The organism is Paenibacillus sp. Marseille-Q4541 (assembly GCF_018310695.1).
Classification (GTDB): Bacteria; Bacillota; Bacilli; order Paenibacillales; family Paenibacillaceae; genus Paenibacillus.
Map to the genome: position 1 here is coordinate 346,030 of NZ_JAGXCY010000002.1, position 57,671 is coordinate 403,700.

A 57,671-nucleotide genomic window follows, 5' to 3' on the forward strand; every position below is an offset into this window, starting at 1 on the left:
CTTACGGAAATAAGCCTCAAATACGGCTTTACGCTTATGGGTACCATTTACCCAATGAGCATACATCATATTAATCTGATATTTATCCGTATGTAATGCCAGGCTTGTGGTCTGCATCTGTCTCATCCTCTCAGGCCTCAAGTGAAGCCGCAAACAATTTCTTTAGGTGTTGTATTATTTCGTCCGCTTTGTCACGGTTGCACCGAGACTATTCTTGAAATGTCCTAATGCCCACACATGACCTTCTGCATTAAAACTAGCAGTAGCGTCCTCATATACCGTTATGGAAAAACCTTTATTGTAAGCATCAACTGCTGTATGAAGTACACATATATCAGTACATACACCGATCAGATGAAGCTCGGATATTCCGCGCTCACGTAGTTTGATCTCAAGATCCGTGCCGGCAAAAGCACTGTATCTCGTCTTATCCATAAAATAGACAGATTCCTTCGCCTCTTCATAAAGAGCTCTAAGTCTGCCGTATAATTCTCTACCCGCCGTCCCCCGAATATTATGAGGTGGAAATAACTGAGTTTCCGGATGAAAGTGGTCATTCTCATCATGCAAATCAATAGCCATTACAACATAATCGTTATTCTGTATAAACGCTTTTGTAATGTCCACGACGGCTTCCTCAATAGCTATTGCGGGCTCTCCTACTGGCAAATTGCCATCCACAAAATCTTTTGTGTAGTCAATGACGATCAAAGCTTTCATCCTGCTCACTCCTTATTCAACTTCGCTCACGTATAGATGGAAAGTCTCGGCTTAAGATCTGTAAAAAGATACAGCTGCGCAGGACGCTGAGAATATTGGTTTGAGCTGAGTGGGTTCCCCTCTTCATCTCTCACCTCTTCGATAATACCTTGACGGCTTCTCGTCGATGTAATTTTACGAATAAAATTAGGTTCTTCAAAATCCGGAACGACACTTTGAATGACCTGATACAATTCACTTAACGTAAAATGTTGTGGCAAAAACTGTCTAGCAATGGTCGTACGAAGCATCTGTTCTTGTATCCGCCTATAGGCATCTTCAATGATTGTTCGATGATCAAAGCCTAGTTCCAGCTTATGCAGTGCTTCTTCTATTGTAAACAATCCTACCTCTTCTGCGTCGTCTGCTGCTTGCCTGTGCTCCAGCATCCATTCCTCTACAAGAGCAAAAAACGCATGGGAGATAATCCAGCCACGCGGATCTCTTCCTGGTTGACTATAAACGCCAAGATATTCGAGGTGTCCGCCATCTACGCCGGTTTCTTCCATGAGCTCACGCTTAGCTGCATCATAAATGGATTCATTCTCCTGACAGAACCCGCCAGGCAATGCCCATTTCCCGGCAAAAGGCCAGGACTTACGCTTAATTAACATCACTTTCAGTTCCCTGATGGGAAGCGTTTTGGTGACTGTTTTTCGCTCACGTTTCGTTAACGTAAACATGACAATATCGGCTGGAACACCGTCTGGTGTGCGATATTTCTTTTTCTGAACCGGACGATCCGGGTTTTCTTCTCCTGAAAAATGGTTCTGTTCTTCGCTCATCTATTATCACCGCTATGATTTCATTTTGATATTTTCATTATGACATCATTATCTCGTTTGTCAACCGCACCCAAATCAGGAAAGCTATTTACCCATGAGCACTTTATTTTTTAGGAATAACCAGACGAAAAGAAGCTGTTGCCATACAGCCCAGGACATCATCGGCATTTTTCACTTCTGCTTTTGTCGTTAAACTTCTTCCAGCTTCATGAATCACTTCGGCAGTAACAATAAGCTCCCCTTGATGCATTGGTGCTAGATAATGAATGTTCAGATTTGTAGTAACACAGTTATCTATTTGTTTTGCCGCTACGGCAACCATCCCCATAGCTTGATCCATTAAAGAGGAGAGGACACCTCCGTGTACAATCCCCATAGAATTCGTATGCTGCTTCCCTGCTGTAATGGAGATCACTACCTTATTTTCTGTTGCGCTTAGCATTTTGCAACCTAATAGGCCCCAAAAACGGTCTCCTGCATCTTGAATCATTTCCTCTACTATTTTCATCTGTGAAACTCCCCTTCTGGCTGTACGTTCCTTAGATTACCCTGTATCTTATGCTCTACTCGTACCATGACTTATTTTATACAGAAAAAGAGTACGGAATTTCATTCCGCACCCTTCACTGTATTAATCACATCTCGATGGAGGTGCATCCGTACCTGTCTCCACATTCACTTTCTCGGAGACCGTATCGTGGATGACTGACATCACAAGTTGCAATAAATAGTTTATGTCGCTTTGGCTCTGCTGAAATTCATTAACCAGCGGAATGTTATCAATCTCATCCTGAAGTTGCTCAATCTCTGCTTCAATCTTCGCAACCATTTCTTTATTTTGAAAAGATTCAAAAGCGACGATTTCTTTTTGCTTCTTTTTCATTTTTTGGATGAGACCTTGAATCCGCTCATGTTCTTGAATTTTGGACTCCGCTTGTTTGAAATGCTGGACTTCTTCACTCGTCCCGATCAAATCAGCGAGTTCCTTCGCCTTGTTCATAATATCATCGCGTATAATGAGATCCCGCGTACTAAATGAAGGCATACCATATTGATTGACTTTAACTTGATCATTTCCCATAATGATCGCTCCATTCTGATAGGTTGGCTCATATTGCAATGTTTCTCTAGTTGCATTAGTTATTTGCTGCTTGTGGTAAAGGGAGCCACTCACCCTTGATGTACCACGATTTAGCATCCGTAATTTCAACTTGTACGAAAGTACCAATTAACTCTTTAGGTCCTTCGAAATGAACAAGTTTGTTACCACGCGTGCGTCCGGACAATACTTCTTCGTTGTTCTTGCTTTCTCCTTCTACAAGAACCTCTACAACTTGTCCTTTCATTCGCTCATGTGCACCATAGCTGTATTCTTGAACCGCTTTGTTCAAGCGTTGTAGACGCTCTTTTTTCACTTCCATAGGAACGTTGTCTTCCATTATGGCAGCAGGCGTTCCTTCACGTGGTGAATAAATATAGGTATAAGCAAAATCAAATCCAACTTCACGAACTAACGATAAGGTATCATCGAACTGTTCGTCAGTTTCCCCAGGAAAACCAACGATAATGTCAGTCGTCAGTACTGCATTCGGGATTGCTTGTTTGATTTTGTGTGCGAGCTCAAGATAACGTTCACGAGAGTACTTACGACTCATTTTTTTGAGTACTTCAGTGCTTCCAGATTGTACCGGAAGATGAATATGCTCAACCAAATTTCCGCCTTTGGCAAGTACTTCAATGAGATGATCATCAAAATCACGTGGATGTGATGTCGTAAAGCGTACTCTTGGAATATCTATTTTGCGAATTTCATCCATAAGATCACCGAAACCATACTTGAGATCAGTAAAGTCTTTACCGTAAGCATTTACGTTCTGACCAAGCAAAGTGATCTCTTTAAAACCTTGCCGCGCCAAGTCGCGGACTTCAGCTATTACATCTTCAGGCCGACGGCTACGCTCTTTACCGCGTGTAAATGGAACAATACAGTAGGTGCAGAACTTGTCACAACCGTACATGATATTTACCCATCCTCGTAAACCCTGACGTTTCTTAGGCATATTTTCAATAATATCGCCTTCTTTCGACCATACTTCAACGACCATTTCCTTACTAAAATAAGCTTCGTTAATGAGATATGGCAGTCGGTGAATGTTATGTGTACCAAAAATCATATCGACAAACCCATGTTTTTGTAAAATACGGTTAACGACCGTTTCTTCTTGTGACATACATCCACATACACCAAGTAATAGATCCGGTTTCTCAATCTTCAGATGTTTCAGGTGGCCCAGCTCACCGAATACTTTATCTTCCGCATTTTCACGGATTGCACAAGTGTTCAAGAGGATAATATCTGCTTCCTTACGATCTTCGGTCGGCTGGTAACCCATCTCTTCCAGCATCCCTTTAATCGTCTCTGAATCATGCTCATTCATCTGGCACCCATATGTATAGACCAGATAGTGTTTCCCCCTACCAATTGTCTTTAACTCTTCAGGTATTGCATTATCATACAGAACCTGAATATTTTCTTTTCCCCGTTGTTTCTCACGTTTGTGATCAGGCTCCGACATAATGTTGATATCACGTCCACGAATCCGGATTTTCTTGCCAAACTCATCTTCCGAAAGAACTTTCGCGTCAGAAAAATCAAAATACTTGGAGTAATCCTTTGTATCTTTCGCCATCGTAAAACGGTCACTCCTTACACAAAATCTATTTCGTATTCCCTATCCATTATCAATCATCTATACCTCTATTTAAAAAGGCATTACAGCAAATTATAACATGATTCATGACCCATATCCACCGACTCTCACGAGATAAAACACAAAAAAAGGGTTGTCCCTAACTGGATTAGCAAATCCATAGGAACAACCTTTTTATTCATCGTATTATAAGATTATAGAGCTTAGCCAATGATTTCAGCTACATCTCCGGTTTTAGCGCCTGCAGCATTTGCTTCATCTGTATCGATATGCATATCAAGTGCAAAGGAATCAGAAACGCGTGCAATTACATTTTCCAGTACAAGACCTCGTTCTCCGCCAAGGCGAACTTTTAACATGTCTTTGTCTTTAACTCCCCATTTTTCTGCATCAGAAGTATGGAAGTGAATGTGTCTTGCCGCTACAATTACGCCTTCTTCCAAAGTAACTTCACCTGCTGGTCCTTTTAAAGTAATACCAGGTGTTCCATCAATGGATCCGGACTCGCGAACTGGTGCTTTTACTCCGATAGCAAAAGAATCCGTACGAGAAATTTCCAGCTGGCTAGCCGGACGTGCAGGTCCGAGAATTCTTACTTTATCAAATTGGCCTTTTGTGCCAATAACAGCAACGGTTTCGTTAGCTGCGAATTGTCCTGGCTGAGACAATGGTTTAAATTCCGTTAATTGGTATCCAGCTCCGAACAAAGCTTCAACATGCTCTTGGGTTAGATGGATGTGGCGTGCTGACACACCTACAGGTACAGTTTTACTCATCTGTTAACACTCCTTAATTCTCTATCTATATATTTGGTCCGTCCATTATTATACCCATATTAACAACAAAATGAAAAGGCATCCTTCACTTTCAGACGTCTTTTTTGCTAATAATTACGGTTTATCCCCTAAATTTTCACATAGAAACGTCAACATATTGTCATACATAAACTGTCTAACCAGCGTCTCAGGATAGTGTTTTTGCAGCAATTCTACGAGATCAGTGTACTTACCAGGGTGTTCAAGTCCTTGAATCCACTGATGGATTCCATCGAAGTCTGAACCGAACATGATGTGATTTGCTCCTCCCAAGGAACAGACATGCTCTATATGTTTTAACAGATCCGTCTGGGATACCTCCCCTTGTTCTTTGACAAACCACGGAACAAACGTCATCCCCATTCTTCCATTCAGAGCAATAATGGTACGTATCTGCTCATCGGTAAGATTACGAGGATGCGGACAAACTGCTCTTGCATTAGAGTGAGAAGCAATAAATGATCGTTCTGTCGTGTCTGCCAGCTCCCAAAAACCTGCCTCTGACAAATGGGATACATCCAAAATCAGTCCAATCTCCTTACATCTTCTAATCAGCTCTCTGCCTTTATTCGTGAATCCCCCGTTGCGTTCCTCCAGAATACCATCCGCTGCCCAGTTGGCGTAGTTCCATGTAACTCCTATAAATCGAACACCCTGCTTATACATCAGATCGAGGTAAGAAAGATTCCCTTCCAGACCATCCACACCTTCAAGCGACAATAAACTCCAAATAGAGCCACCTGCCTGCCCAATGTTCGTTCGAAGCTCCTGTGCATCTTCTTTCCATCGTAAAGGCCGGAGACGTAACGGATGGCTCTCTTGGGCAGTTAACAAGTTATATATCTCTATTTGTCGAAAAACATGCTCAAATCGCGGGGTACCCAGTTTTTCGGACAAAAATATAGCAAACGTCTGAAGCGCTACGTTTCCCTCCTGTAACCTATTCATTGTGACATCCAGTCCAGGACCTTGTATAAAATCAAGACTAGAATCTCGTTGCATTTTGTACAGTACATCACAGTGCATATCAACAATGGGCACACTTTTTTTCATGTAATTAGCCCTCCTTCGTCGTTCCCTTGTTAAGCAGAGATGAAGGCAACAGTCCTTCTTATTTCTTTATATGCAGGCTGTACGCAAAAAAGCCCATTTGCAACATGTGCAAACAGGCTAAGATTAAAAAGATAGTTATCTTGGTTCCACAATCAATTTAATAGCTGTTCGGTCTTCCCCGTCTATTACGATATCCGTAAAGGCAGGAATGCAAATCAGATCAACTCCGCTCGGTGCCACGAATCCCCGGGCAATGGCTACTGCTTTTATCGCTTGATTAAGAGCTCCTGCACCAATCGCTTGCAGTTCAGCATTTCCGCGTTCTCTTAGAACACCTGCTAATGCACCAGCGACTGAATTCGGATTGGACTTGGCTGAAACTTTTAATACTTCCATGGTAAGTACCTCCCCTGGGAATAGGATGATGGATTGTTTCCACGACATGGTCCAACATGTGACAAATGCAGTAACTGAACTGAACTGAACTTTCTCGCTCTCTGTAATGCACGCATTAGTCCGCCCGAATGTTTCAGCTTGATCTTTTTCTTGAACAGACTCTAATAGATGTTATTCGCGAGAATGTAAAAGATTCCTTCTTTTTACGAGTCCGATGTTCTTAGTTAAAAGATGTACCTTCGTCGTTATTCCATTCGCCACTCATCTTCGATCAACCGAATTTTTTCAATCTTGGTTGCTTTTCCTGTGTCTTCATCGATATCAATGATTACCGCATGAAAATGCCATTTACCTTCATCCACATTAAAGCGCACTGGCAGACTGGTTAGAAATTTATGAAGTACAGCTTCCCGTTCCATACCCAAAATTCCGTCTTTCGGTCCTACCATCCCTACATCCGTAATGGCAGCCGTACCCTCTGATAATATCCGCTCATCATTCGTTTGCACATGTGTGTGTGTACCCACTACAACCGATGCTCTTCCATCCAAATAATATCCCATTGCAATTTTTTCGGATGTCGCTTCCGCATGAAAATCAACCAGAATACATTTATGTTTTTTCTTAAGCTCGTCCACCAGGTCATCTGCCTTACGGAAAGGACAGTCAAGTGCTGGTAAAAAAGTACGTCCTTGCAAGTTAACGATGGCTAATTCCTTACCGTTTGCCTTAATTACTGCATGGCCATTTCCTGGAGTCGTCTCTTCTGGAAAATTAGCCGGACGAATCAACCGAGGTTCATCATCGATAAATTCAAAAATATCACGATTATCCCATGTGTGATTCCCCATTGTAATACCATGAATACCCCAATCGAAAAACTGCCTAGCAATGGACTGCGTGATGCCGCGACCAGACGCTGCATTCTCCCCATTGGCAATAATGATATGAGGTTTATATTTCGTTTTGAGTAATGGAAGGTTTTCCTTCACTGCCTTCCGACCAACGCTGCCAACAATGTCACCTATAAATAAAACTTTAATGTGTGTTGCCTCCTTTTAACCCATATGCTCCATTATTAATCATCTATGAATGAGAAAAGTGGCCGGAGTTCGGCCACTTTCCTTCGTTTCATTCTTATTTAGCGTATTCTACTGCACGTGTTTCTCTGAGGACGGTTACTTTAATATGTCCTGGATAATCGAGTTCGTTCTCAATCATTTTAGAAATATCGCGAGCCAAGCGGAATGCTTCAGCATCATCGATCTTATCTGGTTGTACCATAACGCGAATTTCACGACCAGCTTGAATTGCGTATGATTTTTCAACCCCATCAAATGATTCAGAGATCGCTTCAAGTTTCTCCAGACGTTTAATGTAAGTCTCCAGCGTTTCACGACGTGCACCTGGTCTTGCAGCGGACAAAGCATCTGCTGCTCCAACCAACATCGCAATAACGGAAGTCGCTTCTGCATCACCGTGATGAGATGCAATACTATTAATAACAACCGGATGTTCTTTATATTTTTTCGCTAATTCCACGCCGATTTCAACGTGTGAACCTTCCACTTCGTGATCCAGTGCTTTACCAATGTCATGCAATAGACCAGCACGTTTGGCAAGTACGATGTCTTCGCCAAGTTCTCCAGCCATAAGCCCTGTTAGGTAAGCAACTTCCATCGAATGCTTCAGCACGTTTTGTCCATAGCTTGTACGGAATTTGAGTCGTCCAAGAATTTTGATCAAATCTGGATGCAGTCCATGAACACCCACCTCAAAGGTAGCTTGTTCACCATATTCACGAATACGCTCATCCACTTCTTTACGTGATTTTTCAACCATCTCTTCGATTCGTGCTGGATGAATTCGACCATCAGCCACCAATTTTTCCAAGGCGGTTCTTGCAATCTCGCGGCGAATTGGATCAAAGCCGGAGAGAATAACTGCTTCCGGAGTATCATCAATAATGAGATCAATCCCTGTAAGGGTTTCAAGTGCACGGATGTTACGGCCTTCACGACCGATAATACGGCCTTTCATCTCTTCGTTAGGCAATGTCACAACCGATACTGTAGTCTCGGCAACATGATCAGCTGCACAACGCTGGATAGCCAATGTAATAATCTCGCGGGATTTCTTGTCCGCCTCTTCCTTCGCTTGCTGTTCAATATCCTTAATCATTTGAGCTGTCTCTAGACGTACTTCTTGCTCTACATTTGACAGAATGATACTCCGAGCATCTTCCATCGTCAGATTGGAAATTCTTTCAAGCTCCGTCACCTGACTCTTATAGATCGTTTCAATTTGTTGCTGCGTCTCGTCAATTCGTTTCTCTTTGTTAGCCACTTGTTCTTCTTTGCGTTCCAAGGAATCCATTTTTTTATCCAGCGATTCTTCCTTTTGCAACAATCGTCTTTCTTGTCGTTGGATTTCATTTCGACGTTCACGAATGTCTTTTTCAGCTTCGGTACGTACACGATGGACTTCGTCTTTCGCTTCAAGTACCGTTTCTTTTTTCAGTGCTTCTGCATCCTTCTTCGCATTTTCTACGATTTGGACTGCAGCTTCTTCTGCACTGGAAATTTTAGCTTCAGCTAAAGATTTGCGAATAAAATATCCGGCAAGGAACCCAATAATCCCAAAAATCAAAGCGGCAACAACGAGCATTAACCAGGCGATAGGACTCATTCTGTTCACCTCCTCGTTGATTCCTCCAAGGGATTTATCCTTGGGATATTCACATTTGTTTGCATTTAAGTCTTACACATTTACAAAAAAATCCATACAGTGAAATTCACTGTTTCTTTTTCTGGTACACGCTAGAGGCATGTACACTTCACCGCCGTAAGGTATGGCGGTCTTACATCATTACCATTTTACAAGACTGTGCACGAAAGGTACTTTTTTGGAAGGAAAAAATACCTTTTTTGTTGCAACGGCTCATGTACATTTTAGTATTCGTGTTAAGATATTGTCAAGAGAATGAACATTTTCGGGACTAGGGGCACATCTTTATCACATGAAATCGTCTTCTGACTCCTGTTCTTCCTCGGAACTTTCCAAAACAAGCTCTGCCATAACTTTTCTGGTCACTTCTCCTGAGTACCCTCTTCTCATAAGGTAAGGATAAGTTTTACGTTTCTTTTCAGAGGTGTCTCCTTTAACCTGATTCCATTTTTTGCGTCCAATAACAAGCGCGCTTTCCCATTCTTCTTCTTGGCTTACTGCTCCAAGAGCCTCGTTAATATCTTCTTTGGCAATTCCTTTTTGACGAAGTTCCTGCCCTACCCACAGTTTTCCCTTACGATGATTTGAAATACGTTGTCTGGTCCATTCTTTGGCATACAGAGAATCGTCAATAAACCGCTCTTTCTCCAGTCTAGTTAATACTTCTTCAATGATCGGTATTGTAAACTCTTTTTCTTTCAATTTTTTGGCCATTTCAAGCCGTGTTCTTGCTTTTCTTTCAAGAAAACGCAAGCCTTGTACGTAAGCACGCTGCCGTTCATCAGCAATTACGATTTCTTCAAGCTCATTTTTATGAAAAGAGTTACCTTTGATCATTCGATATTTGATCATCACATCTTCAAGAACAGACAATTGATATTCTCCAAAATAAATTAAATATCTTGTATCTCGCCCTCTCATTTTCTCTACCCGAGTAATTTCAAGCATTTGATCAGGAAAATGGCTGACGCCTACTTGTACTTCCTGATTGGCATCTATTTCTTCATAATCCTCCACTTCAGCGCGCCTCCTCGTACTTCGTCTATCATCACTATTTGCTAAAGCAATACATTTATAAAACAAAAAAACCGCAGGCAAAATAAGCCGCGGTTTCATATGCTTACGCTATAAAGCGTTCCTGACAGTTCATACAATTATGTTGATTACGCTCCATTTGTATTAAGACGATGTTACTGTAACATCACTTCTGCCAGGAATGACAAGTCCCTTAAAAAGGGACTTGTTCTCGCATTCGGCAAATACAATTATATTATAACAGCTCTATATTACTCTAAGGGATGTTGATAAGTCTTATTCGACTTCGAACAATTCCTGTTCCTCTTGTTCTTCTTTTGCTTTGTCAGCTTCTGAAGGAGCATCAACTACCGTAGTCAAGTTACTGGCTTCACGAATTTTTTGTTCAATCGTTTGGGAAATCGCAGTATTTTCTTTCAAGAATTGTTTTGCATTCTCACGACCTTGACCTAAACGCTCACCGCTGTAAGAATACCAAGCACCACTCTTGTCAACGATACCGTGTTCTGTACCGATATCTACAAGGCTTCCTTCTTTGGAAATCCCTTCACCGTACATAATATCGACTTCCGCTTGTTTAAACGGAGGAGCAACCTTGTTTTTTACAACTTTAATTCGTGTACGGTTACCGACAATATCGTTACCCATTTTAATACTTTCAATCCGCCGAACATCAAGGCGAACCGTGGAGTAGAACTTAAGTGCGCGTCCTCCCGGTGTTGTCTCCGGATTACCAAACATAACACCAACTTTTTCACGAAGCTGATTGATGAAGATAGCGATCGTCTTCGATTTACTGATCGCTCCAGACAGCTTACGAAGAGCTTGGGACATCAGACGAGCTTGGAGACCTACGTGGGAATCCCCCATATCTCCTTCAATCTCTGCCTTCGGCACAAGTGCAGCAACAGAGTCAATGATAACAATATCAACTGCGCCACTTCTTACGAGCGCTTCGGCAATCTCGAGAGCTTGTTCCCCTGTGTCTGGTTGGGAAAGAAGCAATTCATCAATATTTACACCTAGTTTTCTTGCATATTGAGGGTCAAGAGCATGCTCTGCATCAATAAATGCAGCTTGTCCTCCGGCTTTTTGTACTTCAGCAATAGCATGAAGAGCAACTGTTGTTTTACCTGATGATTCAGGACCATATATTTCAATAATCCGGCCTCTTGGGAATCCGCCGGTTCCTAGTGCGATATCCAGAGCAATTGATCCACTGGGTACAATTTCGACTTGCATGTGAGTTGATTCACCCAGTTTCATAATTGAACCTTTACCAAATTGCTTTTCTATTTGACGTAGCGCCATATCTAACGCTGCACGACGATCTGACAATAAACTCACATCCTTCTATGTTTATAACTCTATGATACTCTCTTTGGACTCGTTTGCCAAGCATTTTTTGAGAACATACATTCGTTTTTTTCGAGAGACCAGGGGCCCACCAGTCCTCAGAGCATAAAAAAGGAAGAACCTGAGCAAATCACGTTTGCACCCGGTTCTTCCGATTACTTGTAGTATACTGGTTCAGAGTAAAAGCGTCAAACATTTTGATAGGCTTGTCGTATGAACCCTTTCCTGCAACTAAGTAAGCTTTTCATTCTCCACAAGTCTGCGCCACAGGCGATAAAGAATCGTTTTGGCTGAACGAATTCGAATGGTTTCGCGATTACCACTCAGTTTAAGCTCATGTACTTCCGTTTCCTTGTCTCGTTCAGCAATACCGATATAAACAAGGCCTACTTCTTTTCGCTCGGAATATCCTGGACCTGCAACACCTGTAACAGACAAGCCGTAATCTGAATCTGTAATCATTCGAGCCTGTTCTGCGAGTACTTTCGCCACTTCGGCGCTCACAGCTCCGGGTGCATCCTCGCCTTCCAGATAATGATGCGGAACATTCAGAAGCTTTTCTTTCATTTCATTAGAGTAGCATACAAACCCACCACGCAGCATAGTGCCGCTTCCCGGAATAGAAGTAAGCAGGGTCATTAATAGTCCGCCTGTACAGCTTTCTGCAGCAGCCATCGTCTGTTCACGATCAGCCATCATTTCTACAATAACGTGCTCAATCGGAATATCGTGGCTTGCATACATATGTTCAGGAAGACGCTGCTGAATAACAAGCTCAAGCTCATTAAGCTTAATCATCGCTTCACTTTCACTGGATGCTTTCGTAGATATCCGAACGGTGACCTCCCCTTCGCTCGCATAAGGTGCAATGGTTGGGTCCGTTTGACTCGTGATTAAGTCTTTCAGTTTGTCCTCTAGCATCGATTCACCGATTCCAGCAAATTTAAGCATTTTTGAATAGATCGGCATCTCACCGGCCAATACATGTTGATAAAGCCATGGCAGGGCATGATTTGTGAACATAGGTTTCAGCTCTTTTGGAGGACCAGGAAGTATAATATAATGCGTTCCTTCATGGCTAATAGCATTCCCGAGTGCAAGTCCTGTTTCATTCAGCAGTGGACTTGCTCCTTTGATAATAGTGGCCTGACGTTTATTATTCTCGGTCATCACCGTACCACGGCTAGTGAACATCTTCTCGATACTATCCAGTGAACGCTGATCCATAAGAAGACTTAAGCCAAGAAGATCAGCCAGTACATCCTTCGTAATATCATCCTGAGTAGGGCCAATTCCACCTGAGAAAATAATAATATCTGCACGACTACGTGCCGTTTCAATTGCTTGTTTCATTCGTATCGCATTGTCACCGACAACTGTCTGAAAGTATACATCAACACCTATTCCAGCAAGTTCTCTTGAAAGGAATTGAGCATTGGTGTTCACAATTTGACCCAGTAAAAGTTCAGTACCGACTGCAATAATTTCTGCTTTCATTTATATTCCTCCAGTTTGAAATCAGTCTGCCGAAAATAGATAAGATCTTATCTTTCAAAAGAGCAATAGGGATCCCTATTGCTCTTCTTGGTAAAGATATTTAACTATTGTAAACGTAAAATCCTGCTTTTACGCCTAGTTTTGATGAAGGAGATGCTTGTTTTTGACAAAGTAGTCAATCCCGGAATATAACGTCACGAGAGTTGCCAGCCAAATAAATATAACATCCATTGGCACAGAAACAAACGCAAACGGGAAATTGTTCAATAATAATAAGGAAATAGCAATAATTTGAGTTACGGTTTTCACCTTGCCCCAAGAGCTTGCAGCAACAACAGAACCATCTAACAAAGCTACCTGACGTAAACCTGTTACAGCGAATTCACGGCTAATAATAACAACCGCCATCCATGAAGGCACACTGCCCATTTCAACCAGAGAAACGAGTACAGCTGTAATCAAAAGTTTATCTGCCAAAGGATCCAGCAATTTCCCAAGGTTTGTTACCAAATTGTGTTTCCGCGCAATGTAACCGTCAATCCCATCTGTACTCGCAGCTACGATAAAAATAATTGCTGCGATAAGCTGGTTGTAAGGAAGTGAATAGTCACCAAACTGGATAGGTGAAGGATAAAAATCAAAGTCAACCAGTAAGAAGATCATCATGACAGGAATCATGAAAATTCTGGCTAGAGTAATTCGGTTGGGTAAATTCAAAAAAGACGCCCTCCCCTTTTGATCGTACTTGGAGATACGCTAGTAATAGCGAACTCCGCCTATGTCTTTTTATTATTCATGAGATATGTAATGTAAGGATAAACCAAACATCTATAATATGAAAATTTCCGCTCTTGTAGATTGTACCCCCATATAATTGTCAAAAAAGACATATTGATAAAACGGCAGGGCATGAAATCACATCGATATGATTTCGTTACTCATAAAAAGCATCTTAAGAACTCTATTTCATATTCGTAAACTGAAGATCAAGAGGCAAATCGCTAGAACGAAGCAATTGTATAATCGATTGCAAATCGTCACGGCTTTTACCGGTAACTCGAATTTGATCCCCTTGAATTTGGCTTTTCACTTTCAGTTTGGAATCACGAATCAAGATATTGATTTTTTTTGCATTATCTTGATCAATTCCTTGCTTGAAACCAAGGCGCTGACGCACTGTCCCCATAGAAGCAGGTTCAACTTTGCCATAATCCAAATTTTTTAACGGGAGTCCTCTTTTTACCATTTTGGACTGCAGAACATCAATAACTGCATTCAATTTGTATTCGTCGTCCGAAACAATAACAAGCGCATCTTTCTCTATTTTAAGACTGCTCTTGCTTCCTTTAAAATCATAGCGGCTAGCAATTTCTTTCTCCGCCTGAGATACGGCATTGGTTAGTTCCGCCATATCTAGTTTGGATACAATATCAAATGAACTTTCACTCACAACATCCACTTCCTTCTCTATAGTCATATTGCCCTGTGTAACATTATATTAAAACAAGATAAATAAATCGAATCTCTTCCAAACTATTGTCAGGTAACCTCACTCGAAAAAACATGTACAGCGACAAATTCGCTGTACATGTTAGGGTAGGCAACCTTACTCGCCACTATCGGTAGATTCTTCATCGGTAGAAGCATTATTCTGATCAGAATTTGTGTCTTCTACTCGTTGCAGTCGAATCCGGTTCGTTGTTTTGCCATCAGTAACGACTTCACCGTCTACGGTAATTACCGTAGCTGGGGCATAACCTGATTTGATGTACATTCCTTCAGAATCAAGATCGAAGCTATAAGTTTGTCCTTCTGCAGTGTTATCTCTGAATAATTTTTCCCCACTGGAATTCTCGCCTTTATATACTTCCATCCAACTCAACCCTGATGCTTTAATCTCAACTTTAACCGGCTCATCGGAACTGCCACCCGTAACATCAAAGATGGTAATATTGCCTGACTTACCACTTTCCGCAACCGTAATCGGCTGTTCGGTAGGTTCTTCTTCAGTAGGTGGTTCTTCATCGGTTGGAGTTTCCTCAGATCCATTCGGATCTTCCTGATTATCTCCGCCCCCTACTTCAGATCCAGGCTCATCCGTACCTTCAGGTGGGGTTGGATTTTCTGTCACAGGCGGATCTACCTGTTCCGTACCTGGTTCATTAGGCACCTCGGCTTGGTTGCCGATGTTACCTTTAATCGCATAAACATAAATAAGAATTAATATGAGAGCCAAAAAGGTCCAAGGTAATACCATAGACAACCACTTATTGTTACGCTCGGAAGCAGGTCGGCTGGAACGCTTCTGAATAACGGGTTCCATCGTTGCTTCTTGCTCCGGTGCCGGAACATCTTTTTTATGTCCTTCCAGCAGCTCATCCGGATTCAAACCCACTGTCTCCGCATATGTTTTAATGAAAGCCCGCACATAAAAACTGCCAGGTAGAACTTTATAATCTCCCGATTCAATCGCTTCAAGATACCTTTTTCTAATCTTTGTCATTTCTTGAACGTCATCAAGACTTAGTCCTTTTTGCAGCCGGGCCTCTTTCAACTGCTGACCCAGTTCAGACATGCCAATTCCTCCTCTTTCTTTGTCTTCTCCAAGATGTTTCATTTATAAAAACACATTCCTTTAAATTATCGCTGTACCTTTACAGATCATCGGTATAATTCGCAGTAAACGTATCATATATAATTTCTTCCTCTGGGTTGCTGCGAAGTTCAATGATAATATCGAAATCGTTAAAATCATACTCCGATTCTTGTACGAAAATATCAGGATGCTCAATCACCTTCGTACTCGGCATACTCATGATGTCCTGCAGCAAATTATAGTGTTTCTCATTAGAACGAATTGTACTCACAATCCCATCAACAATAAAAACATTGTTTGGGTTCATTTCGTCCTCGGACAGCTGACTGCGTATAGTTTGGCGCAATAGTGTAGAAGATACAAACGTCCATCTTTTCATCGCACATACACTACCTGCAATAATGGATTCTGTTTTTCCTACACGCGGCATTCCTCGCAGACCGATAACCTGATTACCTTCCCTCTTAAATACTTCACCCAAAAAATCAACAAGTAACCCAAGTTCATCTCTGGTAAAGCGAAAAGTTTTACGATCATCTGAATCACGATCAATATAACGGCCATGTCTAACCGCAAGTATATCAACAAGGCGTGGGGCACGGAGCGCCGTTACCGTGATGTTGTTCACTTTTTTCAACATTTGACCAAGGAGTTGGATTTTCTCATCGTCATCCGATTCAAGAAGCATCCCTCTTGTTTTTCCTTCTACACCATTAATGGTCAGGATGTTTACCTCAAGCATTCCGAGCATTGAAGCAATATCACCAAGGAGTCCAGGTCTGTTCTTATGTATTTTGTACTCCATATACCACTGTTTGTACTCCATATTAACACCTCTGAAGCTTATTCCTCAATATTCGACATAATCAGTCATTCCCGCGAATAGAAAATGTTTGGATCTGAATCCATCAAACATGGGTCTTACTAATGATATATAAAATAAAAATGAATTACAAGAACCAAGGATGTAACAATTACAGAAAAGCTCCCTTGCGGGAGCTTCTCCATGCGTCAACTATGCGTTATTCTTAGCCAATTTGACCATGAGCTTAGCAATAGTGCGACGCTCATCCTCGTCACCCACATCCCATAGTTCTTTTAATGCTCGGTTGGACGGGTTTGCCGGATCGACTTTTTCATCGAGGAAATCACCGATTTCAAAAGCGAGTTTGTTAATGACATCTTCGCTAATACCGAGTTTTTCGGCTTGCGCTACACGATCACCCAGAAATTTTTTCCATGAATCAAAATTACTGACTACTGTTGACATCATTAAATCCTCCTTAGCATTACTTATGAGATTTAAAGTGGGCAGTAGTTAATATGAGCAATGAACGTGCTCCTTATACAGGAATTATTTTTAGGTCTGATTAGGTTAACCAGCCGCCATTAGGCGAAATGATCTGACCATTAATATATCCTGACTCGGGAAGCGCCAAAAAATAGACCAAAGAAGAAATTTCATCGGGTTTGGCCAATCGACCTGCTGGAATTTCTTGCTCAAGTGACTTAATTTCCTCTTCATCAAATGTACGCATCATATCTGTATCAACGGCACCCGGTGCAACTGCATTCACAGTCACACCAGAGGGCGCAAGTTCCTTAGCTAGAGCTTTAGTGAAGGCATTAATGCCTCCCTTAGTCGTTGAATATAGAACTTCACAGGAAGCCCCTGAGATGCCCCAAATAGAAGAAACATTTATTATCCGTCCATACCGCTGTGAAACCATATGTGGCATAAACATCTGTGTACAAAGGAAAGTTCCTTTCAAATTAACAGACATCACTTGATCCCATTCCTCTTCCGTTACATCGGACAAAAGACCATAGTGAGTAATACCGGCATTATTAACCAGGATATCAGGAAGCATCTGGTAGTCCTTAAGTTTTTGCGCCATACGCTCAATTTGTTCTTTACTTCTTAAATCAGCACTTACGGTCATAATCTTGCCGCCATAGTCCATACATCGTCTTGCGACCTCATTCGCCGCTTCGTGAGAATTCATGTAATGAATAACCACGTTCATCCCAACTGCCGCAAAACGCTCTGCAATCGCAGCGCCTATTCCCCTGCTTGCACCAGTAACCAGAACCGTTGTATCGAGTATTGGCTTCATAAAGGATCCGGTTTCTCTCTCCATAATTAAGGACTCACCACCAAAGACACCGCAAGTTGATTCCAATCAATATGTTCTCTGAGACGTCTATTAACATCCTCTAGCGTAATGGATTCATAAATTGGCAGCACTCGGAATAAATCTCCGCCGCGGAATTGATAACGGGTAAATTCATGTGCAATGCTCTCCGGAGAATTTAGCATACGCAAATATCCGCCCATTTTTTTCTTACGAGCTCGCTCGAAGTGATTCTGTTCGAATCCTTTTTGCTGAATTGCTTCCACTTCGGTACGGACACGACTTAATAAAAGCTCAGGGTCTTTCGTATCTCCCCCAACAGCGGAGAAGCTATACTGAGCAGAACTATTATATTCATGACCAAAGCCATCAGAAATTAAATCCTCATCGTATAGTTTCTGATACAATTCCGTACTAGAACCAAACAAGAGATCCATCATAAGACGCGTTGTCAAATCCTCACGAATCATTTCTTCACCGCTAAGGCCTTTGCTTAGCTCCTTGAATCCAAATAAACATTTCGGCAAAGAGACCGCAAGTTTTGCTTCTCTGCGTTTCTCTCCGACTTCAAGAGGTTCTTCTTCAAAGAGACGATCAATTTCCCCTTGATTCTCGTAGTTCTTTTTCGCTTGATTGTCACGAACAAGGTCCATAACTTCTTGCGGATTAACACCGCCTACAACGAAGAGAAGCATATTGCTTGGATGATAGAAAGCGTTATAACAATCATATAGTGTTTCTTTTGTAATTGTGCTAATGGATTCAATCGTCCCGGCAATATCAATTCGTACCGGATGTTTCTGGAACATCGCCTCGATTAGCCCGAAATATACACGCCAATCCGGGTTATCCTGATACATATTGATTTCCTGACCAATAATCCCTTTTTCTTTTTCCACATTTTGATCTGTAAAATATGGATTTTGAACAAAATTCACAAGCGTCTCGATATTCTTGTTCACATTTTCTGTTGCCGAAAATAAATACACCGTCTGATCGAAGCTAGTAAACGCATTGGCAGAAGCTCCATTAGAAGCGAAGGTAGCAAAAATATCGCCTTCTGGCTCCTCAAACATTTTATGTTCCAAAAAGTGAGCAATCCCGTCGGGTACTTGCTGCTCATCCTTACCCTCTACTTTAAAATGATTATCTACCGATCCAAATTTAGTTGCAAAAGTGGCATAAGTTTTTTCAAACCCCGGTTTAGGAAGCACATACACGGAAAGACCGTTGTCCATCACTTCATAATACAGAGTTTCCTGCAGATGTTCATATCGTATGCTCTCCACCGGTCATTCCCCCTTCTGATCTCTCAAGAAATAAATGGTATCCAGCTGGAACGTTTCCGCTGCCTTCTGAACATCTTCTTTGGTCAAGGATTCAATTTGCTCCAGTAGTTCAGTTGTAGAGCGCTCTTTACCCGATAACTGGCGGTTGAAGTCATAGGAAATCATTTCAAATGCGGAATCCCCGATTTCCTTTAGCAAATTGCGAATCATGGCCTTTGTCTGATCCATCTCCAGATCCGTGATTTTGCCTGCTTTTAAATCGGATAATTGATTAGTAATAATCTCGACCGCCTGCTCATAATTAGGGATCTCAATTCCAGATTGAATTGTGCCAATACCTTTATGACCGTCATACCTAGAAGAAGCATAATAAGCAAGACTGTGTTTCTCACGAACGTTGACAAAGAGTTTGGAGTGAGGATAACCCCCTAAAATACCGTTGTACATCAAGGCAGATGCATACCGATCGTCACCATATGTAATGGATGTTCGAAGTCCCATATTAAGCTTACCCTGATTCACATTCAGTTTCTCAACCACGGTTTGCACATCACGTTGCTGACGGTGATTTATTTCCGTTTTATATTCGAACGAAGTATCGCGATTCAGTTTAAAATACTTCCCTACGAGCTTTTCAACTTCTTCAAGTGTCGTATCGCCTACCACATACAGATCCATTCCCGCATTGCGAATCCATTGTTCATAGGAAGTATATAGCCCTTCTGGATTAATTGCGGGCAGGTCCTTACGTTCCCCTAGTGGATGCAATCGATAAGGTTCATCTTTGCACATTTCTTCAATGCAACGCTCTCCTGCGTAACGAATTTTATCGTTTACGATAGATTCAAGCCTTTTACGTACAGTGTCCCGCTCTGCCTGAACATAAGACGAACGAAAATGTCCATTTTCTGTAGCAGGACTCGTCACCACTTCCCCGAGAAATGCAAAGGATCGGTCAAGCAGACTGTCACTGCTCTGAACGAAGGAATCATTAATCGTATCCATACGGAACTGGATAATTTGATGATCTCCTCTTTTGTATACGTCAAAACCGAAGCCGGCACCATACAACTCCTCTAGCTGCTCACGAAACTGAATTGTTTCTGGGTAGGATGTTGTTCCTCTGCGCAGAACGAATGGGATCAATGCTGTACTGGTTACTGTCTCTTCTTTAAGTGGAGTGCCCACATACAGAGATATGGCAAACGTCTTAAAGCGCTTGGTAGGCAGCACATGAATACGAATATGCTGATTGCTGCCGCGTTCGAATCCTGTATTAGTCAAGTTCCAAAACCCCTTTACGACGTCATAATTTTTTCATTAATTTTCCTAGTATGATTTCATTCTAACTCATTCAAAAGCACAGAAGCAACCGGAGGACATTCCGCCGATTGCATGTGTGCTTCTCTATTCAGAGATGAGCCTCCCTAATTACGCTGGAGTACCTTACCCATCCCATTCTATAACTTACATACAGAATATATGCTGACCAATTGTTTTCACTTGAGGACGAGTCCAGATCCATTTAGAAGTGGCTGTTTTAGGGTTAAAATAGTAGAGACATCCACCAGATGGATCCCATCCGTCCAAAGCCTGCATAACCGCTTTTCGCGCCTGCTCATTTGGTTCAAGATAAATCTGACCATCTGCTACAGCAGTAAATGCACCCGGCTGAAAAATAACCCCGGAAGGTGTATTTGGAAACTGTGGTGATTCTACCCGGTTCAAGATGACAGCTGCTACAGCTACTTGTCCTTCAAAAGGCTCTCCGCGAGCTTCACCGTAAACGGCATTGGCCATAATTTTAAGTTCGTTTTCAGTAAGTCCCAAAGAGTTAGTGCTTCCCATATTGTTATTTCCACTGTTACCTTTGCCGCCATTACCTGAAGATGTCCCCCCGGAATTCGCTAAACCAGGACCTGGTTCTGTCGGACGCCAATCTTTTGTTGCATTGTACAGCTTAAGTTTCGTTTTTGCCCCGACTACACCGTCTGCCGGCATACCAAACTCTGATTGAAACCATTTTACAGAGCCCAGTGTCTTAGGACCAAAATGGCTATCAATTTTCCCATAGTAGTAACCAAGATACTTTAGTCTGCCTTGCAGTTCATATACATCCTGTCCATATGCACCAGATTTGACCGTGTTTTGGCTAAATGTCGGTACTGCTGTAGTGTCCAGCTCGATTCTTGATTCTGCCTTTTCTTCATTTGTCATTAAAATCAGACGATATGAAGTAGCTGATATTAAAATCAAGCCGGCAAGTATCCAAAGATTGATTTTTCGCATGTGTAGAATCTACCTTTCTTTAATGTTCTCTTGTTGGCTACATTTATTATGTTTAGCAGTTATTGTTCCTATGCACTTTCAGCCATATATGAAAACATGTAAAAGGATGGAAATGAAATCAAGGCATACAAAAAAGGAGCCCTCCATGTTGAGAGGAACTCCTTTTAAAAAACTAAGAACTTATTTTGTTAGCTTGAAATTGTTCCATAGAGATAAGAACCTCTCTTGGCTTACTGCCCTCGTAAGGACCAATCACTCCTCTAGCTTCCATGGAGTCAATCAGTCTTGCTGCACGAGTATACCCCACTCTCATACGCCGCTGAAGAAGGGATACTGAAGCCTGCTTCGCTTCTATGATAATCTGAACAGCTTGGTCATACAGCTCATCTTGAACCTCTTCCGTCTGCTGTAGGGAGTCATCAATTTCAGGTACAAGAGACTCATCATACTCCGCCTCCGCCTGATCACGAACGTAACTCACAATATTTTCAACTTCTTGATCACTCATAAACGCACCTTGTACACGTACAGGTTTGGAAGAACCTACCGGCATAAAGAGCATATCGCCTCGGCCAAGTAATTTTTCCGCTCCACCCATATCCAGTATCGTTCGGGAGTCCACCTGTGAGGATACACCAAAAGCAATACGAGATGGTATGTTCGCTTTAATTACACCTGTAATTACGTCAACAGAAGGTCTTTGCGTTGCGATGATGAGATGAATGCCAGCTGCACGAGCCATCTGAGCAAGTCTTGCAATCGCATCTTCTACATCATTCGCTGCTACCATCATGAGGTCAGCAAGCTCATCGACGATAACTACAATATAAGGTAGTACCGCTGCTGGATTATCTTTCATTAGGTTGTTATAACCTTCCACATTTCGAGTTCCGGACTTCGAGAAAAGCTCATACCGCTTCTCCATCTCGACTACAATTTTCTTAAGAGCGAGCGAAGCTCGTTTAGGATCGGTCACAACAGGTGCCAACAAATGAGGTATTCCATTGTACACATTGAGCTCAACCATTTTCGGATCGACCATCAGGAATTTTACTTCATCCGGTTTGGCTTTATACAAAATGCTGGTAATGATCCCGTTAATACATACAGATTTACCTGAACCTGTTGCTCCAGCTACAAGTAAATGGGGCATTTTTGCCAAGTTACCTACGATCGTCTGACCGGAAATATCCCGGCCAAATGCAATCGAAAGCTTAGATTCGGCTTCCTGAAAAATAGTTGTTTCCATAACTTCACGCATGGTAACGACAGAAACTTCGCCGTTAGGCACTTCAATCCCAATTGCTGATTTACCAGGAATCGGTGCTTCCATACGAATATCTTTAGCAGCAAGCGCAAGTGCTATATCATCCGTTAGACTCACGACCCTACTCACCTTCACGCCAATATCAGGCTGAATTTCGTATCTGGTTACAGCTGGACCACGGACCACTTCAAGTACTTTGGCACGAACTCCAAAGCTCTCAAGTGTAGCCTCTAGTTTGCGGGCAGTTTGTTTATAATCGTTCTGGTCTCCACCCTTACCACCGTTGCTAGGTCTTGAAAGCAACTTGAATGGCGGGAGCTTATAAGGTTTAGGTGGGGGAACTGGTATGGATTGTTGAATATCTTCCTCATTTACTTCCGCACCAGATTCGCCACCTTGAAGTTGATCTTCGGACCCCTCAGCTGCCATTGTTTCAGGTGAAGAAATCTCAGAAGAGTTTGAAGCTAGAACCTGATTTTCATCTGCATGAAAAGCTTCATCTAGATCATCTTCATCCACCGTATGTTCACTCCGCACATTTTCGAAAAAGTCTCGAATAATTGGTGCCGAGCTTGCTCCGCCTCCCGCTTTAACTCCCGTTTCTTTTGGTGAAGAATGATGAGGTTCGGGAATATCTTCTGCCCACGGTAGATTGATATCTGTAGATGGTGCACCATAAAGCACACCTTGTCCATCCTCTTGATCTTCGTCCTCTACAGTACCTTCACGTTCTTTCGATTTGGCATTTCCAAACAATTGAAAGAATAAAGGTGCTTTGCGTTTCGGAAGATCATGAGAAAACTCCTCATCAGCATCCTCTTCATCATGAACCGGAATTACCTTAGGCTTATGTTTGACTTGATTTTTAGCTCCGGATTTACGAGCAGTTCCTGATTTAGAGGAGGATTTCCACCTCGAGATGAGCGCACTTCCTGAACGAAGCACGCGTGTTCTAAATATTCGAATTAAGTCTACATAAGATAAACCCGTAATCAACATAAAGCTGATAAAGAACATGACAATCATCATTAGATTTGCACCCATATTGCCAAATAACCATAACAATACGGCATATTCTGCAGCCCCGACATACCCTCCACTAATATCTCGACCTAACATGGAGGCATTCGTCGTTTCGTCCGGTCTAAGCAGTTCCGTTTGTAGATCAATATGTATCTGATTCATCACTTCGGATGCATTTAACAGATTCATTGGTCCGAGCTTCTGTTCCATAGCTGAAATCGTGCTCATTAAGGTCAAGGCTAGTACTAGTAATAACAGTCCGCTTTTTCTAAGATTCCAGCCTGAAGGCCATTTACGATGGATCATAACCATCAGGCCATAAAATATCCCTATGAGCGGGATTACAAAATAAAACTTGCCCAGTAATAGTCCAAACATTTTGGATAAGGAGCGTCCAACCGTGGCCTCACCTGAGAGGGCAATAACAGATAAGGTAATCAAAATGATTCCATATATCTCATATTTAAGAACCCCGCCAAGGGTTGATTTTCTTTTCTTTTTCTTCTTTCTGGCCAAAAAAGGTCACCTCCAGAAGAATATTATACCATAAGTAACACATCAGCACATATGTTCTTTTCCGACTGTTTTTCAAGGTTATTCCTGATGAACCTGCCCTGTGTAAAGTGGAATTTCTCTCCCTGGGGAATATACAGGATCAAGATAGTCATATAACCCTCCGTGCAGCATTCTCACGATAATTCCTGTTTTTTCATCCTTGGGCATCACTTGCAGTAAACGCCCTCCAACATTCATTTCCATAAGGGGTGACTGTTCTTTCCACATTCCATCCCATAACTGCTCCATAGGCATTACTGTGTACATAGTCATTGAGTTAACCCTTTCGTCTGAGCCATCTCTTTATTCGATTGAATTCGCCGATTCAGTTCTGTTATTGCATCTCCAATACCTCCGACCGCATCCATAAGCCCATATTCAACTGCATCTGAGCCAGCAACTGCTGTTCCAATATCACGATTAAGTTCCCCTGTCTTAAACATTAATTGCTTGAATTGTTCCTCTGTTATACGAGAGTGGGAAGTCACGAAACGTACCACTCTTTCTTGCATCTTTTCCATGTATTCAAACGTCTGGGGTACTCCAATAAATAATCCATTCATACGGATGGGATGAATGGTCATCGTGGCACTTTCGGCAATGATAGAATAACTGCTGCTTACTGCAATAGGAACACCAATACTATGCCCTCCCCCAATAACAACGGTCACTGTCGGTTTTGTCATTGAAGCAATCATCTCTGCAATTGCGAGACCTGCTTCTACATCTCCTCCTACCGTATTAAGAATAATGAGAATGCCCTCAATGCGTGGGTTTTGTTCTGCTGCCACAAGCTGAGGAATCAAATGTTCATATTTCGTTGTTTTATTTTGTGGAGGCAAGATGAGATGCCCTTCTATCTGGCCAATAATGGTCATACAGAAAATATTGGATTCTGCTGGAGGAACAGCAACTGCGGTCTGACCCAATTCTTGAATCGTATTTACAACTGGGTTAATCTTGATTTCCTCCTGTGGGATTATGGGAGTTTCATTATTAGTTTTTACCTCTTTTGTTTTCTCAGCTTCTTCATATTTCATTAGTAAACACGCCCTTTTCTGCCAATGTTATACTTCATCTCACATTTGTTTAGTATGGCAGTTAAGGCTCCCATTTTATGCAAATAACACAAAAAAGCCTCTTCATTCCAACAGGGAACCGTCCAATATTACCTGTTGGTTGAAGAGGCGACTGTGTGCCTTCTTGTTAAGCTTTTCTAATCTGAATGTGATAACAGTGTTACACTTCCATAATGATTGGCAAAATCATTGGTCTACGACGAGTTTGTTCATATAGGAAACGACCCAGAGAGTCTTTCACATTCGTTTTGAGTGAAGCCCATTCATTAACATTCTCACTCATTAACTTCTGAAGTGTACTTGTCACAATTCGGTTTGCTTCATCAAGGAGTCCTTCAGATTCACGCACATAAACGAATCCTCTTGAAATGATATCAGGACCGGACACGATTTTTCCATCCTGTTTGCTGAGTGTAACTACGACAACAAGGATTCCATCCTGAGACAAAAGTTTGCGATCACGTAGAACGATGTTACCTACATCACCTACGCCGAGACCGTCAATCAATACATTACCGGAAGAAACTTTGCCTGCTTTACGAGCAGATCCACCTTGAATCTCAACAACTTCGCCGATATCTGTAATAAAGATATTTTCAGGTTCTACGCCAACTGCTTCACCAAGTAAAGCATGACGACGTTGCATCCGGAACTCACCATGAATCGGAATAAAGTATTTCGGTTTCATGAGGTTAAGCATAAGTTTGAGTTCTTCCTGACTTCCGTGACCTGAAACGTGGACTCCGGAGTTTGCACCACTATAATGAACCTCAGCACCAAGGCGGAAGAGCTCATCAATTGTGCGACCTACATATTTTTCATTACCAGGAACAGGTGTAGCTGCAATAATAACGGTGTCACCTGGTAAAATATCCACTTTGCGATGAGTAGAGCGTGCCATGCGTGTAAGGGCTGACATTGGCTCGCCTTGCGAACCTGTGCAAAGAATGACGACACGATCTGCTGCCATTTTGCCCACTTCTTCTGGCTCAATGATCATTCCATCCGGAATTTCAAGGTAGCCTAGATCAGAAGCAATATTCACAACATTTACCATGCTTCTTCCGATAACAGCAACTTTACGTCCTGTAACTTCTGCAGCATTGATAACTTGTTGTACACGGTGAACGTTAGAAGCGAAAGTAGCTACGACTACTCGTTGGCTAGCTTTACGGAAAATATCTTCGAGAACAATACCCACATTCTTCTCAGAAGGAGTGAATCCAGGTTTCTCTGCGTTCGTACTATCGGACAGCAAAGCAAGTACACCTTTGCTTCCAATTTCAGCCATACGCTGAAGATCTGCAAATTGACCATTGACTGGTGTGTGATCAAACTTGAAGTCTCCTGTATGCACAACCATACCTTCAGGTGTTTGAATACATACACCTACAGAGTCTGGAATACTGTGATTTGTTCTGAAGAATGAAACGGAGAGGTTGTTACCAAGCTCGATTTCGGAATCTTCGTTAATTAGAATACGTTTCGTTTCACCAAGTAAATTGGCTTCTTTTAATTTGTTCTCTACTAGGCCTAATGTTAGCTTCGTTCCGTAAACAGGAACATTCAGGTGTTTGAGAACGTAAGGCAAACCGCCGATGTGATCTTCATGACCGTGTGTCAGCACGATCCCTCTTACCTTGTCACGATTTTCGGTAAGATAAGAAATATCTGGAATGACAATATCAATGCCGAGCATATCCTCTTCTGGAAACTTAAGTCCCGCATCTACGACTACAATGTCATTACCGTACTGAACAACATACATGTTTTTACCGATTTCACCGACGCCGCCCAAAGCGAAAATCATCAATTTATCGTTATTATTTTTCTTAGACAAATGAATCTGAACCTCCTATGGTAGTTGGACGTCGTACCTTATAATAGTTAATATTTGTTATTATTATTTAAGAAACTTACAGCTTCTCAGCCGAAGTCCCTGCACACTTATCATTAATTAAACATTTTTCAAAAATATACCGCACCCAGTCACTTGACATCATTATACATGATTAAAAAGTGAAAAAACAAGTCAGGCGTGCATTGTAAGCTGTAGTTTTCCCATTTTGACTTAAAACAATCAAATTACAATGCAGAAAACAACCTGATTTCACTTCTATTTAAAGGGAATTGTTTCTAATTATGTGGAGACCAAGAAACTCTAAATATAAAGAAAAATCCTCGAAGCTCTAACCAAGAGTTCGAGGATTTCAATCTTATTTGATGAGGTAGGCTAGTCAATCTCTGCAACCAAATCTTTAATAAATTGTGCTTCTTGTTCTGTAGGTGCAACGAGTGGCAGCCGTACGGAACCTACATGATAGCCCTGCAGTGTTAAAGCATGTTTAACAGCTACTGGATTCGGCAGTGGGTTCGGTGCTTCAAATAAACCTTTAAATATAGGATATAACTTTTGATGCAAAGAAGCTGCCTTCTGAACATTTCCATCTACATAAGATTCAATCATGTCTTTCATAGAGGAACCTATGATATGACTCGCCACACTCACGATTCCATACGCACCAACAGAAAGGGCAGGTAAAGTCGAAGAGTCATCGCCAGAGTATACAACAAAACCTTCTGGTGCTCCCGCTGCAATCAGTGTCACCTGTTCAATAGATGCACATTCTTTTGTAGCCACAATGTTATCAATGCTTGCTAGACGAAGTGTAGTGTCTACAGAAAGACTAGCTGCTGTTCTTCCTGGCACATTGTATAGCATCACAGGTAAGGAAGTAGACTTTGCGATTGCCTCGAAATGTCTAAACATTCCTTCCTGGTTTGGTTTATTGTAATAAGGTACAACCAAAAGAATCCCGTCCACGCCGGCTTTTTCTGCCTCTTGTGTAAGTGTGATTGAATGATGAGTACTGTTGCTGCCTGTACCAGCAATAATCTTAGCTCGACCAGCAGCATGTTTAACAGCAAAAGCAAACAGCTCCACTTTTTCTTGATCGGAAAGTGTCGGGGATTCCCCTGTCGTTCCTGATACGACCAAGGCATCTGATTTTTGCACGTCAATCAAATAATCAATAAGCCTGGAGGTTTCTTCCCAATGGATCTCGCCTTGTTCATTAAACGGCGTAACCATGGCCGTTATAAGTCTTCCAAATTCCACGTTAATGTCCTCCTCGACTGTTGTTACCGGTGGAGTTCAAACTTCGTATGCAGGGCGCGAAGCGCACCTACCATGTCCTCTTTTTTCACCAATACCCAAATTGTCGTATTCGAGTCAGCTGATTGCAAAATCTCAATATCAACTTCAGCGAGCGATTCAACAATACGGGCCATAATTCCAGGCACTCCGTTAATCCCTCCACCAATAACAGAAACTTTGGCACAACCGGATAAGCTTTTTGGTTTAAGTCCAAGTTCCTGAAGGACACGGATTGCTTTTTCAGAATCGTAATCAAATACCGTATATACGGCACCGGAAGGTGAAACATTAATAAAATCAACACTGATGCCATTCTCTGCCATCGCTTTAAAAACCTTAAGCTGAAGCTTTCCTACATTCTCATCAGCATCGACTGTAATTTGCGTTACATTACTTACATGTGCAATACCCGTTACATGGCGGTCTATAACACCAGATTGAATATCTCGGACTCCTTCTGGATGAGTAATTAACGTTCCTTCACCATCTCCAAAAGTAGAGCGTACACGCACTGGAATTTGAGCTTGCATCGCAATCTCAACCGCACGCGGATGAATTACCTTCGCACCTTGATGCGCCATATTGCTAATCTCCGCATAACTAACATACAAAAGGGGCTTCGCATCCTCCACGATTCGTGGATCTGCTGTAAGCACACCTTCGACATCCGTATAAATGTCAACCATATCCGCTTTCAAAGCTGCCCCAAGCGCCGTTGCAGACGTATCGCTGCCTCCGCGGCCTAATGTAGTGATATCACCTATATCATTAATGCCCTGGAATCCGGCAACAATAACCACTTGATGAGACTTCAATTCTTCTAGAATGCGTTCCGGCTTCACATCAAGTATTCTAGCATTGCCATACTGATGATCTGTTATAATTCCGGCTTGACCTCCTGTAAGAACCGTAGCAGAAAGTCCTTCACTACGTACGAGACTCGTTAAGGTTGTAGCAGAAATAAATTCACCACAAGAAAGCAACAGATCCTTTTCACGTGAAGGGAGAGCGTCCCCATTCTGGACAATCCAGTCCAAAAGCGTATCTGTTGCGTAAGGCTCACCTCTACGCCCCATCGCTGAGACGACAACAACAAGTGAATGTCCTGCTTCAATTTCACGTTTCATGTGTCCTAGAACACGTTCTCTTGCTGCGGGTGTTGATAGGGAAGTTCCCCCAAATTTTTGCACTAAAATGCCCATGCACGAATTCCTCCATTTGTGTATCAAGAAGACCTAAGCATAAAGGATGTAAAACAAATGGAATTAAGACCTTATGCGTTGCTTAAGCGTTCAGATGCGATAATTTTGGCGATCTGCACAGCATTCCATGCAGTGCCATTTTGTAGGTTGTCTGAAACAACCCACAGGTTAAGTCCTTTCTCATGAACCAGATCACGGCCCAAACGGCCGACAAATACATCTGGCTTACCTGCAGATTCGGTTGCGAGTGGATATGGCTGATGAACAGGATCATCCACTAGCGTAATTCCCGGAGCATCTGCAAGCAGTAACTTAACCTCTTCCAGATCATAATCTGATATGAGTTCTACATAAATTGATTCAGAATGACCATTAATAACAGGGACGTGAACACAAGTCGCAGTCACACCAATCCGCCGGATTCCATTATATCCACCTCGAAAAAAGGCATCTTGCGATACCTTTCGTTCGTAAAAGTAAACTCGACTTGTCGCTTTACATAAGTATAGGTTGCATTTGTTTTCCATCAAGAGCTGCATAAGCTGCTTCCGGAATCAGATGCATCTTCGCGACGAGTGAATTCGGTTTCGCTTGTGGATTATCCTGACCGAAGGGTACGAAGTAAATATACTTAGCTACGAGCAATTTCGCAATATTAGCTGCGTTAAGTCCAAGCCCATCATTGGTCGAAATAGCAAGTACAACGGGACGCTGATTCCGCATCTGTGATTTGGCAGCCATAAGAACTGGACTGTCTGTCATTGCATTTGCTAGTTTACTTGTTGTATTTCCTGTGCAAGGTGCAATAACCAATACATCAAGTCTCTTTGAAGGTCCTAGTGGCTCCGCCTCCACAATTGAAGAAATGATATCATTCCCTGTTATATCTTTCAACTGTTTTTGCCAACTTTCAGATGTCCCAAAGCGAGTATCTGTGGTTAAAACTGATTGAGAAACTATAGGTACCACTTCTGCCCCTTCATCTACAAAACGTTTCACTACAGGCATCACTTCTTCAAAAGTACAATGAGATCCCGTAATTGCATAACCTACCGTTTTACCCTGCCAATTCATTGCCCATTCCCCCGATCATTTTGTTCGCCTAAAAGCAGCTTGACAATTGAGTTTGCAATAATGACTCCAGCTGTTTTGGGAGCAACAATGCCAGGGAGCCCGGGTGCGAGCATCGCTTGAATACCGCGTTTCTCTGCGTACCGAAAATCGGTCCCTCCAGGGGCTGAGGCAAGATCGATAATAAACGATTTCGACTTCATTTTGGACAGGATTTGTGCTGTGATAATCATAGACGGTATCGTATTAAAAATCAAGTCAGCTTCCCCTACATGCTTTGCCAAATCCCTTGTCAGGAAAGGCTTTAGCCCCATCACTGATGCTCTTGCCACATCCTCTTCTCGCCTTACAGCTACCCTCACATCAGCACCTAATCCCTGAAGTGTTTTAGCCATTGTAAATCCGGTACGACCAAGCCCAAGCACCAATGCAACAGAGTTATGAATTGTGAAATCAGTGTTCTGGATGGCGATCATAATCGCACCTTCTGCCGTTGGAATCGAATTATGAATAGCAACATCATCCCGATCCAAAAGCTCAATAAGACGAATCTCATTTCTATTACAAATGTCTTTCAAATATGGTCTTGCCATGCCTGTATAAATCGTGCAGTGTTCAGGAAGCTCAGCTACTAGTTCCTCTGTTAAAGTTATCTTAGTACCTTCGTTGGCATATTTGGCTTGGATGTTCCCGCTATCGTCACACCCCACAACCGGCAGTATTATAACGTCGGCTGAAGAAAGAAGCTGATCAGATAAGGTTTCTTTGACAGCTCCTTCAGGAATATGCTCCAAAGTATCAAACCCTACAATACCTACAGATGCATCAAGCTCTGTGCAGCGATGGATGACCTCAAGCTGACGTGCATCTCCTCCCAAAACGACGATCCGAACTCCGGTCAACATCAGGATGTCACTCCTTTCAAAAGCTGTATGATGTCATCCTATGCCGCCTAGATAGCCCTGGTGACTTGTTAAACACAAAAAAGCCACCCTCCCTTAGGGAGAGCGGCTTAATAAATACAGTTTAATCTTTTTTATTTACCAGTGTGACCAAATCCACCTGCACCCCGAACAGTCTCAGACAATTCCTCTACTTCTGTTAAGTTCACTGTAGGAACCGCTTGGATAACCATCTGTGCGATCCGATCATTTCTTGTGATTGTAAAAGGTTCCTGCCCCAGATTAACAAGCAGTACTTTCACTTCACCACGATAATCTGCATCGATAGTTCCTGGTGTATTGAGACAAGTAATTCCATGCTTATATGCCAGCCCGCTTCTCGGGCGAATTTGTGCCTCATAACCAGCCGGTAAGGCCATAGCAAACCCAGTTGGGATCAAGGTGCGTTCACCTGGATGCAGGGTTGTATCAGCTTCTACTGCCGCATACATATCAAACCCCGCTGCTAGTTCTGACATTTGAACGGGAAGCGAAATATCTTCGTTCCCAGGCAATCTTTTAATTTGTACGGATATTGACAAAATTGTTCCTCCTCATTGATGCAATTGCTTTATCCGAAGCGCCTACCATAGCAAGTGCGTAAGGTACAGCAAACATCCGATCGAGGACAGTATTAATGTCATCCATGGTCACATTCTCAATCTTTTCAATCATTTGATCCAGTGTTTGATGTTTACCTACCATTAACTCATTTTTACCATTTCGGTTCATTCGGCTGCCTGTACCTTCCAAGCTTAAAATAAGACTTCCCTTCAGCTGTTCTTTCCCTTTACGCAGTTCGTCTTCTGACAACCCGTTAAGGGCAAGATCTTTGAGAAGTTCTATCGTTAAATCCATAACATCTTTCGTCTGTTTAGGAGCTGTTCCTGCGTAGATCGTGAACAAACCACTATCCGCATGTGCACTATGATAAGAGTATACGGAATAAGCAAGCCCGCGCTTCTCTCTTATCTCCTGAAACAATCTAGAACTCATACCACCCCCAACGGCATTATTAATCAATGCCATTGCATATTGCTTGTCGTCATGGATAGAGCATCCTGGAAAGGCGAGACAGATATGATTTTGCTCTGTTTTCTTTTTGTGAAATAACTGTTCACCTTTAAATAAAGGCTCTGAAACTTCATACGTTTCTCCATGAAGATCAAACGAACCAAAATATTTCTCAAGCAGTTCCGTAATATGATCGATATCTATATTTCCGGCAAGACTAATCACTGTATTCTCGATGGTGTAACGTTCCTTCATAAAATCACGGAGCGTCGTATGATCCATCGCATTTAGTTTTTCTTCTGTACCGAGAATCGGATATGCAAGCGGATGATCTCCGTAAGCGGCAAGCGAAATCAAATCGTGAACCATGTCATCTGGAGTATCTTCATACATCGAAATTTCCTCGAGAATCACATTCTTCTCTTTCGCTAACTCCTCACTGTCAAACTTGGAGTGAAAGAACATATCTGACAGTACATCTACAGCAATGGGCAAATGCTCATCAAGCACTTTAGCATAGTAACAAGTGTACTCTTTAGATGTAAATGCATTTACATTACCGCCAATTGCGTCAAATTGCTCTGCTATTGCTTTTGCATCAAAACGATCCGTTCCTTTAAAAAGCATATGTTCAATAAAATGAGACACTCCATTATTCAGATCGTCTTCATTACGCGAACCATTCTTCACCCATATCCCAAAGGAAACCGATCGGCTGGTCGGGATTTGTTCCATGACCACTCTAAGGCCATTTTTCAGTTTCATTTTTTCCACATGCTGGCCCCCCAAAATTTAGTTCCATCTAAAATGGCTGTATCTTAAAATGATTTGATTAAGTTCTCAATCAAATATCATAATCCTACCAAAAAAAATGGTCTTACTCAACTTTACTTTGAAGTCTTTCGGAAGACAACGTCTCGCTTACCGTTCCAAGCATGATCCCTTTTTGAGTAATCCCTTTAATCATTCCTTCCAAGGCCCCTGCAGAAGCAGCGGTAGGGTGCATTAGAATAAGTGATCCGGCTTCCGTTCCTTTTGTAATCTTAGCGATTACACTCTCTGAGCTAGGTTTTTTCCAATCGACCGTATCTATTGTCCAGAGAACTGTTTTTAGACCTTGCTGTGCAGCGAGTTCCACAGTTTCCTGATCAAAGTCACCTGAAGGAGGAGCGAACCACTTGTTATCTACACCAAGGGACTCCTTAAGCAGCTGTTTCGTCTTACTGATCTCAAGCACGGCTCTGTCGGTGGTAAGTCTACTCATATTCGGATGAGAATATGCATGATTTTCCAGTTCATGTCCACGCTTCTGAATTTCAAGAGCAAGATCTTTATTTTTACTCAGCCAACTGCCATCCAGAAAAAACGTTGCTTTCACTTTATATTTATCAAGAGTGTCGAGCATCGGAATAAGGTATTCGTTACCCCAAGCAACATTGATCATAAAAGATGCCATCTTTTTTTCTGGATTGCCGCGGTAAATTGGATGTGCTCCCAGATCGTTTAATGATACTTTTGGCGGAATTTCCTTCATCACATAAGAAATAGGCTGTGTCTTTGGGGAAGAAACTGCTTTTTGATAAGTAGCTTCCACATCTACTTCCATCCCGTTATATCCAGGAATTGCTTTCCACACTCGATCCACTTTGGCATCAATCGGCTCTATTTTCAGCTCAGTAGCTTTGAGAGTAATCTGTCTTTTCAGCTCATCTTCTGGTTCTGCATCAACATACATATCAAAAGCATCTTCAGTATGGACCACTCTAAGATGAGTGATATAGCTTGAGACATTTGTTACTTGTCCAATCACAACGACGGCTGCCGCACTTACAAGCACGGCAGCCCATTTCTTCAAGTTGGTCTTCACTGCTCCAGCCCCCTGATCACGTTTGTCCCATCTTATGACGGCAAGAGGCTGAATATGTATGAAAAAAGAGCCAGAATGAAGTTCTGTCTCTTTCACTTGTTTATATTAAGCTTTAGTTTCTGCAGTTAAAGTAGCTTTGCGAGAAAGGTTAATGCGTCCTTGTTGGTCAATTTCCGTTACTTTTACCGTAATGGAATCCCCAATAGCTACAACATCTTCTACTTTTGCCACACGTTCTGTAGAAAGTTGGGAAATGTGAACAAGTCCTTCTTTGTTAGGAAGTACTTCTACAAAACATCCAAACTTCTCAATACGTTTTACTTTACCTACGTAAATTTCACCCACAACCACTTCGCGAACGATGCCTTCAATAATGCCTCGAGCTTTATCGTTCATGGTTTGATCAGAAGAAGAAATAAAGACGCGTCCATCTTGTTCAATATCAATTTTTACGCCAGTTTCTTCAATAATCTTGTTGATGATTTTACCACCAGCACCAATAACATCACGGATTTTATCCGGGTTAATGTACATAGTAAGAATTTTAGGTGCGTATTGAGACAACGTTTCTCTTGGTTTTTGAATAGCTTCCATCATTTTACCAAGGATGTGCATACGTCCTTCTTTTGCTTGGCTGAGAGCCTCAGAAAGAATAGCACGATCGATACCATTGATCTTGATATCCATCTGAATAGCAGTAACTCCTTCAGGTGTACCTGCTACTTTGAAGTCCATATCTCCCAGATGATCTTCCATACCTTGAATATCAGTCAAGATAGATACGTGATCCTGATCTTTGATAAGACCCATCGCAACACCAGCTACTGGAGCTTTGATTGGAACACCTGCATCCATCATTGCAAGCGTTGAAGCACAAATACTTGCTTGGGATGTGGAACCATTGGATTCAATAACTTCAGATACAAGTCGAATCGTATATGGGAATTCAGTCTCAGACGGAATTACTTTGGACAAAGCTCTCTCACCGAGTGCACCGTGACCAATTTCACGACGACCTGGAGGACGAAGTGGTCTCGCTTCACCAACGCTGAACGGAGGGAAATTGTAGTGATGCATGAAGCGTTTTGTTTCTTCAAGATCAATACCGTCCAAAATTTGAACATCCCCAAGCGCTCCAAGCGTACAGATGCTGAGTGCTTGTGTTTGTCCCCGAGTAAACAAACCAGAACCGTGTGTACGTGGCAACAGGCTTGTGTCACAGTCGATAGGACGAATTTCATCGAGTGCTCGTCCATCAGGGCGCACTTTGTCATGAGTAATGAGTCTGCGAACTTCTTCTTTTACGATGTCGTGAAGAATTTCTTTCACGTCTTTTAACAATTCAGGAGTTTCTATGTATTTATCACCAAAGAAAGCAACCGTTTCATCGTTAATTACATCAATCGCGTCTTGTCTTGCATGTTTCTCTTCAATACGAACTGCTTCAACGAGACGTGCTGCAGCAAACTCACGAACTTCCGTGTTTACGTCTGCATTAACTGCATGCAATTTCACTTGCATTTTCTCTTTACCAGCAATTTGTACCAGTTGTTCGATTACAGAAACGATATTTTTGATCTCTTCATGACCAAACATAATTGCTTCGAGCATCACTTCTTCTGGTACTTCATTTGCTTCAGCTTCTACCATCATGATGGCATCTTTCGTTCCTGCCACAACAACATAGATATCACTAGCTTCTTGTGCAGCAATATCAGGGTTTATCACAAATTCACCGTTAACACGGCCAACTGCTACACCACCGATAGGACCATTAAAAGGAACGTTAGAAATGCTGATCGCCGCAGAAGTTCCGATCATTGCCGCAATTTCCGGCTCACAGTCTTGATCCACACTCATTACGAGATTTTGGATTTGTACATCATTACGGAATCCTTCAGGAAACAAAGGACGGATAGGTCTATCTGTCAGACGGCTAGCAAGAATAGCTTTCTCACTTGGTCTGCCTTCTCTTTTAATAAATCCACCTGGAATTTTACCTACTGCATACAATCTTTCCTCGTAGTTTACAGTGAGTGGGAAGAAATCCAGATCCTTAGGTTCAGTTGATGCGGTAACGGTACATAAAATAACAGTATCTCCATAACGTACAGTTACAGCAGCGTTTGCCTGCTTAGCAAGACGTCCAGTTTCCAAAATTAAGGTTCTGCCGCCGAGCTGCATCTCAACACGTTGTTCCATGAGACCCCTCCTTCTATTTATTTACATATTTGATTTACTCTTTATTCACTAGTATTACCTAGTTTTGACATATTCATAAACTCTTGGATATAACAATTCTCTATTACATTGTTATAAGAAAAAGAAGCCCAATCTACAAAACAACCCGGCTGCGAGCCCGTCTCTCCATAACAGAGAGAACGGGGACAACCAGGCTGTCGTTGTTAGGATATACGAAGATTAACGGCGTATTCCAAGCTTCTCGATCAAAGCGCTATAACGTTTAACATCTTTGTTTTTCAAGTAAGCCAAGAGCTTACGACGTTGACCTACCATTTTCAAAAGCCCGCGACGGGAATGGTGGTCTTTCTTGTGCGTACGCAAGTGATCCGTCAAACCCTTGATGTTTTCCGTAAGGATAGCAATTTGCACCTCTGGAGATCCTGTATCGGATTCATGAGTTTTGTGCTCTTCGATCAACTGTTGTTTACGTTCTTGAGTCAATGCCATCCTGTTCACCTCCTTCATTATAATCGCCTATAGCCTCGTTGGGGCCGGTGAGAGCCTTCAACCAAAGCTAAGGTTATGGTTGCCTTGTCAGCAACGTATTTCAGTATATCATAGTTGCCTATTTCATGTAAATCTAAACTTCAATATTTCAAAGTTTTTCAAGATAAATTCGCTAGAATTTGCTTCGCCGTCTCGGAATCTTTCCGAATCTGGGCAATAAGTTCATCGATTGACGGAAACCGCTGCTCAGGACGTAGAAACTCCACTAACTCTACAGTGAGTTCCTCCCCGTACAAATCTCCGTTGTAATCGAGCAAATGAACCTCAAAGGAAGGTTTCGTACGATCTTTATGAAAAGTAGGTTTCACACCAATATTCATGACACCTGGATACTTCTTATCCAAGTGAGTCACCCATACAGCGTAAACACCTTTAATAGGTACTACATAGTTTTCTGACGGCTCAACATTCGCTGTAGGAAAACCAATGGTACGTCCTCTCTTCTCTCCATCGATCACAATTCCTCTAAAAGAATAGGGTCTACCTAGCATGCGTTCCGCATCCTTAACATTCCCTTGGTATAAAGCTGAACGAATAGAGGTACTGCTTACTTTCTCATCATCCAGCATTAGCGGAGGAATAGTGACGACATTCATGTGCGGTAAACCAAGTTCCCGAAGTTTTTTCTCGTCTCCGGCTCCTTTATGACCAAACCGAAAGTCAAAACCAACAACAGCTACTTTTACCTCAGATGGAAGCAAAAACTGATCGACAAACTGTTCCGGAAGAAGGTTTGAAAAAGACTCATTGAATTCGAGAACGTATAGAACGTCTACATTCATCTTCTCAAGAATCTCTTCTTTCTCACGAAGTGGGGTCAGATAACCCTGATAGTCGCCTTTACGCATCACTTCTTTTGGATGAGGATGAAAGGTTAAGACAGCAGATTGCAGTCCTTGTTCTCTCGAAAGTTTCACAGCGGACTCTATAACACTCACGTGTCCCAAATGTAGTCCATCAAACTGACCCATCGCTAGAACTTGAGGGACGGATATCTCTTTGAGCACTTCCTCATTTAAAGGAAATGATAAATTCATTGTTTTCAAATCTAATTCACCTGCAATTCCCATGATAATCCTGTTGCCTTATCTCTCAGTATAACCATTTATATAGGCTCCGGTAAAAATACCTTTACGGGAGTTATTATACCTGATTCTGCATCCCATTGAAAAACTCCTAAAAATTGTTCTTCCTCGGAGTACAGTCGAAACAACCCTTCCTGCTCTATAGCTGGCTGAACATAAGAAGCAGATACTTTTTTACCTTGAAGCACCGAACGCTCGTGTTCGCCATCAATCGTATGGGAAGGGAAGTTCCAGATCGATTGATCCGTAGGGATAAGATAATTAGATAGCGTTCCGTCCTCCACACATTGCTGAATCTCTTCAATAGTCAAACAACGCCCTGTAGGTATGCCTGCAGACATCGTTCTTTCAAGCTTCACCATTGTAGATGGGTATCCGAGTGCCTCTCCAATATCAACACATAATGTTCGAATATAAGTTCCTTTTGAACAAAGTACACGAAATGATATTTCAGGTAAGCCCTCTACGATATCTAAACCTGTAAGTTCAAGCTCATGTATCGTCACTTCTCTGCTCTTGCGTTCCACTGTCTTTCCTTCACGGGCAAGTTCATATAATCTTTTCCCGTTGATTTTTACAGCAGAATACATTGGCGGAACCTGTGATATAACACCTTGAAACTGTTGTAGCACTTTTTCAACTTGTTCAAGAGTAACATGAACATCATCTGCCTGAGCTGTTACTACACCTGTCATATCTTCCGTATCTGTTGCAATACCTAGACGAAGCGTAGCTCGATATTCTTTGGGAAGTTCCTGTAAATACTCTACTACTCGTGTTGCTTTACCCAAGCAGAGAGGAAGAACACCTGTAACCTGAGGATCCAAAGTACCCGTATGCCCGATTCTTTTCATTTTCAGAATACCTCTCATTTTAGCAACTACATCATGGGAGGTAAAGCCCGCAGGTTTTAATACAGGAAGTACTCCTTCATAACCATTCATAGCTCTTTTTTCACCCGTTCTACAACTTGTTCTACCGTCTCAGTCCACGGCCCTTCTACTCTTGCACCTGCAGCACGTATATGACCGCCGCCTCCAAATTCTTTTGCAAGGGAAGCGACATCTACTGTACCACCAGACCGGAAGCTGACTTTTACAACATCATCTGTGATAATTTTAAAGAAAATACCTACTTCTACGCCTTGAATGTTACGCGGGTAGTTTACGATTCCTTCTAAGTCATCATTAGCCGCTCCGCATTCTTCCATATCCTGAGGAGTTACAACAACCCAGGCAATTTTTCGATCCTCGCTTAAATGAAGAGTGTCTAACGCTTTAGTGAGCACTTTTAGTTGAGGTAATGTCATCTGTTCCAGCAAAAGTTCAGCTAGTTCAGGTCCATTCACCCCATGTGATAAAAGAGCGGAAGCTATTGCCATGACCTTAGGACTCGTATTTGCGTAACGGAATCCTCCTGTATCTGTAAGAATCCCCGTATAAGCCGCAGTCGCAGCATCCTTATCCCATGGTAAACCCATATGTTCTACCAAATCGTATAAGATTTCTGCTGTAGCAGCTGCGTCATCTTTAATGATATTCACTTCGCCATACCCGTTGTTTGTCGGATGATGATCAATATTGAGGATTTGCTTTTCTTCCGTAAACCAGTGTTTTACACGACCAACACGTTCATAATCCGCACAGTCAACACAAACGACATATTGATACGGTTTAGATGGTTGTTCTAAAGTACCGTTTAAAATATGAGAAGCTCCCCACATGTAATGCATCCGAGGAGGGATAGGTCCTTCATTAATCATCGTGAATTTCTTCCCCAGACATGAGAGAAGCCAGCCCACCATTACGGTGGAGCTGACTGCATCTCCGTCCGGCTGTACATGCGACACGATCAGGAAGTCATCATGCTCCAAAAGAAATTCCTTTCCCTGTTGAAGCGCCTGTTCATAGGTCTGCATTGCCGTCTCCTTTATTCATCTCATTTAGAATCCTTCGGTTCAATCTCGGTAAGCAGCTTTTCAATGCGGCTACCATACTCGATGGATTCATCAATTTTGAATATCAACTCAGGTACGTGACGAAGTCTAATTCTTTTTCCCAGTTCGCTACGTAAAAATCCGTTTGCTTTGTCTAGGGCTTTTAAAGAATTATTCTTTTGTTCATCGTCTCCAAGCACACTCAAATAGATTTTGGCTTGTGACAGATCATTTGTTAAATCAACACCAGTCACTGTAACAAAACCAATTCTAGGATCTTTAAGTTCCGATTGGATCAGCAGACTGAGCTCTTTTTTGATCTGCTCACCTACGCGTCCAGTTCTAATTTTAGCCATGGGTGTCACCTCTCTTGCAGTGGACGTTATTTACGTTCAACAGTTTCCATTACGAACGCTTCGATTACGTCGCCTTCTCTAATGTCATTGAAGTTCTCAATCGTAATACCACACTCATAACCTTGAGCAACTTCTTTCACATCATCCTTAAAGCGTTTCAACGTATCTAGTTTACCTTCGAAAATAACAATGCCTTCACGGATGATACGAGTTTGTGATGCACGAGTAATCTTACCGGAAGTTACCATACAACCTGCAATGGTACCAACTTTGCTGATTTTGAACGTATTTCTAATTTCAGCATGCCCAATAACATTCTCTTTGAATTCAGGATCAAGCATACCTTTCATCGCTTGCTCAATCTCTTCAATTACATTGTAAATTACATTGTAGAGACGAACGTCGACTTTTTCGGCATCTGCAGTTGATTTTGCTTGAACTTCAGGTCGAACGTTAAATCCGATAACGATAGCATTGGAAGCTGCTGCGAGAATAATATCAGATTCTGTGATCGCACCTGCACCGCTATGGATAATTTTAACACGTACGCCTTCTACTTCAATCTTAGCTAGAGAGCCTTTAAGAGCCTCAACCGTACCTTGAACGTCACCTTTAATGATTACGTTCAGAGCCTTCATCTCGCCATCCTTAATGTGCTGGAACAGATCATCAAGGGTAACACGAGTTTGTGTACCTAGGTCAGATTCACGTTGTGTAATCGCACGTTTGTCTGCGATTGAACGTGCTTTACGCTCATCTTCAAATACCATAAACGGATCGCCAGCGAGTGGCACTTCTTGCAAACCAGTGATTTCAACTGGTGTAGAAGGACCCGCTTCTTTAATCTTACGACCTTTGTCGTTGACCATTGCGCGAACACGACCGAAGCAGTTACCTGCAACAAATGCGTCTCCGACTTTCAAAGTACCATTTTGAACAAGCAAACGCATTACTGGTCCGCGGCCTTTATCTAGCTCCGCTTCAATTACTGTACCACGTGCACGCTTGTCAGGATTTGCTTTATATTCGTTCACTTCTGCAACAAGCAGAATCATTTCAAGCAGTTCTTCGATACCCATTTTTTGTTTCGCAGAAACGTTAACGAAGATAGTATCTCCGCCCCATTCTTCTGGAACAAGTTCATAGTTCGTAAGTTCTTGCTTAACGCGGTCCGGATCTGCACCCGGTTTATCGATTTTGTTAACCGCAACGATAATCGGAAGATTAGCCGCTTTAGCGTGATTAATTGCTTCGACAGTCTGTGGCATAACACCATCATCAGCTGCAACCACAATAATCGTCATATCCGTTACTTCTGCACCACGAGCACGCATTGCTGTAAACGCTTCGTGACCTGGAGTATCAAGGAAAGTGATTTTTTTGTTATTGATCTCTACTTGATAAGCACCAATATGCTGTGTAATACCGCCGGCTTCGCCACTCGTTACACTAGTGGAACGAATAGTATCGAGAAGCGTCGTTTTACCATGGTCAACGTGTCCCATGATCGTTACAACTGGTGGACGAGATTGAAGATCTGTTGGCTCATCGTTTTCTTCAACCGTCTCGAAACGGTCATCTTCTACCGGAATCTTCACTTCAACTTCAACACCAAACTCGCCTGCGAGAAGCAAGATCGTATCAAGGTCAAGTTCTTGGTTGATGGTTGCCATAACACCCATCGAGATGAGTTTCTTAATTACTTCAGAAGCATCCTTGTGAAGCAGTTTTGCTGCATCGCCAACCGTCATGTTACCGCGAACGATAATTTTCTTCGGTGTGTTGTCGATTTTTTCACGAGGAGGTTGGTTTTGATTACGTCCACGGTTGTTTTTACCACCACGGTTGTTACCACGGTAATTACCTCTACCATTGCCGTCTTCAAAACGACGACCGCCGCCCGGACGATTGCTGTTGTTACGGTTCTGGTTACCGTTTCCGCTGCCACCGCGGTTGTTATTTCCCTGGGTGCTGCCGCCTGTAGTATTGCTACGACTTTGTCCAGTTGATGGCTGAGAAGAACGGCCCGCACTGTTACCTTGTTGTGGTCTATTCGTGTTGTTACCTTGGCCGGAAGGTCTGTTGCTGCTTGAGCTATTACCTTGTCCAGCAGGTCTGCTGTTTCCGTTGCTTCCTTGACTAGCAGGTCTACTGCTTCCTGCATTGCTTGGGCGATTACCTTGTGCGCCGCCGGATTGACCTACACTGCCACTTGTTCTACGGGAGTCTTGCCCGCCTTGTCTTTGAGTACCACTGTTATTGGTTTGACTTGGTCTATTATTCATACCTACCTGCTTTTCCTGTTGTTTTTTTGGTTGAGAGTCACTTGAATTGTTCTTTACGTTGCCTGACTCTTGATTTGTTTTCACTTCGTTATTCAAATTCGAATTGGCACCTCCTTGAAGAGACGGGATCGAGCGATTATTTCTGTCATCTTTAACCGCTGATGTTGCAACCGCCTGAGCGGATGAATTCTGTTCACGTTTGGAAGCAGCGCCTGACTTGATGTTATTAAAAAACTGTTCCACTTTCGCTACAGATCCGTTCTCCATTACGCTCATATGATTGTTTACTGGAATTTCCAACTTCTTAAGAATGGTAATGATTTCCTTGCTACTCATGTTGATTGATTTTGCATATTCATAAACTCGCAGTTTGTCTTTGCTTTCCTGTTTACTCAATATACTCCACCTCCGACATTGTCAAGGCTTGCTTCGAGATCATACTTACAAATCCCGGGTCCGTCACCGCAAGCACAATGCGTTCAGGTTTACCCATGGCACTGCCTAGGGAGTCTCGATCAAAACCGATTACGAGAGGAACATTGTACGACTTGCACTTGTCGCGAAATTTTTTACGTGTATTTTCCGATGCATTACCCGCAACTATAACCAATTTCGCTTCGGATGACCGGATGGCCTTGAGTACGATCTCATCACCAGAAACAAGCTTGCCTGCTCGCATTGCAAGCCCGATATAAGATAATGCCTTATTCATTGTCTACTCTTTTCTGTGCTTCTAAGAATTCATCTTGAGCACTGAGGAAATCTTGTGCAAGCTGCTCATATATCCCAGGTACTACCTGAGCTTTAAGCGCCCGATCCAAGGAGCGGTTCTTCTGAGCAAGACGAAAACAAGCTTCCTTGCCGCATAGATAAGCACCACGGCCAGATTTCTTGCCAGACAAATCGATCAGCACTTCTTCCTCGGGAGTTCTTACAACCCGTATTAGCTGTTTCTTTGGCATCATTTCCTGACACGCTACACATTTGCGCAGCGGTACTTTTCGTTGTTTCATCTTATAGGCCCCCAATCATTCTCCCGTTAGTCAACGGTGATGGAATCCTGATGCATTTCTTCAGAAGAATCTTTCTCTCTTCCGTATTCCTGTTCCGCCTGGCTTTCACTCTTGATATCAATTTTCCAGCCTGTCAGCTTTGCAGCAAGACGAGCATTTTGCCCTTTGATACCGATCGCAAGAGAAAGTTGATAGTCAGGTACGATAACCCGGGCCATCTTCTCATTCTCAAAAACCTGTACCTCTAACACTTTGGAAGGGCTCAGTGCATTGGCAACATATTCCTCAACAAGATCAGAATATTTTACGATATCAATTTTCTCACCGCGCAGTTCACCCACAATGGTCTGCACGCGTGTTCCTCTTGGTCCTACGCAAGATCCGACTGGATCTACTTCGTCATTGCGTGAATGCACCGCAATTTTAGAACGGAATCCTGCTTCACGAGCTACCGAACGAATTTCAACGACACCGTCGAAAATCTCGGGAACTTCCAGTTCAAACAACCGTTTGAGCAGACCTGGATGTGTACGTGAAAGCACGATTTGAGGTCCTTTGGTTGTGTTCTCAACTTTAGTAATGTAAGCCTTGATACGATCACCGTGAACAAACTTTTCATTAGGCATCAGTTCAGTAAGAGGCAAAACTGCTTCCACTTTCCCGAGGTCAATATAAATACTACGCAGATCTTGACGTTGAACCACACCTGTTACGATGTCTTCTTCTTTGTCTACGAAAGCATTATAGATCAAACCACGTTCTGCTTCACGGATACGCTGGGTAACCACTTGTTTTGCAGTTTGAGCAGCAATACGACCAAAGTCTCTTGGTGTCACTTCAATTTCTGCAATATCTTCAAGCTGGAAGTGAGGATTAATCTCACGTGCAGCAGGCAAGGAGATCTCTGTACGCGGATCGAGGACCTCTTCCACAACCATTTTCCGGGCGTATACTCTTATTACACCGGAATTACGGTTCATATCAACACGAACATTTTGTGCTGTATTAAAATTGCGCTTGTAGCTCGAAATGAGAGCAGCTTCAATCGCTTCAAACAGAACGTCCTTGCTGATCCCCTTATCTCTTTCTAACTCATTCATTGCTTCAATAAAATCCATACTCATGAATGTAATCCCCCTTTCAAACATCTCATCCATAGCGTAAAACGGCGAAGTTCTCTTCGCCTGAGGAAGAGAACCTTGCCGTTACACGCGGAATGAATTTAATTCATAGTAGAGTGTAATTAACACTAAAAAACAACAGCCAAACGTGCACTCGCCACTTTTGAATAAGGAACGGTATGCTTCTTTTTACCCGAAGCAATTACCATTTCTTCCTCTTCAAAAGATAACAGCTCGCCTTCAAATTCCTTCAGACCGCCAATCGGTTCGTATGTAGTAACATATACGTTTTTACCTACCGCTTTGGCCACGTCGGCAGATTTTTTCAGGGGGCGTTCCGCACCGGGAGATGAAACTTCCAGAAAATAGGCGTCAGGAATTGGATCATTCTTATCGAGCTCAGTGCTTACAAATTCACTGATCTGTCCACAATCATCCAAATCGATACCACCTTCTTTATCCACGTAAATACGCAAGAAAAAGTTGCTACCTTCCTTCACGTATTCCACATCCACGAGCTCAAAAGCATGCTCTTCAAGATAAGGCTTAATCATTTCTTCCACGGTAGTTTTAATCTTTGTGCTCAAATACAATAACCTCCAAATTAGGTTAGTGCCGATGGTAATCGGCGAAATTTCTATATACCAAAGAGTAAAGAGTGGGTTTCCCCACTCTTTAAGCAACGGTTTTATCCTCATGATTACCATTAAAATTATAACATAGTCAGTCATTAGTGACAAGTATAGTCACTTGACTAGACTTTTACTCAGGTAATCTTAAAAATAGGGCAGGTAATTACTTCACAACCTACTGTATCAACTAAAACAGGGATAATTGATTGCTTTCTGGCAGTCCTCGGAAACAACCCATTTGTGTGAGTAGTTCCACTGCCGTTTTACTCGCTTTGGACTTCTGCTGGAAATCTTCAATTGATAAAAATTCACCTTGTTCACGTGCTGCCGCAATATTACGAGCTGCATTATCCCCTATTCCCTGCAAAGCAGAAAACGGAGGAATCAAAGAATCATTATCAACAATGAAGCGTGTCGCGTCAGAGCGGTATAAGTCAATAGATTTGAAGCTAAACCCGCGAGCTGTCATCTCTAAAGCCATCTCAAGCACGGAAAGCATCGATTTCTCTTTGGTAGAAGCTTGAAAACCAAGTTGTTCAATCTCAATAATCTTGCGGTATATTGCATCGTATCCTTGGCAGGCAAGCTCTATATCGAAGTCCTCTGCACGAACAGAGAAATAAGTCGCATAATATTCAATAGGATAATACAGTTTGAAAAAGGCCGTTCTTACTGCAGAGATAACATAAGCCGAGGCATGGGCTTTCGGGAACATGTACTGAATTTTTAGACAAGAGTCAATGTACCATTGCGGTACCTTGCAATTTTTCATCTCGTCAATCCATTCCTGACTAAGTCCCTTACCTTTACGAACACTCTCTGTAATTTTAAAAGCAAGTGCAGCATCCATCCCATGCTTATAAATCAGGAACAACATGATATCATCACGGCAGCCAATAACGGTTTTAATGTTGCATGTTCCATTTTTGATAAGTTCTTGAGCATTACCAAGCCATACACCGGTTCCATGAGAGAGCCCTGAAATTTGCAGCAAGTCGGCAAAGTTTGTAGGCTGAGACTCAACAAGCATCTGACGTACGAATTTGGTTCCCATCTCAGGAACTCCATAGGTAGCCACAGGAGTACGAATCTTTTCGGGTGAAACTCCAAGTGCATCTGTGGAATTAAACATGCTCATGACTTTCGGGTCGTTCATTGGAATCGTTGTAGGATCAACACCCGTTAAATCCTGAAGCATTCTCATCATCGTAGGATCATCATGTCCTAGTATATCAAGCTTGAGCAGATTATCCTCAAATGCATGATAGTCAAAATGAGTCGTTTTCCACTCTGCACTTGTATCATCTGCAGGATATTGTACTGGAGTTACGTCCTCAACTTCAATATAATCCGGAACTACAACGATACCGCCCGGATGCTGTCCTGTACTTCTCTTCACACCTGTACAACCTGATGCCAGACGATTAAGCTCAGCTCCGCGCCAAGATTTCTGATGGGATTCTTCGTATTTTTTTGCAAAACCAAAAGCCGTCTTCTCTGCCACGGTACCTATCGTACCTGCTCTAAACACGCTCTTTTCACCGAACAACACTTTCGTGTAATGGTGAGCTTTCGGCTGATATTCCCCTGAGAAGTTCAAGTCAATATCCGGTACCTTGTCCCCTTTAAAACCAAGGAACGTTTCAAACGGAATATCTTGTCCCTCTCCTTTGAGCGTTGTTCCACATTCAGGACAATCCTTTACAGGAAGATCGAATCCACTCTTAATACTTCCATCAAGGAACCACTCGCTGTATTTACATTCGTTATTCATGCAAATATAATGAGGCGGCAGAGGATTAACTTCTGATATCCCGAGGAATGTCGCAACGACAGAAGAACCTACAGATCCCCGAGAACCTACCAAATAGCCATCTTCATTCGATTTTTTTACGAGTTTTTCCGAAATCAGATAGTTGGCAGAAAAACCAAATTTGATAATCGGTTCAAGTTCTTTTTCCAGTCGTTTTACAACGACATCCGGTACTTCATCCCCATATATATTTTTTGCGGTTTCATAGCATTTGCTGCGAATTTCTTCTTCGGCGCCTTCTAAAATTGGAGTGAACAATTCTTTTGGAAATAACTGAATCTCTTCAAATCGATCTGCCAGGTCACTTGTATTCGTCACTACCACTTCAAATGCCTTGTCTTTACCTAAAAATTCGAACTCTTCAAGCATTTCATTCGTTGTTCTGAAGTGAGCATCTGGCTTACGAATGTCTTTTAGTGGACTATAACCGGTAATTCCGTGAATCGTAATATCCCGATAAATTTTGTCTCGTGGGTCCAGATAATGTACATTACCAGTAGCAACAACAGGTTTACCCAGTTTATCTCCAATTTCAACGACTTTCCGAATTGCCGTTTTAATCTCTTCCGGAGTAGCCACGAGTCCTTTGTCAACAAGATGCATATACATCGTCACTGGCTGAATTTCCAGTACATCGTAAAAATGCGCGATTTCTTCTGCTTCTTCCACAGACTTGTTGAGTACTGCTTCAAAAAACTCGCCTTTTTCACAGCCCGACATAATAAGCAGACCTTCTCTATACTGAACCAACTTTGATTTAGGAATTGTAGCCACACGTTTAAAATGTTCTGTATGTGAAAGAGAAACTAACTTGTACAAGTTTTTCTTCCCTACGCCATTCAGTGCGTATATGCCGCTGTGGAAAGGTCTTGAATTGGATAAATCCATTCCAACATAATCGTTCAAGCGATCTAGCATCGTGATCCCTTTAATTTGTACAGCATCATTCAGAAGTCCTGTTAGAATCCCTGCAAGTGCAATTGTATCATCAATCGCACGGTGATGATTTTCTAGCGAGACTTTATACTTATCAGCTAGTGTGTTCAGCCTGTGATTCTTCATGGAAGGATGGAGCATCCGAGCAAGTTCCAGTGTATCGAGTACAGGATTGTCAAGCGGACTCATCCCAAGTGATTTGAGATTAGCTTGAACGAATCCCATATCAAATCTCGCGTTGTGAGCGACAAGAATCCCATCACCCACAAATTTTACAAAATCCTGCAATACCGGCTCAAGTTCTGGCGCATCCTTGACCATTTCATCGTTAATGTTAGTCAACTGCTGGATATTATAAGGGATTCGTTCATGAGGATTTACGAAAGTAGCAAATCGATCAACTTCCTTATCTTCCACCATTTTTACCGCAGCAATTTCAATAATTTTATTTTGTGTAACCGATAATCCCGTGGTCTCAATATCAAATACGATATATGAGGAGGTCTTTAAATCCAGTGGCTGTGGCTGCATAACTACGGCTACCGCATCATTTACAATATTCGCTTCTAAGCCATACATCATTTTTATGCCATGCTTTTTGGCTGCCTTTGCAGCTTCCGGGTATACCTGAACTCCGCCATGATCGGTAACGGCAATTGCTTTATGCCCCCAACTTGCAGCAGTTTTTACGTAACTGTCAATGGAGGTTACTGCATCCATCGTACTCATTTTCGTATGAAGATGGAATTCTACGCGCTTTTGTTCTGCATTATCCTTACGACTAGGAGGTGCCTGTACTTCAACCAAATCGGAAGGAATCATGGCAAGCTCCGGTATTTGCATAAAGCGATCGTATTCTACACGGCCACGAACTTTGACCCATTTACCATTGGCTAATAAGTTCAGAGTTCTGACGTCTTCCTTAGTCTTGGCAAACACTTTCATCTGCATGGAATCAGTAAAGTCCGTAAGATAGAACATGTAGAGCGTATTACCGTTTCGCAATTCTTTTTTATCGAGTCCAAATATGGTCCCTTGCAGCGTAATCTTCTTCTCTTCATCCTGAATTTCCTGAATTGGGACAGGTTGTTCTTTTATGTCATAACCCATCTGAAGTCTTACGTCGCCTTCTTCTTCATCAATTGGGGCCATTTCTGACTCAATCATCGTCATCATATTCTCGATAACTTCGCGTTCTTCTTCCCGCTTTTTCTGTTCGAATTTTTCCATTGCTTCGCGGTTACTTTCACCGATGAGCATTTTCACTTTCAAAGGCAATTTGAAAAAGCGGTCATAGTAAGTCACGATGGCTTGGTCGATCTGTTTTTTGCGAGCAAGTTCAAGTGCCATTCCATCGCTCAACGTTAAGGTTAGCAGTCCTGACTCTACGGTTTGAGAAGCACGATTCATCCAGCCGTTTACGGACGGGATTTGCTGATGTACCCATTCCAGAAACAGGTTCCAATACTCATCTACTAGATCGGATTCTGAAACAGTAGATTGATATTGAAAAGTAAAACTAATTTTAGCAATATGGCTCATTTTATCCCGGATATGCAAACAAAATGCCCGAAAAACAGGTGCTGGGACAAGCGTTTCCTTGGCGATCGTAATATGCCAGTCGCGATTACTTCGGCTAATTTCTACATGATCAATATATCCATCTATAAAATGAGGTTCCATTATACCGGCAGGCAGCTCCGCCTGTTTCATCAGCAGTTCGAACCTTTTTCTTTGTTCACTTGTATCGTTCAAATGTTTCTCCCCCCATTCCAAACAAAAAAACATGAAAAGCTTCTGCGCACAAAAATGGGGACCGATCCGTAAAAGGGCACCGTCTCATTTCGGACAGAAGCTTATCATTAGTGTTACTCCGTAAACCTTATTTTTTAATACGCTCTAGCAAATACTACAGTATGTTCAGCTTTCTGTCCACAGACGAGGCAGGTATGTTTTTCCTCGGATGGTTCAAAAGGAATATTCCGGCTGGTTGCACCGGTTACCTCTTTTACCTTGTCTTCGCAAACTTCTGAACCACACCAGCCAGCAAGCGAAAATCCACGTTTTTCTTCCATTAGCGCCTTCATCTCTTCAAGCGTATCTACGGAATAAAAATGCTCCTGCAAGAAAGATTGTGCACGTTCAAACATATCTTTTTGAACCTGCTCAAGCATTGCCTGAACTTCTTCAGTTAAATTATCTTGCTGAATAACTTTTTTCTCGCCTGTAATACGGGAAACGAGAACACACACTCCGTTTTCCATATCACGAGGTCCGATTTCAAGACGAACCGGTACACCGCGCATTTCGTATTCGTTGAATTTCCATCCTGGACGAACATCACTGCGATCATCCATCTTCACACGTACGCCCGCTTTTTTCAACTCAGCGAACAGCTCATCAGCACGACCGACAACTTGGTCACGAGTTTTAGGAGGTCCTATTGGAATAATAATGACTTGTGTTGGTGCTACTTTTGGAGGTAATGCAAGACCACGATCATCACCATGAACCATAATCATAGCTCCGATAAGACGAGTGCTTGTTCCCCAAGAAGTAGTATGTGCAAATTCAAGTACATTTTCACGGTTCAAATACTGAATTTCAAATGCTTTGGCAAAATTAGTACCCATGTAATGGGAAGTCCCTGCTTGTACAGCACGACCATCTTTCATCATGGCTTCAATTGAGAATGTATCGACAGCACCCGCAAATTTTTCGGATTTCGTCTTTTGCCCCATAATAACAGGAATCGCAAGAACCTCTTCAACGACTTCACGGTACACTTCTAGCATTTGCATCGTTTCCTGACGAGCTTCTTCTTCATTCTCATGAGCAGTATGACCTTCCTGCCATAAGAACTCACTTGTACGTAGGAACGGCATCGTGCGTTTTTCCCAGCGCACTACGTTTGCCCACTGATTGATCATCACTGGGAGATCGCGATATGACTGGATCCATTTAGAATACATATGGCCAAAAATTGTTTCGGAAGTTGGACGAATCGCAAGACGTTCTTCCAGCTTCTCTCCACCCGCTTCCGTTACCCAAGGCAATTCAGGATTAAACCCTTCCACATGTTCCTTTTCCTTCTGAAAGAAGCTTTCTGGGATAAACATAGGGAAGTAAGCATTACGATGACCTGTTTCTTTGAAACGGCGATCCATATTGTCTTTAATATGCTCCCAAATTTCGTAACCGTCCGGTTTAAATACGATACATCCCCGAACTGGAGAATAATCCATTAAATCCGCTTTTTTGATCGTATCAATATACCAGCGAGAAAAATCTTCTGACTGGGGTGTAATTTCAGTAACAAACTGTTTATCGTTCGACATAAGACTCGATTCCGTCCTCCCGTAGTTCCTAAAGGGAGCCTCTATAGATTAGAACACTCCCAAGAACACAATTATCCATTAATTAAACGCAAGATATCATTATAAGTTACAGCAATCATAAGAATGAACAACATCGCAAAACCAATGAAATGTACCATTCCTTCGCGACCCGGATCAATGGGCTTGCCACGCAATCCTTCAATCCCCAAAAAGACGAGTCTACTTCCATCAAGTGCCGGGATCGGCAATAAGTTAAAAATCCCAAGATACAGACTAAGGATAGCTGTCCAATTGGTCAATTGTAATATTCCTTGTTTGGCAATTTGACCAGTCACTTCAAACGTACGAACGGGTCCACCAAGATCATCAATATTAAACTTGGCAATTAGCTGTCTAAACCCTTCAAAGATTCCTTGGGTCGTAGTTACCATGTTCTTACCAGCAACGACAAACGACTCACCAAAGCCTACATCTTTACGAGGGAATTCACCCGTAATACCAACTTTCCCTCCAACTTGACCTTCCATCGCTCGAGGCGTAATGGTTAGATCAAATACTTGGTCACCACGACGTACTGTCCATTCCATCGGCTTATCTTGGGAATCAGCAATGAGTTGAACCATCTTGTTGTAATCCCCGCCAATGGTTTCCCCATTAATCGTTTCGACGATATCACCTTTTTGAAGGTCCGCTTCCGCTGCAGGCATTCCCTCCGATACAGTACCGATCTTGACATACGTCGGATTCTCTATTGGAGCTCCTGCTGCCATCGCATAAATTGCAAACAAGATAAACGCCAGCAAAAAGTTCATAAACGGTCCGGCAAAAATGGCAAGCGCTCTTTGACCGACCGTTTTACTGTTAAACTGACGATCTTTAGGAGCAATCTGTGTTTCTTGATTTCTAGCAATGAGCATCGCTGCAGGATGAACAGGAAATTGTTGCTGTTCTCCATCTACATCTAGTTCAACCATCAACCGTCTTTCGAGGTCAATGGAAACAACTTCTCCACGAATTACATTTTTTCGATTATCAAGTTGATCCAGATAAATGTTTTTGACCTGTCCATCGGCTACTTTAACGGCAATAGTTTGTCCCGGCTGTATTTCTACAAGTTCAGGATCTTCACCCGCCATGCGCGCATAGCCACCGAATGGCAATAACCTTAGTGTAAAAGTTGTTTCTTGATGCTTATAAGAAAACAGCTTCGGGCCAAAACCGATGGCAAATTCTCTAACAAGAATGCCAGCTCGTTTGGCAAAATAATAATGGCCCCATTCATGCACCGTCACGATGACGAAAAACATGAGCACCGTTAAAATTACAATTTGCAAGGTTTCCAAATTACTTCCATCCTCCTTTTGCTTAAGAAGAGCTAGTCATGTCCTACTTACATTATCATTATTCAAAGGTGTGATACAAGAGAATCAAATTACATAGAAGTTATTCTCTTGTTGCAAGCAGGAGGAAACCTTGTTTTATAAATAGGTTGCCATATCTCTCACTTGCTGATCAACCTGTTCAATTTGTTCGAGATCAGGTTCTTGAATACTATGATGGGATTCCACAACTCGAGCAATGATCTCCTCAATCTTCAAGAACGAAATCTCTCCTTTTAGAAAACGAGCCACCGCTACTTCATTGGCTGCATTAAAAGCCGTTGTTGCTGTTCCTCCTATTTTACCACATTCATAAGCGAGCTTTAAGCAAGGGAATCGCTTCATGTCCATTTCTTTAAAATGAAGAGATCCGATTTCTGAAAGTGATAAAGATGGGGCATCAAAAGCTAATCGCTGAGGATAAGTCAGCGCATATTGAATCGGAACACGCATGTCCGGGTTCCCCATTTGTGCAATCATACTCGTATCTTGAAACTCCACAAAGGAATGTATAATACTTTCAGGATGAAGAAGAACATTGATCTTCTCATAAGGAAGATTAAATAACCATCTTGCCTCTATTACCTCTAGTCCCTTGTTAACCATTGTTGCAGAGTCAATTGTAATTTTAGAACCCATTGACCAATTAGGGTGTTTCAAAGCATCTTCAACTGTTACATTCTGAAGTTGTTCTCTGCTCAGATCTCGGAAAGAACCACCCGATGCTGTCAGCGTAATCTGTTTCACTTCTCGAAGTTGTTCACCATTCAAGCACTGGAAAATAGCCGAATGTTCACTGTCTACGGGAATAATCTGTACCTGTTTCTCCTGCGCTAGCGCAGTAACCAGATGACCTGCTGTTACTAGTGTTTCCTTGTTGGCAAGCCCGATCTGTTTCCCTTCCCTAATGGCAGCCAAGGTAGATGATAGACCCACACTTCCCATTACCGCTGTAATGACCGTATCTGCATCAGTACCCGCAGCCACCTCAATGAGCCCTTCGTTACCATAGTACACCTGAGTACCATCCGGTACATTTAGGCGAACATGATCCACGTCTTCTTTGCGACCAACAGACACTTTACGAGGATGAAATTGATTGGCTTGCTGGATAAGAAGTTCCACATTGGAACCTGCTGAGAGTCCTTCCACTTGAAACTCTTCAGGATGCATTCTAACAACGTCCAGCGTTTGCGTTCCAATGGATCCTGTTGAACCTAAAATCGATATTTTCTTCACAAAAGACACCTCTTGTAATGACTTATAAGCGTTTGATTTCCTTAGTAAGGAATGAGCATGAGAATATGTACGAATGGAAACACAAAGATCCAACTATCACAGCGGTCCAAAATACCACCATGACCTGGGAGCAGATTCCCTGAATCTTTAATTCCATATACACGTTTATAAGCTGATTGTGTTAAATCCCCCAGTTGTCCAATAACAGAGGCAGACAAACCGATGAGTATAGCTCTTCCGTAACTAAGCAGGCCTCCAGAGAATCCAGCAAAGATTAGTGCGATAATAATCGCAATAGCAATACCACCAACTGCTCCTTCTATGGTCTTGTTGGGACTAATCATAGGCCAAAGTTTATTTTTACCCATTGATTTCCCTACAAAATAGGCTCCAGCGTCACTTCCCCATATACTTGCCAAGAGAAGAAATGTCCAGAACAAGCCTCCGGGTATTTGACGTGTAAATGCAATATAATAAAAACCGATCCCAACATATACGACACCAATAAACATTAAAGCCGCAGTTTGAACGGTTAGCTTGTTTTTTGTCGTTACGGTAGCTATAAGCAATAGCAGCATAATAAGCCACACGATCTGATTTAATGTCAAAGTTAACCCTAGCTCTGCAAGCAACTTAGGAAAAATGAGGATCAGAACACCAATATACCCAATTAATGCTGTACCAGAAAAAGCAGAAACACCAATCATTCGCATGAACTCGTATAACCCGATTAATGCCATTAAGAGAATGAGCAGGCTATACCAGGCTCCGCCCAGCATTGTGAACCCCAAAAATAAAGCGCCGGCAACAATTCCAGTTATTACTCGCTGTTTCAACTTGGTCCATCCTCCATTACTTCAGACCGCCATACCGTCTCGTTCTGCGTTGGTATTCGGCTACTGCTTCGAATAAATGTTCTCTATTAAAATCAGGCCAGTAAATATCCGTAAACCACATTTCACTGTAGGCAAGTTGCCACAACATAAAATTACTCAGTCTAAGTTCTCCACTAGTTCGAATTAGTAAGTCCGGATCAGGCAAATCATTAGTTAACAAGTGTTCCCCGATCAGATCTGATGTAATCTCACTTGATTGCAATTCACCGAGTTCAATCTTATGAGCAATAGATTTCATTGCATCTGTGATTTCACTTCTACTGCCATAGTTCAATGCAAAGTTAAGGATTAGACCCGTGTTATCTTTTGTTTTGCGAATTGCTTCTCTTAGTGCTTTCACCGTATGATCAGGTAAATTTTCTTCGTAACCCATCATTCGAACACATACATTTTTTTCAATTAATTCATCTAATTCCTGAGCAAGAAAATCAACGGGCAAACGCATTAAAAAATCAACTTCATCTTTCGGTCTCGTCCAGTTCTCTGTCGAGAAGGCATACATTGTCAGATATTTAATTCCTAAGTCATCTGCAGCAATCGTAGCCCGTTTAAGAGCTTTCATACCACTTTGATGTCCAACGATGCGAGGCATACCTTGCTGTTTGGCCCATCTCCCATTGCCATCCATAATAATAGCCACGTGTTGCGGAATATTAGCTTTTGACAATTCAGGCGTCTCTTTGCCGTTCTTATTCCACCACGACCGAGCGCGTTTCATCATTCGACTTCCTCCAAAATCCCATGAAGTTTCTTTTCATTGCTGTGAAAAGAGCAAACCCCACCGAAGGCGGAGGGGCCGTAAGCTTATTATATTATACTTCCATGATCTCTTTTTCTTTGGCAGCCAGTACTTTATCCACTTCAGCAACGTATTTATCTGTAGACTTCTGGATATCTTCCTGATGTCTGCGTGATTCATCTTCAGAAATATCGGATTTTTCCAATTTCTTAATGTCATCATTTGCATCACGACGGATATTACGAACAGCCACTTTTGCTTCTTCGCCAAATTTCTTGGTGAATTTCACAAGTTCTACCCTGCGCTCTTCTGTAAGTGCCGGAATGCTCAGACGGATCATAGCACCATCATTTTGTGGTGTAAGACCGAGGTCCGATTTCATAATTGCACGTTCGATCTCAGCCAAGGAAGTTTTGTCCCATGGTTGAATCATCAGTGTACGAGAATCCGGAGTGTTGATGTTAGCAAGTTGGTTAATTGGTGTTGGTGCACCGTAATATTCAACTTGGATGCGATCGAGCAAAGAAGGTGTTGCGCGTCCAGCACGAAGCGTTGACAAGTCACGTTTGAGTGCAAGGATCGCTTTTTCCATACGTTCTTCTGCATTCTTTTTGATTGATTGTGGCATTAGTCTACACTCCCTTTTACGATTGTCCCGATTTTTTCACCGAGAAGAACTCGTTTGATATTACCTTGTTCAGTAATAGCAAATACGATGAGAGGAATATTATTGTCCATACAGAGTGAGGAAGCAGTGGAGTCCATAACTCCTAAATTCTTGTTCAACACATCAAGATAGGTCAATTGTTCGAATTTCACAGCCGTTTCGTCTTTGAACGGATCTGCAGAATACACTCCGTCTACCTTGTTCTTAGCCATAAGAATAACTTCAGCTTCGATCTCAGCAGCACGAAGAGCAGCTGTCGTATCGGTTGAGAAGAATGGATTTCCTGTTCCAGCTGCGAAAATCACAACTCTTCCTTTTTCCAAATGGCGAATTGCTCTGCGACGAATATACGGCTCAGCAATCTGCTGCATTGCAATTGAAGTTTGGACACGTGTCGGCACTTCAATCTGTTCAAGTGCATCTTGCAATGCAAGTGAGTTCATAACGGTTGCAAGCATACCCATATAATCTGCAGTTGCACGATCGATACCATTCTCACTTCCAGCAATTCCGCGCCAAATATTACCACCACCGCACACGATGGCAACTTCAACTCCAAGTTCTACGACTTCTTTTACTTGCTGTGCAATGGATGAGATTGTTTCTGCATCAATACCATATCCATTTTGCCCTGAAAGGGATTCTCCACTGACTTTAAGCACTACTCTTTTAAATACCGGCTGTTTCAAATGTTCACCCTCCACTTCAAAATGACGCTTCCCCACGCCAGTTAAGCACATGTTAACCTCATATTAGTTAAAAAGAAAGGAACACGGATTGTGTTCCACTCTTAGTTAAAGAAAACTTTCTGAGCCGAATCTCGGACAATCCAGTTGTTCTTTCAATATAAAGGTGTCTGTGTAATC

The 57,671-nt window shown here is 42.3% G+C and carries 53 protein-coding genes and 1 pseudogene (1 of these 54 running past the window's edge); all 54 read right to left on the reverse strand.

The features are described from left to right. Nucleotides 1-117, reverse strand: partial view of a nicotinate phosphoribosyltransferase gene (locus tag KFT32_RS04260; protein WP_211745867.1) — the 5' portion only. Its footprint begins 1,329 nt before the window's first position; the window shows 117 of its 1,446 coding nt (coding positions 1-117); it begins with the start codon at nt 115-117; its stop codon lies off the left edge, out of view. Nucleotides 118-174: 57 nt separating this feature from the next. After that, nucleotides 175-720, reverse strand: a complete 546-nt coding sequence (locus KFT32_RS04265; protein ID WP_211745868.1) for a cysteine hydrolase family protein — start codon at nt 718-720, stop codon at nt 175-177. A 26-nt stretch (nt 721-746) separates the two neighbouring features. Continuing rightward, nucleotides 747-1,544, reverse strand: coding sequence for an NUDIX domain-containing protein (locus tag KFT32_RS04270; RefSeq protein WP_211745869.1), 798 nt, complete (start codon nt 1,542-1,544; stop codon nt 747-749). 103 nt (nt 1,545-1,647) lie between these two features. Continuing rightward, nucleotides 1,648-2,052, reverse strand: coding sequence for a PaaI family thioesterase (locus KFT32_RS04275; protein WP_211745870.1), 405 nt, complete (start codon nt 2,050-2,052; stop codon nt 1,648-1,650). A gap of 123 nt (nt 2,053-2,175) precedes the next feature. Beyond that, a complete protein-coding gene (locus tag KFT32_RS04280; RefSeq protein ID WP_211745871.1) occupies nt 2,176-2,625 on the reverse strand; it encodes a YlbF/YmcA family competence regulator in 450 nt (149 codons plus the stop codon). 55 nt (nt 2,626-2,680) lie between these two features. Continuing rightward, complete coding sequence (gene miaB / locus KFT32_RS04285; protein ID WP_211745872.1) at nt 2,681-4,234, reverse strand: tRNA (N6-isopentenyl adenosine(37)-C2)-methylthiotransferase MiaB; 1,554 nt, start codon at nt 4,232-4,234, stop codon at nt 2,681-2,683. 224 nt (nt 4,235-4,458) lie between these two features. Then, on the reverse strand, nt 4,459-5,031 hold the full coding sequence (gene pduL, locus KFT32_RS04290; RefSeq protein WP_211745873.1) for a phosphate propanoyltransferase: 573 nt from the start codon (nt 5,029-5,031) through the stop codon (nt 4,459-4,461). Between the two features lie 114 nt (nt 5,032-5,145). Beyond that, a complete protein-coding gene (locus KFT32_RS04295) occupies nt 5,146-6,123 on the reverse strand; it encodes a dipeptidase (RefSeq protein ID WP_211745874.1) in 978 nt (325 codons plus the stop codon). A gap of 135 nt (nt 6,124-6,258) precedes the next feature. Further along, complete coding sequence (locus KFT32_RS04300) at nt 6,259-6,519, reverse strand: stage V sporulation protein S (protein WP_019005392.1); 261 nt, start codon at nt 6,517-6,519, stop codon at nt 6,259-6,261. Between the two features lie 245 nt (nt 6,520-6,764). Beyond that, on the reverse strand, nt 6,765-7,562 hold the full coding sequence (locus KFT32_RS04305) for a TIGR00282 family metallophosphoesterase (protein WP_211746028.1): 798 nt from the start codon (nt 7,560-7,562) through the stop codon (nt 6,765-6,767). A gap of 94 nt (nt 7,563-7,656) precedes the next feature. Then, nucleotides 7,657-9,207 carry a ribonuclease Y gene (gene rny, locus KFT32_RS04310; RefSeq protein ID WP_211745875.1) on the reverse strand — a complete coding sequence of 517 codons (1,551 nt, stop codon included), beginning with the start codon at nt 9,205-9,207 and terminating at the stop codon, nt 7,657-7,659. A 327-nt stretch (nt 9,208-9,534) separates the two neighbouring features. After that, the gene (locus tag KFT32_RS04315; protein ID WP_349304853.1) at nt 9,535-10,263 is read right to left on the reverse strand and encodes a regulatory protein RecX; all 729 of its coding nucleotides are present in this window, start codon (nt 10,261-10,263) and stop codon (nt 9,535-9,537) included. A gap of 294 nt (nt 10,264-10,557) precedes the next feature. Next, a complete protein-coding gene (gene recA / locus KFT32_RS04320) occupies nt 10,558-11,619 on the reverse strand; it encodes a recombinase RecA (protein WP_211745877.1) in 1,062 nt (353 codons plus the stop codon). A 249-nt stretch (nt 11,620-11,868) separates the two neighbouring features. Then, a complete protein-coding gene (locus KFT32_RS04325) occupies nt 11,869-13,134 on the reverse strand; it encodes a competence/damage-inducible protein A (protein ID WP_211745878.1) in 1,266 nt (421 codons plus the stop codon). 135 nt (nt 13,135-13,269) lie between these two features. After that, complete coding sequence (gene pgsA, locus KFT32_RS04330; protein WP_211745879.1) at nt 13,270-13,851, reverse strand: CDP-diacylglycerol--glycerol-3-phosphate 3-phosphatidyltransferase; 582 nt, start codon at nt 13,849-13,851, stop codon at nt 13,270-13,272. Between the two features lie 244 nt (nt 13,852-14,095). Next, the gene (locus KFT32_RS04335) at nt 14,096-14,611 is read right to left on the reverse strand and encodes a YajQ family cyclic di-GMP-binding protein (protein ID WP_211745880.1); all 516 of its coding nucleotides are present in this window, start codon (nt 14,609-14,611) and stop codon (nt 14,096-14,098) included. Nucleotides 14,612-14,740: 129 nt separating this feature from the next. Then, nucleotides 14,741-15,709, reverse strand: a complete 969-nt coding sequence (locus tag KFT32_RS04340; RefSeq protein WP_211745881.1) for a helix-turn-helix domain-containing protein — start codon at nt 15,707-15,709, stop codon at nt 14,741-14,743. 79 nt (nt 15,710-15,788) lie between these two features. Continuing rightward, nucleotides 15,789-16,556 carry a DUF3388 domain-containing protein gene (locus KFT32_RS04345; RefSeq protein ID WP_211745882.1) on the reverse strand — a complete coding sequence of 256 codons (768 nt, stop codon included), beginning with the start codon at nt 16,554-16,556 and terminating at the stop codon, nt 15,789-15,791. 189 nt (nt 16,557-16,745) lie between these two features. Beyond that, nucleotides 16,746-17,000, reverse strand: coding sequence for a DUF3243 domain-containing protein (locus KFT32_RS04350; protein ID WP_211746029.1), 255 nt, complete (start codon nt 16,998-17,000; stop codon nt 16,746-16,748). A gap of 100 nt (nt 17,001-17,100) precedes the next feature. After that, nucleotides 17,101-17,871 carry an elongation factor P 5-aminopentanone reductase gene (ymfI, locus tag KFT32_RS04355; RefSeq protein ID WP_211745883.1) on the reverse strand — a complete coding sequence of 257 codons (771 nt, stop codon included), beginning with the start codon at nt 17,869-17,871 and terminating at the stop codon, nt 17,101-17,103. A gap of 2 nt (nt 17,872-17,873) precedes the next feature. Beyond that, on the reverse strand, nt 17,874-19,154 hold the full coding sequence (gene yfmH / locus KFT32_RS04360) for an EF-P 5-aminopentanol modification-associated protein YfmH (protein WP_211745884.1): 1,281 nt from the start codon (nt 19,152-19,154) through the stop codon (nt 17,874-17,876). Between the two features lie 3 nt (nt 19,155-19,157). Next, a complete protein-coding gene (gene yfmF / locus KFT32_RS04365) occupies nt 19,158-20,438 on the reverse strand; it encodes an EF-P 5-aminopentanol modification-associated protein YfmF (RefSeq protein WP_211745885.1) in 1,281 nt (426 codons plus the stop codon). A gap of 183 nt (nt 20,439-20,621) precedes the next feature. Beyond that, nucleotides 20,622-21,443: a spore cortex-lytic enzyme gene (sleB, locus tag KFT32_RS04370; protein ID WP_211745886.1), complete on the reverse strand. Its 822-nt coding sequence runs from the start codon at nt 21,441-21,443 to the stop codon at nt 20,622-20,624. A gap of 172 nt (nt 21,444-21,615) precedes the next feature. Next, nucleotides 21,616-24,249: an FtsK/SpoIIIE family DNA translocase gene (locus tag KFT32_RS04375; RefSeq protein WP_249435642.1), complete on the reverse strand. Its 2,634-nt coding sequence runs from the start codon at nt 24,247-24,249 to the stop codon at nt 21,616-21,618. Between the two features lie 78 nt (nt 24,250-24,327). Further along, nucleotides 24,328-24,561: a YlzJ-like family protein gene (locus KFT32_RS04380; RefSeq protein WP_211745887.1), complete on the reverse strand. Its 234-nt coding sequence runs from the start codon at nt 24,559-24,561 to the stop codon at nt 24,328-24,330. After that, on the reverse strand, nt 24,558-25,328 hold the full coding sequence (locus KFT32_RS04385; RefSeq protein WP_211745888.1) for a ClpP family protease: 771 nt from the start codon (nt 25,326-25,328) through the stop codon (nt 24,558-24,560). The genes KFT32_RS04380 and KFT32_RS04385 overlap by 4 nt, the downstream gene beginning before the upstream one ends. Nucleotides 25,329-25,527: 199 nt before the next feature. Beyond that, a complete protein-coding gene (locus tag KFT32_RS04390; RefSeq protein WP_211745889.1) occupies nt 25,528-27,207 on the reverse strand; it encodes a ribonuclease J in 1,680 nt (559 codons plus the stop codon). Nucleotides 27,208-27,600: 393 nt separating this feature from the next. After that, nucleotides 27,601-28,485 carry a 4-hydroxy-tetrahydrodipicolinate synthase gene (gene dapA / locus KFT32_RS04395; protein WP_211745890.1) on the reverse strand — a complete coding sequence of 295 codons (885 nt, stop codon included), beginning with the start codon at nt 28,483-28,485 and terminating at the stop codon, nt 27,601-27,603. A 23-nt stretch (nt 28,486-28,508) separates the two neighbouring features. After that, nucleotides 28,509-29,726, reverse strand: a complete 1,218-nt coding sequence (dapG, locus tag KFT32_RS04400; protein WP_211745891.1) for an aspartate kinase — start codon at nt 29,724-29,726, stop codon at nt 28,509-28,511. 71 nt (nt 29,727-29,797) lie between these two features. After that, nucleotides 29,798-30,139 (reverse strand): annotated as a pseudogene (locus KFT32_RS04405) (Asd/ArgC dimerization domain-containing protein); the annotation flags it as partial. A gap of 82 nt (nt 30,140-30,221) precedes the next feature. Beyond that, on the reverse strand, nt 30,222-30,800 hold the full coding sequence (locus KFT32_RS04410; protein ID WP_211745893.1) for a dipicolinate synthase subunit B: 579 nt from the start codon (nt 30,798-30,800) through the stop codon (nt 30,222-30,224). Then, nucleotides 30,797-31,702, reverse strand: a complete 906-nt coding sequence (gene dpsA / locus KFT32_RS04415; protein WP_211745894.1) for a dipicolinate synthase subunit DpsA — start codon at nt 31,700-31,702, stop codon at nt 30,797-30,799. The genes KFT32_RS04410 and dpsA overlap by 4 nt, the downstream gene beginning before the upstream one ends. 131 nt (nt 31,703-31,833) lie before the next feature. Continuing rightward, nucleotides 31,834-32,280: a dUTP diphosphatase gene (dut, locus tag KFT32_RS04420; RefSeq protein ID WP_211745895.1), complete on the reverse strand. Its 447-nt coding sequence runs from the start codon at nt 32,278-32,280 to the stop codon at nt 31,834-31,836. After that, nucleotides 32,258-33,526, reverse strand: coding sequence for a M16 family metallopeptidase (locus KFT32_RS04425; RefSeq protein ID WP_211745896.1), 1,269 nt, complete (start codon nt 33,524-33,526; stop codon nt 32,258-32,260). The genes dut and KFT32_RS04425 overlap by 23 nt, the downstream gene beginning before the upstream one ends. 103 nt (nt 33,527-33,629) lie before the next feature. Beyond that, nucleotides 33,630-34,619 (reverse strand): polysaccharide deacetylase family protein, encoded by a 990-nt coding sequence (locus tag KFT32_RS04430; protein WP_211745897.1) that lies wholly within the window; start codon nt 34,617-34,619, stop codon nt 33,630-33,632. Between the two features lie 105 nt (nt 34,620-34,724). Next, nucleotides 34,725-36,821: a polyribonucleotide nucleotidyltransferase gene (pnp, locus tag KFT32_RS04435; protein WP_211745898.1), complete on the reverse strand. Its 2,097-nt coding sequence runs from the start codon at nt 36,819-36,821 to the stop codon at nt 34,725-34,727. Nucleotides 36,822-37,040: 219 nt separating this feature from the next. Next, nucleotides 37,041-37,310 (reverse strand): 30S ribosomal protein S15, encoded by a 270-nt coding sequence (gene rpsO / locus KFT32_RS04440; protein ID WP_211745899.1) that lies wholly within the window; start codon nt 37,308-37,310, stop codon nt 37,041-37,043. Nucleotides 37,311-37,468: 158 nt separating this feature from the next. After that, nucleotides 37,469-38,416, reverse strand: a complete 948-nt coding sequence (locus KFT32_RS04445) for a bifunctional riboflavin kinase/FAD synthetase (protein WP_211745900.1) — start codon at nt 38,414-38,416, stop codon at nt 37,469-37,471. A gap of 59 nt (nt 38,417-38,475) precedes the next feature. Then, nucleotides 38,476-39,399 carry a tRNA pseudouridine(55) synthase TruB gene (gene truB / locus KFT32_RS04450; RefSeq protein ID WP_211745901.1) on the reverse strand — a complete coding sequence of 308 codons (924 nt, stop codon included), beginning with the start codon at nt 39,397-39,399 and terminating at the stop codon, nt 38,476-38,478. After that, on the reverse strand, nt 39,396-40,373 hold the full coding sequence (locus KFT32_RS04455) for a DHH family phosphoesterase (RefSeq protein WP_211745902.1): 978 nt from the start codon (nt 40,371-40,373) through the stop codon (nt 39,396-39,398). Before KFT32_RS04455 ends, truB begins: the two co-directional genes overlap by 4 nt. A 20-nt stretch (nt 40,374-40,393) precedes the next feature. After that, on the reverse strand, nt 40,394-40,747 hold the full coding sequence (rbfA, locus tag KFT32_RS04460) for a 30S ribosome-binding factor RbfA (RefSeq protein ID WP_211745903.1): 354 nt from the start codon (nt 40,745-40,747) through the stop codon (nt 40,394-40,396). Between the two features lie 26 nt (nt 40,748-40,773). Continuing rightward, nucleotides 40,774-43,428 (reverse strand): translation initiation factor IF-2, encoded by a 2,655-nt coding sequence (gene infB, locus KFT32_RS04465; protein ID WP_211745904.1) that lies wholly within the window; start codon nt 43,426-43,428, stop codon nt 40,774-40,776. Then, complete coding sequence (locus KFT32_RS04470; RefSeq protein WP_191798454.1) at nt 43,421-43,744, reverse strand: L7Ae/L30e/S12e/Gadd45 family ribosomal protein; 324 nt, start codon at nt 43,742-43,744, stop codon at nt 43,421-43,423. Before KFT32_RS04470 ends, infB begins: the two co-directional genes overlap by 8 nt. Further along, nucleotides 43,737-44,045, reverse strand: a complete 309-nt coding sequence (rnpM, locus tag KFT32_RS04475; RefSeq protein WP_211745905.1) for an RNase P modulator RnpM — start codon at nt 44,043-44,045, stop codon at nt 43,737-43,739. The genes KFT32_RS04470 and rnpM overlap by 8 nt, the downstream gene beginning before the upstream one ends. A gap of 26 nt (nt 44,046-44,071) precedes the next feature. Continuing rightward, nucleotides 44,072-45,169 carry a transcription termination factor NusA gene (gene nusA, locus KFT32_RS04480; protein WP_211745906.1) on the reverse strand — a complete coding sequence of 366 codons (1,098 nt, stop codon included), beginning with the start codon at nt 45,167-45,169 and terminating at the stop codon, nt 44,072-44,074. 125 nt (nt 45,170-45,294) lie between these two features. Beyond that, nucleotides 45,295-45,753: a ribosome maturation factor RimP gene (gene rimP / locus KFT32_RS04485; protein WP_211745907.1), complete on the reverse strand. Its 459-nt coding sequence runs from the start codon at nt 45,751-45,753 to the stop codon at nt 45,295-45,297. A 232-nt stretch (nt 45,754-45,985) separates the two neighbouring features. Then, the gene (locus tag KFT32_RS04490) at nt 45,986-50,302 is read right to left on the reverse strand and encodes a PolC-type DNA polymerase III (protein WP_283246403.1); all 4,317 of its coding nucleotides are present in this window, start codon (nt 50,300-50,302) and stop codon (nt 45,986-45,988) included. A gap of 134 nt (nt 50,303-50,436) precedes the next feature. Continuing rightward, nucleotides 50,437-51,885, reverse strand: a complete 1,449-nt coding sequence (gene proS, locus KFT32_RS04495; protein ID WP_211745909.1) for a proline--tRNA ligase — start codon at nt 51,883-51,885, stop codon at nt 50,437-50,439. A gap of 71 nt (nt 51,886-51,956) precedes the next feature. Continuing rightward, on the reverse strand, nt 51,957-53,228 hold the full coding sequence (rseP, locus tag KFT32_RS04500) for an RIP metalloprotease RseP (protein WP_211745910.1): 1,272 nt from the start codon (nt 53,226-53,228) through the stop codon (nt 51,957-51,959). Between the two features lie 135 nt (nt 53,229-53,363). After that, complete coding sequence (locus KFT32_RS04505) at nt 53,364-54,503, reverse strand: 1-deoxy-D-xylulose-5-phosphate reductoisomerase (protein WP_211745911.1); 1,140 nt, start codon at nt 54,501-54,503, stop codon at nt 53,364-53,366. Between the two features lie 41 nt (nt 54,504-54,544). Continuing rightward, the gene (locus KFT32_RS04510) at nt 54,545-55,339 is read right to left on the reverse strand and encodes a phosphatidate cytidylyltransferase (RefSeq protein WP_211745912.1); all 795 of its coding nucleotides are present in this window, start codon (nt 55,337-55,339) and stop codon (nt 54,545-54,547) included. A gap of 16 nt (nt 55,340-55,355) precedes the next feature. Then, the gene (locus KFT32_RS04515; protein ID WP_211745913.1) at nt 55,356-56,120 is read right to left on the reverse strand and encodes an isoprenyl transferase; all 765 of its coding nucleotides are present in this window, start codon (nt 56,118-56,120) and stop codon (nt 55,356-55,358) included. Nucleotides 56,121-56,211: 91 nt separating this feature from the next. Continuing rightward, a complete protein-coding gene (gene frr / locus KFT32_RS04520) occupies nt 56,212-56,766 on the reverse strand; it encodes a ribosome recycling factor (protein ID WP_211745914.1) in 555 nt (184 codons plus the stop codon). After that, nucleotides 56,766-57,494 carry a UMP kinase gene (gene pyrH / locus KFT32_RS04525; protein WP_211745915.1) on the reverse strand — a complete coding sequence of 243 codons (729 nt, stop codon included), beginning with the start codon at nt 57,492-57,494 and terminating at the stop codon, nt 56,766-56,768. The genes frr and pyrH overlap by 1 nt, the downstream gene beginning before the upstream one ends. Nucleotides 57,495-57,671: the final 177 nt, after the last annotated feature.

What these genes read in the sequence shown, in the direction of transcription:
- KFT32_RS04385 (WP_211745888.1), bottom strand. Translation starts at nt 25,328, where the DNA reads ATGAAATATGAAGAAGCTGAGAAAACAAAAGAGGTAAAAACTAATAAT.
- miaB (WP_211745872.1), bottom strand. Translation starts at nt 4,234, where the DNA reads ATGGCGAAAGATACAAAGGATTACTCCAAGTATTTTGATTTTTCTGAC.
- KFT32_RS04325 (WP_211745878.1), bottom strand. Translation starts at nt 13,134, where the DNA reads ATGAAAGCAGAAATTATTGCAGTCGGTACTGAACTTTTACTGGGTCAA.
- rny (WP_211745875.1), bottom strand. Translation starts at nt 9,207, where the DNA reads ATGAGTCCTATCGCCTGGTTAATGCTCGTTGTTGCCGCTTTGATTTTT.
- KFT32_RS04270 (WP_211745869.1), bottom strand. Translation starts at nt 1,544, where the DNA reads ATGAGCGAAGAACAGAACCATTTTTCAGGAGAAGAAAACCCGGATCGT.
- KFT32_RS04410 (WP_211745893.1), bottom strand. Translation starts at nt 30,800, where the DNA reads ATGAATTGGCAGGGTAAAACGGTAGGTTATGCAATTACGGGATCTCAT.
- rbfA (WP_211745903.1), bottom strand. Translation starts at nt 40,747, where the DNA reads ATGGCTAAAATTAGAACTGGACGCGTAGGTGAGCAGATCAAAAAAGAG.
- truB (WP_211745901.1), bottom strand. Translation starts at nt 39,399, where the DNA reads ATGAATGGTTATGAAGGAGTACTTCCTGTATTAAAACCTGCGGGCTTT.
- rpsO (WP_211745899.1), bottom strand. Translation starts at nt 37,310, where the DNA reads ATGGCATTGACTCAAGAACGTAAACAACAGTTGATCGAAGAGCACAAA.
- KFT32_RS04515 (WP_211745913.1), bottom strand. Translation starts at nt 56,120, where the DNA reads ATGATGAAACGCGCTCGGTCGTGGTGGAATAAGAACGGCAAAGAGACG.
- pnp (WP_211745898.1), bottom strand. Translation starts at nt 36,821, where the DNA reads ATGGAACAACGTGTTGAGATGCAGCTCGGCGGCAGAACCTTAATTTTG.
- KFT32_RS04280 (WP_211745871.1), bottom strand. Translation starts at nt 2,625, where the DNA reads ATGGGAAATGATCAAGTTAAAGTCAATCAATATGGTATGCCTTCATTT.
- KFT32_RS04455 (WP_211745902.1), bottom strand. Translation starts at nt 40,373, where the DNA reads ATGCAGACCTATGAACAGGCGCTTCAACAGGGAAAGGAATTTCTTTTG.
- KFT32_RS04265 (WP_211745868.1), bottom strand. Translation starts at nt 720, where the DNA reads ATGAAAGCTTTGATCGTCATTGACTACACAAAAGATTTTGTGGATGGC.
- KFT32_RS04300 (WP_019005392.1), bottom strand. Translation starts at nt 6,519, where the DNA reads ATGGAAGTATTAAAAGTTTCAGCCAAGTCCAATCCGAATTCAGTCGCT.
- sleB (WP_211745886.1), bottom strand. Translation starts at nt 21,443, where the DNA reads ATGCGAAAAATCAATCTTTGGATACTTGCCGGCTTGATTTTAATATCA.
- KFT32_RS04380 (WP_211745887.1), bottom strand. Translation starts at nt 24,561, where the DNA reads ATGACTATGTACACAGTAATGCCTATGGAGCAGTTATGGGATGGAATG.
- frr (WP_211745914.1), bottom strand. Translation starts at nt 56,766, where the DNA reads ATGCCACAATCAATCAAAAAGAATGCAGAAGAACGTATGGAAAAAGCG.
- KFT32_RS04335 (WP_211745880.1), bottom strand. Translation starts at nt 14,611, where the DNA reads ATGACTATAGAGAAGGAAGTGGATGTTGTGAGTGAAAGTTCATTTGAT.
- rnpM (WP_211745905.1), bottom strand. Translation starts at nt 44,045, where the DNA reads ATGAAACAACGAAAAGTACCGCTGCGCAAATGTGTAGCGTGTCAGGAA.
- KFT32_RS04350 (WP_211746029.1), bottom strand. Translation starts at nt 17,000, where the DNA reads ATGTCAACAGTAGTCAGTAATTTTGATTCATGGAAAAAATTTCTGGGT.
- dapG (WP_211745891.1), bottom strand. Translation starts at nt 29,726, where the DNA reads ATGGGCATTTTAGTGCAAAAATTTGGGGGAACTTCCCTATCAACACCC.
- ymfI (WP_211745883.1), bottom strand. Translation starts at nt 17,871, where the DNA reads ATGGAGAGAGAAACCGGATCCTTTATGAAGCCAATACTCGATACAACG.
- KFT32_RS04470 (WP_191798454.1), bottom strand. Translation starts at nt 43,744, where the DNA reads ATGAATAAGGCATTATCTTATATCGGGCTTGCAATGCGAGCAGGCAAG.
- nusA (WP_211745906.1), bottom strand. Translation starts at nt 45,169, where the DNA reads ATGAGTATGGATTTTATTGAAGCAATGAATGAGTTAGAAAGAGATAAG.
- KFT32_RS04345 (WP_211745882.1), bottom strand. Translation starts at nt 16,556, where the DNA reads ATGGAGTACAAACAGTGGTATATGGAGTACAAAATACATAAGAACAGA.
- KFT32_RS04340 (WP_211745881.1), bottom strand. Translation starts at nt 15,709, where the DNA reads ATGTCTGAACTGGGTCAGCAGTTGAAAGAGGCCCGGCTGCAAAAAGGA.
- pduL (WP_211745873.1), bottom strand. Translation starts at nt 5,031, where the DNA reads ATGAGTAAAACTGTACCTGTAGGTGTGTCAGCACGCCACATCCATCTA.
- proS (WP_211745909.1), bottom strand. Translation starts at nt 51,885, where the DNA reads ATGTCGAACGATAAACAGTTTGTTACTGAAATTACACCCCAGTCAGAA.
- KFT32_RS04275 (WP_211745870.1), bottom strand. Translation starts at nt 2,052, where the DNA reads ATGAAAATAGTAGAGGAAATGATTCAAGATGCAGGAGACCGTTTTTGG.
- dpsA (WP_211745894.1), bottom strand. Translation starts at nt 31,702, where the DNA reads ATGTTGACCGGAGTTCGGATCGTCGTTTTGGGAGGAGATGCACGTCAG.
- KFT32_RS04295 (WP_211745874.1), bottom strand. Translation starts at nt 6,123, where the DNA reads ATGAAAAAAAGTGTGCCCATTGTTGATATGCACTGTGATGTACTGTAC.